Origin of the sequence: Alteribacter aurantiacus DSM 18675 (genome assembly GCF_000429705.1) — a bacterium.
Lineage (GTDB): Bacteria > Bacillota > Bacilli > Bacillales > Salisediminibacteriaceae > Alteribacter > Alteribacter aurantiacus.
Window position 1 is genome coordinate 1724781 of record NZ_KE386941.1, and the last position, 57671, is coordinate 1782451.

61 protein-coding genes (1 of these 61 only partly in view) are annotated in these 57671 nt (G+C 42.7%); 20 read left to right on the forward strand and 41 right to left on the reverse strand.

Translation table 11 applies throughout. The annotated features are described in order from the left end of the window. Nucleotides 1-257 precede the first annotated feature (257 nt). The 4 genes from G476_RS0112020 to G476_RS23580 all read left to right on the forward strand — a co-directional run bounded on the left by G476_RS0112020 (nucleotide 258) and on the right by G476_RS23580 (nucleotide 3817). Complete coding sequence (locus tag G476_RS0112020) at nucleotides 258-812, forward strand: GNAT family N-acetyltransferase (protein ID WP_026690325.1); 555 nt, start codon at nucleotides 258-260, stop codon at nucleotides 810-812. A 75-nt stretch (nucleotides 813-887) separates the two neighbouring features. Next, nucleotides 888-2660: a B12-binding domain-containing radical SAM protein gene (locus tag G476_RS0112025; RefSeq protein WP_026690326.1), complete on the forward strand. Its 1773-nt coding sequence runs from the start codon at nucleotides 888-890 to the stop codon at nucleotides 2658-2660. Between the two features lie 18 nt (nucleotides 2661-2678). Continuing rightward, nucleotides 2679-3587 carry a DMT family transporter gene (locus G476_RS0112030; RefSeq protein ID WP_035186436.1) on the forward strand — a complete coding sequence of 303 codons (909 nt, stop codon included), beginning with the start codon at nucleotides 2679-2681 and terminating at the stop codon, nucleotides 3585-3587. 68 nt (nucleotides 3588-3655) lie between these two features. Next, nucleotides 3656-3817, forward strand: a complete 162-nt coding sequence (locus tag G476_RS23580; protein WP_169720869.1) for a hypothetical protein — start codon at nucleotides 3656-3658, stop codon at nucleotides 3815-3817. A gap of 37 nt (nucleotides 3818-3854) precedes the next feature. Here the strand turns inward: G476_RS23580 and G476_RS0112040 are convergent, their stop codons facing one another. The 4 genes from G476_RS0112040 to G476_RS21875 all read right to left on the reverse strand — a co-directional run bounded on the left by G476_RS0112040 (nucleotide 3855) and on the right by G476_RS21875 (nucleotide 7846). After that, complete coding sequence (locus G476_RS0112040) at nucleotides 3855-4655, reverse strand: STAS domain-containing protein (RefSeq protein WP_026690328.1); 801 nt, start codon at nucleotides 4653-4655, stop codon at nucleotides 3855-3857. A 26-nt stretch (nucleotides 4656-4681) separates the two neighbouring features. Next, entirely contained in the window at nucleotides 4682-5272 is a 591-nt protein-coding gene (locus G476_RS0112045; protein ID WP_026690329.1) for an NAD(P)H-dependent oxidoreductase, read from the reverse strand. Nucleotides 5273-5449: 177 nt separating this feature from the next. Further along, the gene (locus G476_RS0112050) at nucleotides 5450-6358 is read right to left on the reverse strand and encodes a phosphatase PAP2 family protein (protein WP_051314773.1); all 909 of its coding nucleotides are present in this window, start codon (nucleotides 6356-6358) and stop codon (nucleotides 5450-5452) included. Nucleotides 6359-6748: 390 nt separating this feature from the next. Next, on the reverse strand, nucleotides 6749-7846 hold the full coding sequence (locus G476_RS21875; protein WP_169720890.1) for an EAL domain-containing protein: 1098 nt from the start codon (nucleotides 7844-7846) through the stop codon (nucleotides 6749-6751). A 246-nt stretch (nucleotides 7847-8092) separates the two neighbouring features. Between G476_RS21875 and G476_RS0112060 the strand changes: the two genes are divergently transcribed. Beyond that, a complete protein-coding gene (locus G476_RS0112060; protein ID WP_026690331.1) occupies nucleotides 8093-8386 on the forward strand; it encodes a 4a-hydroxytetrahydrobiopterin dehydratase in 294 nt (97 codons plus the stop codon). Between the two features lie 37 nt (nucleotides 8387-8423). On the opposite strand, the gene G476_RS0112065 is transcribed toward G476_RS0112060, so the two are convergent. Next, on the reverse strand, nucleotides 8424-9173 hold the full coding sequence (locus tag G476_RS0112065; RefSeq protein WP_026690332.1) for a DUF2087 domain-containing protein: 750 nt from the start codon (nucleotides 9171-9173) through the stop codon (nucleotides 8424-8426). A gap of 141 nt (nucleotides 9174-9314) precedes the next feature. Here G476_RS0112065 and G476_RS0112070 point away from each other — a divergent pair, with 141 nt between their 5' ends. Continuing rightward, nucleotides 9315-9824, forward strand: a complete 510-nt coding sequence (locus tag G476_RS0112070) for a hypothetical protein (RefSeq protein ID WP_026690333.1) — start codon at nucleotides 9315-9317, stop codon at nucleotides 9822-9824. Nucleotides 9825-9862: 38 nt separating this feature from the next. On the opposite strand, the gene G476_RS0112075 is transcribed toward G476_RS0112070, so the two are convergent. Together G476_RS0112075 and G476_RS0112080 are read right to left on the reverse strand one after the other, a co-directional pair. Continuing rightward, the gene (locus tag G476_RS0112075) at nucleotides 9863-10210 is read right to left on the reverse strand and encodes an ArsR/SmtB family transcription factor (RefSeq protein WP_026690334.1); all 348 of its coding nucleotides are present in this window, start codon (nucleotides 10208-10210) and stop codon (nucleotides 9863-9865) included. 60 nt (nucleotides 10211-10270) lie between these two features. After that, nucleotides 10271-10897 carry a pyroglutamyl-peptidase I gene (locus tag G476_RS0112080; protein ID WP_035186439.1) on the reverse strand — a complete coding sequence of 209 codons (627 nt, stop codon included), beginning with the start codon at nucleotides 10895-10897 and terminating at the stop codon, nucleotides 10271-10273. A gap of 233 nt (nucleotides 10898-11130) precedes the next feature. Here G476_RS0112080 and G476_RS0112085 point away from each other — a divergent pair, with 233 nt between their 5' ends. From G476_RS0112085 to G476_RS0112105, 5 genes are all read left to right on the forward strand, one after another. Beyond that, on the forward strand, nucleotides 11131-11634 hold the full coding sequence (locus G476_RS0112085) for a sigma-70 family RNA polymerase sigma factor (RefSeq protein ID WP_026690336.1): 504 nt from the start codon (nucleotides 11131-11133) through the stop codon (nucleotides 11632-11634). Between the two features lie 39 nt (nucleotides 11635-11673). Next, a complete protein-coding gene (locus G476_RS0112090) occupies nucleotides 11674-11889 on the forward strand; it encodes a DUF1659 domain-containing protein (protein WP_035186441.1) in 216 nt (71 codons plus the stop codon). A gap of 31 nt (nucleotides 11890-11920) precedes the next feature. Beyond that, nucleotides 11921-12139 carry a DUF2922 domain-containing protein gene (locus G476_RS0112095; RefSeq protein ID WP_026690338.1) on the forward strand — a complete coding sequence of 73 codons (219 nt, stop codon included), beginning with the start codon at nucleotides 11921-11923 and terminating at the stop codon, nucleotides 12137-12139. Nucleotides 12140-12420: 281 nt separating this feature from the next. Next, entirely contained in the window at nucleotides 12421-12615 is a 195-nt protein-coding gene (locus tag G476_RS21880; RefSeq protein ID WP_051314775.1) for a YvrJ family protein, read from the forward strand. Between the two features lie 154 nt (nucleotides 12616-12769). Next, nucleotides 12770-13003 (forward strand): hypothetical protein, encoded by a 234-nt coding sequence (locus G476_RS0112105; RefSeq protein ID WP_026690339.1) that lies wholly within the window; start codon nucleotides 12770-12772, stop codon nucleotides 13001-13003. Here G476_RS0112105 and G476_RS0112110 read toward each other — a convergent pair. The 3 genes from G476_RS0112110 to G476_RS0112120 all read right to left on the reverse strand — a co-directional run bounded on the left by G476_RS0112110 (nucleotide 12965) and on the right by G476_RS0112120 (nucleotide 16084). After that, nucleotides 12965-14329: a DUF2254 domain-containing protein gene (locus tag G476_RS0112110; RefSeq protein ID WP_026690340.1), complete on the reverse strand. Its 1365-nt coding sequence runs from the start codon at nucleotides 14327-14329 to the stop codon at nucleotides 12965-12967. The two genes, G476_RS0112105 and G476_RS0112110, sit on opposite strands and share 39 nt — an antisense overlap. 192 nt (nucleotides 14330-14521) lie before the next feature. Beyond that, on the reverse strand, nucleotides 14522-15166 hold the full coding sequence (trhA, locus tag G476_RS0112115; RefSeq protein ID WP_026690341.1) for a PAQR family membrane homeostasis protein TrhA: 645 nt from the start codon (nucleotides 15164-15166) through the stop codon (nucleotides 14522-14524). 255 nt (nucleotides 15167-15421) lie between these two features. After that, nucleotides 15422-16084 carry a hypothetical protein gene (locus G476_RS0112120; protein ID WP_026690342.1) on the reverse strand — a complete coding sequence of 221 codons (663 nt, stop codon included), beginning with the start codon at nucleotides 16082-16084 and terminating at the stop codon, nucleotides 15422-15424. 283 nt (nucleotides 16085-16367) lie between these two features. Between G476_RS0112120 and G476_RS0112125 the strand changes: the two genes are divergently transcribed. Together G476_RS0112125 and G476_RS0112130 are read left to right on the forward strand one after the other, a co-directional pair. Continuing rightward, complete coding sequence (locus G476_RS0112125) at nucleotides 16368-17468, forward strand: UDP-N-acetylmuramoyl-tripeptide--D-alanyl-D-alanine ligase (RefSeq protein WP_026690343.1); 1101 nt, start codon at nucleotides 16368-16370, stop codon at nucleotides 17466-17468. Nucleotides 17469-17631: 163 nt separating this feature from the next. After that, nucleotides 17632-18654: a Mur ligase family protein gene (locus G476_RS0112130; protein WP_026690344.1), complete on the forward strand. Its 1023-nt coding sequence runs from the start codon at nucleotides 17632-17634 to the stop codon at nucleotides 18652-18654. 100 nt (nucleotides 18655-18754) lie between these two features. Here the strand turns inward: G476_RS0112130 and G476_RS23310 are convergent, their stop codons facing one another. Next, nucleotides 18755-19021 carry a hypothetical protein gene (locus G476_RS23310; protein WP_084405723.1) on the reverse strand — a complete coding sequence of 89 codons (267 nt, stop codon included), beginning with the start codon at nucleotides 19019-19021 and terminating at the stop codon, nucleotides 18755-18757. A 114-nt stretch (nucleotides 19022-19135) separates the two neighbouring features. Here G476_RS23310 and G476_RS22890 point away from each other — a divergent pair, with 114 nt between their 5' ends. Then, nucleotides 19136-19879: a class I SAM-dependent methyltransferase gene (locus G476_RS22890; protein WP_051314776.1), complete on the forward strand. Its 744-nt coding sequence runs from the start codon at nucleotides 19136-19138 to the stop codon at nucleotides 19877-19879. Nucleotides 19880-20080: 201 nt separating this feature from the next. On the opposite strand, the gene katG is transcribed toward G476_RS22890, so the two are convergent. From katG to G476_RS0112160, 4 genes are all read right to left on the reverse strand, one after another. Then, entirely contained in the window at nucleotides 20081-22273 is a 2193-nt protein-coding gene (katG, locus tag G476_RS0112140) for a catalase/peroxidase HPI (RefSeq protein ID WP_026690345.1), read from the reverse strand. A gap of 396 nt (nucleotides 22274-22669) precedes the next feature. Then, on the reverse strand, nucleotides 22670-23068 hold the full coding sequence (locus tag G476_RS0112150; RefSeq protein WP_026690346.1) for a DUF1648 domain-containing protein: 399 nt from the start codon (nucleotides 23066-23068) through the stop codon (nucleotides 22670-22672). Nucleotides 23069-23137: 69 nt separating this feature from the next. Further along, the gene (locus G476_RS0112155) at nucleotides 23138-24058 is read right to left on the reverse strand and encodes a hypothetical protein (protein ID WP_026690347.1); all 921 of its coding nucleotides are present in this window, start codon (nucleotides 24056-24058) and stop codon (nucleotides 23138-23140) included. Continuing rightward, nucleotides 24058-25485 (reverse strand): hypothetical protein, encoded by a 1428-nt coding sequence (locus G476_RS0112160; protein ID WP_026690348.1) that lies wholly within the window; start codon nucleotides 25483-25485, stop codon nucleotides 24058-24060. Before G476_RS0112160 ends, G476_RS0112155 begins: the two co-directional genes overlap by 1 nt. 231 nt (nucleotides 25486-25716) lie before the next feature. On the opposite strand from G476_RS0112160, the gene G476_RS0112165 reads away from it, so the two are divergent. Next, nucleotides 25717-27345, forward strand: coding sequence for a pyridoxal phosphate-dependent decarboxylase family protein (locus G476_RS0112165; protein WP_026690349.1), 1629 nt, complete (start codon nucleotides 25717-25719; stop codon nucleotides 27343-27345). A gap of 88 nt (nucleotides 27346-27433) precedes the next feature. Here the strand turns inward: G476_RS0112165 and G476_RS0112170 are convergent, their stop codons facing one another. Next, nucleotides 27434-29179, reverse strand: a complete 1746-nt coding sequence (locus tag G476_RS0112170; protein ID WP_026690350.1) for a methyl-accepting chemotaxis protein — start codon at nucleotides 29177-29179, stop codon at nucleotides 27434-27436. A gap of 222 nt (nucleotides 29180-29401) precedes the next feature. Further along, on the reverse strand, nucleotides 29402-30712 hold the full coding sequence (locus G476_RS0112175) for an amidohydrolase family protein (protein WP_026690351.1): 1311 nt from the start codon (nucleotides 30710-30712) through the stop codon (nucleotides 29402-29404). Between the two features lie 158 nt (nucleotides 30713-30870). Between G476_RS0112175 and G476_RS0112180 the strand changes: the two genes are divergently transcribed. Both G476_RS0112180 and G476_RS0112185 read left to right on the forward strand, forming a co-directional pair. Then, nucleotides 30871-31536, forward strand: coding sequence for a hypothetical protein (locus G476_RS0112180; protein ID WP_026690352.1), 666 nt, complete (start codon nucleotides 30871-30873; stop codon nucleotides 31534-31536). A gap of 321 nt (nucleotides 31537-31857) precedes the next feature. Beyond that, nucleotides 31858-32520, forward strand: coding sequence for a hypothetical protein (locus tag G476_RS0112185; RefSeq protein ID WP_026690353.1), 663 nt, complete (start codon nucleotides 31858-31860; stop codon nucleotides 32518-32520). Nucleotides 32521-32562: 42 nt separating this feature from the next. Here G476_RS0112185 and G476_RS0112190 read toward each other — a convergent pair whose 3' ends face one another. The 10 genes from G476_RS0112190 to G476_RS22900 all read right to left on the reverse strand — a co-directional run bounded on the left by G476_RS0112190 (nucleotide 32563) and on the right by G476_RS22900 (nucleotide 38698). After that, nucleotides 32563-33462 (reverse strand): aminoglycoside phosphotransferase family protein, encoded by a 900-nt coding sequence (locus G476_RS0112190; protein ID WP_035186447.1) that lies wholly within the window; start codon nucleotides 33460-33462, stop codon nucleotides 32563-32565. Next, nucleotides 33449-33952 (reverse strand): NUDIX hydrolase, encoded by a 504-nt coding sequence (locus tag G476_RS0112195; protein WP_026690355.1) that lies wholly within the window; start codon nucleotides 33950-33952, stop codon nucleotides 33449-33451. The genes G476_RS0112190 and G476_RS0112195 overlap by 14 nt, the downstream gene beginning before the upstream one ends. A 16-nt stretch (nucleotides 33953-33968) precedes the next feature. Next, nucleotides 33969-34382 (reverse strand): GNAT family N-acetyltransferase, encoded by a 414-nt coding sequence (locus G476_RS0112200; protein WP_051314777.1) that lies wholly within the window; start codon nucleotides 34380-34382, stop codon nucleotides 33969-33971. Between the two features lie 190 nt (nucleotides 34383-34572). Then, nucleotides 34573-35331, reverse strand: a complete 759-nt coding sequence (locus G476_RS22895; RefSeq protein WP_051314778.1) for a DUF1129 family protein — start codon at nucleotides 35329-35331, stop codon at nucleotides 34573-34575. Then, complete coding sequence (locus tag G476_RS0112210) at nucleotides 35328-35657, reverse strand: PadR family transcriptional regulator (RefSeq protein ID WP_026690357.1); 330 nt, start codon at nucleotides 35655-35657, stop codon at nucleotides 35328-35330. The genes G476_RS22895 and G476_RS0112210 overlap by 4 nt, the downstream gene beginning before the upstream one ends. Before the next feature lie 102 nt (nucleotides 35658-35759). After that, nucleotides 35760-35987, reverse strand: coding sequence for a hypothetical protein (locus G476_RS0112215; protein WP_035186450.1), 228 nt, complete (start codon nucleotides 35985-35987; stop codon nucleotides 35760-35762). A gap of 16 nt (nucleotides 35988-36003) precedes the next feature. Next, nucleotides 36004-36408, reverse strand: a complete 405-nt coding sequence (locus G476_RS0112220) for a GNAT family N-acetyltransferase (RefSeq protein ID WP_026690359.1) — start codon at nucleotides 36406-36408, stop codon at nucleotides 36004-36006. A gap of 16 nt (nucleotides 36409-36424) precedes the next feature. Continuing rightward, nucleotides 36425-37303 carry an SDR family oxidoreductase gene (locus G476_RS0112225; protein WP_084405725.1) on the reverse strand — a complete coding sequence of 293 codons (879 nt, stop codon included), beginning with the start codon at nucleotides 37301-37303 and terminating at the stop codon, nucleotides 36425-36427. Continuing rightward, on the reverse strand, nucleotides 37267-37467 hold the full coding sequence (locus tag G476_RS0112230; RefSeq protein ID WP_026690361.1) for a hypothetical protein: 201 nt from the start codon (nucleotides 37465-37467) through the stop codon (nucleotides 37267-37269). Before G476_RS0112230 ends, G476_RS0112225 begins: the two co-directional genes overlap by 37 nt. Before the next feature lie 277 nt (nucleotides 37468-37744). Beyond that, a complete protein-coding gene (locus G476_RS22900) occupies nucleotides 37745-38698 on the reverse strand; it encodes a LysM peptidoglycan-binding domain-containing protein (protein ID WP_051314779.1) in 954 nt (317 codons plus the stop codon). A gap of 433 nt (nucleotides 38699-39131) precedes the next feature. Between G476_RS22900 and G476_RS0112245 the strand changes: the two genes are divergently transcribed. Continuing rightward, complete coding sequence (locus tag G476_RS0112245; protein WP_026690362.1) at nucleotides 39132-39908, forward strand: MerR family transcriptional regulator; 777 nt, start codon at nucleotides 39132-39134, stop codon at nucleotides 39906-39908. Between the two features lie 189 nt (nucleotides 39909-40097). Continuing rightward, nucleotides 40098-40712, forward strand: coding sequence for a hypothetical protein (locus tag G476_RS0112250; RefSeq protein ID WP_026690363.1), 615 nt, complete (start codon nucleotides 40098-40100; stop codon nucleotides 40710-40712). A 253-nt stretch (nucleotides 40713-40965) separates the two neighbouring features. Here G476_RS0112250 and G476_RS0112255 read toward each other — a convergent pair whose 3' ends face one another. From G476_RS0112255 to G476_RS0112300, 8 genes are all read right to left on the reverse strand, one after another. After that, nucleotides 40966-41373: a hypothetical protein gene (locus G476_RS0112255; protein WP_026690364.1), complete on the reverse strand. Its 408-nt coding sequence runs from the start codon at nucleotides 41371-41373 to the stop codon at nucleotides 40966-40968. Between the two features lie 127 nt (nucleotides 41374-41500). Beyond that, nucleotides 41501-41845, reverse strand: coding sequence for a hypothetical protein (locus G476_RS0112260; protein ID WP_026690365.1), 345 nt, complete (start codon nucleotides 41843-41845; stop codon nucleotides 41501-41503). A gap of 95 nt (nucleotides 41846-41940) precedes the next feature. Beyond that, the gene (locus tag G476_RS0112265; RefSeq protein ID WP_026690366.1) at nucleotides 41941-42216 is read right to left on the reverse strand and encodes a DUF3986 family protein; all 276 of its coding nucleotides are present in this window, start codon (nucleotides 42214-42216) and stop codon (nucleotides 41941-41943) included. A gap of 93 nt (nucleotides 42217-42309) precedes the next feature. Further along, the gene (locus G476_RS23585) at nucleotides 42310-42480 is read right to left on the reverse strand and encodes a hypothetical protein (protein ID WP_205620296.1); all 171 of its coding nucleotides are present in this window, start codon (nucleotides 42478-42480) and stop codon (nucleotides 42310-42312) included. A gap of 352 nt (nucleotides 42481-42832) precedes the next feature. Continuing rightward, nucleotides 42833-43714 (reverse strand): LysM peptidoglycan-binding domain-containing protein, encoded by an 882-nt coding sequence (locus G476_RS22905; RefSeq protein ID WP_084405726.1) that lies wholly within the window; start codon nucleotides 43712-43714, stop codon nucleotides 42833-42835. Nucleotides 43715-44052: 338 nt separating this feature from the next. Next, nucleotides 44053-47469, reverse strand: a complete 3417-nt coding sequence (locus G476_RS0112280) for an efflux RND transporter permease subunit (RefSeq protein ID WP_035186453.1) — start codon at nucleotides 47467-47469, stop codon at nucleotides 44053-44055. Beyond that, on the reverse strand, nucleotides 47466-47915 hold the full coding sequence (locus G476_RS0112285; RefSeq protein ID WP_026690368.1) for a MarR family winged helix-turn-helix transcriptional regulator: 450 nt from the start codon (nucleotides 47913-47915) through the stop codon (nucleotides 47466-47468). The genes G476_RS0112280 and G476_RS0112285 overlap by 4 nt, the downstream gene beginning before the upstream one ends. A gap of 332 nt (nucleotides 47916-48247) precedes the next feature. Continuing rightward, nucleotides 48248-48772 (reverse strand): hypothetical protein, encoded by a 525-nt coding sequence (locus G476_RS0112300; protein WP_026690369.1) that lies wholly within the window; start codon nucleotides 48770-48772, stop codon nucleotides 48248-48250. 190 nt (nucleotides 48773-48962) lie between these two features. On the opposite strand from G476_RS0112300, the gene G476_RS0112305 reads away from it, so the two are divergent. After that, a complete protein-coding gene (locus G476_RS0112305; RefSeq protein WP_026690370.1) occupies nucleotides 48963-49952 on the forward strand; it encodes an aldo/keto reductase in 990 nt (329 codons plus the stop codon). 58 nt (nucleotides 49953-50010) lie between these two features. On the opposite strand, the gene G476_RS0112310 is transcribed toward G476_RS0112305, so the two are convergent. The 6 genes from G476_RS0112310 to G476_RS0112335 form a co-directional block, all read right to left on the reverse strand. Beyond that, nucleotides 50011-52086 (reverse strand): sigma 54-interacting transcriptional regulator, encoded by a 2076-nt coding sequence (locus G476_RS0112310; protein WP_026690371.1) that lies wholly within the window; start codon nucleotides 52084-52086, stop codon nucleotides 50011-50013. Between the two features lie 199 nt (nucleotides 52087-52285). Next, nucleotides 52286-53452: a beta-aspartyl-peptidase gene (iadA, locus tag G476_RS0112315; RefSeq protein WP_026690372.1), complete on the reverse strand. Its 1167-nt coding sequence runs from the start codon at nucleotides 53450-53452 to the stop codon at nucleotides 52286-52288. Nucleotides 53453-53461: 9 nt separating this feature from the next. Further along, nucleotides 53462-54229 carry a hypothetical protein gene (locus G476_RS0112320; protein WP_026690373.1) on the reverse strand — a complete coding sequence of 256 codons (768 nt, stop codon included), beginning with the start codon at nucleotides 54227-54229 and terminating at the stop codon, nucleotides 53462-53464. 39 nt (nucleotides 54230-54268) lie between these two features. Further along, on the reverse strand, nucleotides 54269-55237 hold the full coding sequence (locus tag G476_RS0112325; protein WP_026690374.1) for an ABC transporter ATP-binding protein: 969 nt from the start codon (nucleotides 55235-55237) through the stop codon (nucleotides 54269-54271). Then, on the reverse strand, nucleotides 55203-56231 hold the full coding sequence (locus G476_RS0112330; RefSeq protein WP_026690375.1) for an ABC transporter ATP-binding protein: 1029 nt from the start codon (nucleotides 56229-56231) through the stop codon (nucleotides 55203-55205). Before G476_RS0112330 ends, G476_RS0112325 begins: the two co-directional genes overlap by 35 nt. Before the next feature lie 9 nt (nucleotides 56232-56240). Further along, a protein-coding gene (locus G476_RS0112335; protein ID WP_026690376.1) for an ABC transporter permease crosses the window boundary here: on the reverse strand, nucleotides 56241-57671 show its 3' portion. The gene runs 129 nt beyond the window's last position; 1431 of the gene's 1560 nt are visible here — the last part of the coding sequence; the start codon falls outside the window, past its right edge — the gene reads right to left on this strand; it ends in the stop codon at nucleotides 56241-56243.

Consider the following 57671-nt stretch of genomic DNA (forward strand, 5'->3'; position numbering starts at 1 on the left):
CCCATTCCCATCATCTGATTTGGGCCTCCTGGCATCTGACCCATTCCCATCATCTGATTTGGGCCTCCTGGCATCTGGCCCATTCCCATCATTTTGTTATTTCCACAATTACAGCCCATGAAACCACTCCTTATTTCTTTTAAACGCACTCTTGTAGCTTATGAACCACCGGATAGAACCGTGATAACTGTCCAACACTCACCATCTTTTTTTTGACTCATAAAGTAAATCAGAACAGTCAGAAAGAAGGTACATTGATGGCTTACATTCAACCGATTCATGCAGAGTTAACGAACGGTATTACAATGTCCATAAGAACCGCTCACACAACAGACGCCAAAGAAATGAATGAACTCACAAAGCAAGTGATCAAAGAAGATAATGGCCTTATCTTAACGGAAGAAGAATATACGATAACACCAGAAGAACAGGCACGAAGGGTCCAATTTTCCCACTACTCCCCTTACCACCTCCTTGTGATAGGCAAATCAGAAGGAACCATTTGTGGCATTGCTTCATTCGAACCGGAGCAGCCGATAAAAAGAATGCGTCATCACGGAAACGTAGGGTTAATTGTTGCCAAACCCTTTCGCTCACTTGGCGTCGGTCGCAAACTAATGGGCTCTTTGATTGACTGGGCATCCTACCAAACACCCATCCACAAGCTAAACCTTGAAGTTCTCGGAAACAATGAATCTGCAATTGCGCTTTATCTTCGACTTGGATTTGAGCCTGTTGGTTGCTTTTCTAATCATATCCAAAATAAAGATGGAACCTTTTCCGATGTGTACCGAATGGAGCTTCCTGTTTAACCCAAGGACTGCATGATTTATCCTTTCGATCGTGGTATGATAAAGCAACATGAAAAAAGCTGGAGGTTTCACAAAATGAACGTTGTTTTAACCACATTAAATGCAAAATACATTCACACCTGCCTTGCGTTGCGATTACTAAAAAAGTACGCAGAGCCTGACTTTCAAACAACCATTTCAGAGTACACAATTAAAGATCCGGTCATGAACATTGTGTCCGATCTCTACAGCAAAAAGCCCGATGTGATTGGGTTCAGCTGTTACATATGGAATATCGAACAAACCATTCAAGTTATCAAAATGATTAAAAAAGTCTTACCTGACACTCACATCATTCTGGGTGGACCAGAAGTGTCTTATGACACGAAACAGTGGCTTGAACGGGTGCCTGAAGTTGACTTTATTGTGATCGGCGAAGGTGAAGAGACATTCAAGCATCTTTTACAAGAAATTGAGGCTGGGAAAAACGGCTATCACTTTGTGTTTGGCTTAGGCTATCGAAAAGATCAAGACGTTGTCATTAACCCCGGTCGCGGAAAACTCGCCCTCGATTCTATCCCGTCTCCTTATCGGTTAGATGAGGACCGGGACTCTCTTGGCAAGCGGGTTGTTTATTTCGAGACGAGCCGTGGGTGTCCCTTTAGCTGCCAATTCTGCCTTTCTTCTATTGAAGTTGGCGTGCGTTATTTCAATATTGAACAGGTGAAAGAAGATCTTTTATACCTCATTGAAAATGGGGCCAAGATGATCAAATTCATTGATCGAACCTTTAATATTAAGCGGGATTACGCCCTTGAGATGTTTGACTTTCTAATTAAAAACCACGGGGGCTGTGAGTTCCAATTTGAAATTACAGCCGATATTATGCGACCGGAAGTATTGGAATTTTTGAACGAACACGCGCCTCCAGGAGTATTTCGTTTTGAGATTGGTGTTCAATCAACCAACGATGCGACGAATGATTTAATTAAACGTCGCCAAAACTTCAAAAAACTTGCGCGAACCGTCACTCTTGTAAAAGAAGGACAAAAGATTGACCAGCACTTGGATCTGATCGCTGGTCTTCCTGAAGAAGATTACAATAGTTTTAAACAAACCTTTAATGATGTATTTGCCCTACGTCCGGAGGAGCTTCAACTTGGCTTCTTAAAGATGCTTAGAGGGACAGGCATGCGTGCCATGGCTGAAAAATTCGAGTATCAGTTTATGGACGATGCGCCTTACGAAATCCTGTCAAACAACATCCTCTCTTTTGATGATATTGTCAAAATGAAAAGAGTAGAAGATATTCTCGAAAAATATTGGAACGATCATCGAATGGACAACACGATGGAGTTTTTAGTGGAAAAGACCTTTGACACTCCCTTTGATTTTTTCCAAGAGTACGGGAATGAGTGGGATAAGCAAGGGTGGTCAAGGATTGGTCATCAGTTTGAGGATTTGTTCATAAGGCTTGATCACTTTTTGGAAAAATCGACCGCACCTCACCGACATATTGTGCGGTCCTTGATGAAGCTTGATTACTTGCTTCACCATAAGCATAAGCCACGAAAGCGATGGTGGGCGACAGACGTGAGTAAGGAAGAGCAGTTACGCGTGCACACGTTCCTTTCCGACCAACCTAGTGCTGTTTCACAATCATTTGCCGAGCTTCAGCTTTCGGATAAAGAGCTTCATAAACATACGGTTGTAACAAAAGTAGAGATCGATGTGAATCGTTACTTCATTGATGATACAATCACCGAAGGGCACTTTTATTTGATCGTGTATTACAACCCAAAATCGATGGTTGCTACACCTTTTACATTAGCTGAGTTGCCCATGGAATCAAAATACAGTTTGAAGTAAGAAGGAGGCCTTTTGGATATGCTCAAATGGGCGTTTCTCCTCATCGTCGGTGGTGCTGCTTTATGGGGGACCATCGGTATTTTTGTGCAAGGCTTATACGACCTTGGCTTTACGCCGATTGAAGTCGTTGCCATTCGGGTTATTGTAGCCTTACTTGTGATGACCGTGATCGTTCTTGTGAAAAGCCCACGCCTGATGCATGTACGCGTGAAGCATCTGCCACTTTTTTTGGGAACGGGCATTTGCAGTATCGTCTTCTTTAACTGGGCGTACTTTACAACTATTCAAGAGATTAATTTATCCGTCGCTGCCGTTCTCCTTTATACAGGGCCTGCTTTTGTGACGATTTTGAGCCGGATTTTCTTTAAAGAATGGATTACAATTCAAAAAGTCGTGGCGCTTGGTATGACTTTAATCGGATGTACACTTGTGATTGGATTGTTCCCCCTTCATGCAGAGCAACTCTCTTTTTACGGTATTATTGTGGGAGTTGGCTCCGGATTTGGATATGCGTTGTACAGCATTTTTGGTAAAACAGCCTCCACTCATTATTCATCTATGACGATTACGTTTTACACCTTTCTATTTGCGTCGCTTGCTTTGTTACCAACAACAAACATCAGCCTGGTCATTGATCGTCTGAACGGAATCGAAGGGCTCCTTCTCGCTCTTGGACTCGGAACGATTCCAACCGTGTTTGCTTATCTGTTATATACCGCGGGGTTGAATCAAGTGGAATCGAGTAAAGCTTCGATTGCTGCCACGGTAGAACCGGTTGTTGCTACTATGATTGGCGTGTTTATTTTTCAAGATCAGCTTACCTTATGGCAAGGGATCGGCATGCTTTGTGTTCTTTTGGCGGTCTTCATTATTCAACAAAGACGCCCGATGAAAAAAGGAAAGCTAAGAGATTCAATCGCCTCATAACTTACGGCGTTTAACTCCTATCTTACAAGGGAAAAGAGTTGTAAGAATAAAAAGGGAGGGCATTGATCGTGGCAGATAAAAACGTAGATGTGGAAAAACGACATGAAGATGTAGAAAAAAGACATGACAGCAGCCGTGTTGCTTCGACCTTTATTAAGTATGCTGCTTATTTAATCATTTTCTTTGGAATCCTTTGGTTCCTAATTAATTACATCTTACCGCAATTCTAAAATGATAGTTGTTTTCAAATAAAAAATCATGAGCCCTTTAACGGGGCTCATGATTTTTTTTGGGTACAATTTCGAGTCCTTCTTTACCTAGAATATGCTGAATGGCTTGACGGTAGTGTGAAAACGTCCTTTCTTCTACTTTCACTTTGTTCCGTACAAAGGTTTGTACAAGTGATGAGGAAAAGCCGCAAAAATACGTTTCCGCTCCGAGAAGTTGTACAGTAGCTCTTAGCTTCTCAAATTCCGTTATAATGACTTCATCTTCAACTACGGTTACTCCCGAAAAATCAAAAATTAAATAGTCGGCACCTAACTTTACACATGCGGACAAGACTCGCTCCCTTAAGTGATCGAACCGTTTCTCGTCGAATGTCCCGATTAATGGTGCAAACAAGGCGTTTTCCAATACGACAGGCAAAATCGGTGTGGACATTTCTTCAATTAATCGTTCGTTTCGTATTCGCTGATTCTCTTCTTTTGTCACATCACGCCAAAAAAGAATATATCCGTTATGCTCCCCTTCATGGTCGTACAACTTGTTTACTAGTAAGTTCGCCATGTAACCAAAGATCGGGATTTTAGATTGATGAGGAAAGATATTTCTTTTCATCACACGAAAGAAATTGGACGAAGATGGATGCAACTCTTGAATGGACATACCGATTAAGTCTTCTGGACTTTTTATATCGGGAATGAAAGGCAATAAGTTATTCACAAGTTTTTTAGCATGATCGTTCATCCATGTAAGTTCCATCTCTCGGTTCGTAATAAAAACATTGTCCGTCAAAGAACCCAATAACTTTATTGTATCTATTTGCAGGTCGTTCACTTTCACCATTTCTTCTTCTCCCCTCTGTCCTTCCTCTACTCTGCTGTTGCCCACGATGCAGCTATTTCTTTTGTTTGAGCCATCATTTTCTTTCGTTCTTCATCCGAGCATACGAGTACCCCACCAAAAAAGGTGTGAGAGACAAGCTCAAGTCCACAAAATCGGAATATGGCATCGTCTGTTAAACGAACCACACGTTCATGCATACCGCTTTTTTCATACTCCTCCGATGGTGACCCTGTTGTACATATAAAAGCTGCTTTTTTTCCGTTTAATAAAGGTATCGGCGTCTCTCCATTCAGACGATAAGCAAATCCAAATGAAAGGACTCGGTCAATATAGCCCTTTCCGATGGAAGGGAAGCCACCCCACCAAAAAGGAAATAAAAACGTAACTGCGTCTGCCCAATTAAGGTAGTCGTGCTCTTGTTGTATATCCTCTTTGTAGATGCCTTTAAACGTATCCTTATATTCTTCAACAGTAAGGATTGGGTTAAAGTTCATTTCATATAGTGAACGTACGACAACACGATGACCATTCTTCACTAATTCGTCTTGATATGCACGTAAAAGGCTTCCATTGAAGCTATCGTTTGAAGGATGCATAAACACGAGTAAATGATTCACTCCAGCCACTTCTTTCTATGTAATATGAGAACCTCCTCATATATTCCCTAACCTCCGCTTAATCAAACACATATTTTCCGCTTTTTATTTTGAATTTGCTCACTCATTCACTCAGGGTCAGACCCCTGGAAATGATTAGAAATCTAAAAAAAGGTCCCGGATGCGGAACCTTTTTCTTTAGGCTGTTTGTTTTGCTTCTTTTTTTGGCTGGTCCGTGTCGTAAAGTTTAATTTTCACAAACATGTACGGAGCGATTAAGAGTCCCCATAGTCCAATGAGCATATAGCGGATTCCGTCTGCGCCGAGTGACGTTCCTAGAACGACTTTCCCGCCTTCTTGGATGAGGAACAATCCTACTAATCCAATGATAAATGCTAATCCTCTTTTTACCCAGCTGGCAGGGATTTTCATGTTAAGGTGTCTCGCTTCAAGTAAGTACCCGATCCCTGCTCCAAGTAAGAAGCCACCATACTTCAGTCCTTCTGAAGAGGGAAAAATGACCATAAGCACTAGAGGCAAAACAATAGCCCCTATCCATTTCATTTTTACTGGCCAAGACACAACCCACCTATCTGTTTTCACATAAACCACGAGGATAAAGGCTGCAACCGCGACACCTGTGATCACATCGGTAGGCCAATGTAATCCCACATATAAACGGCTAATTGAAATGGCCGTAACGAGCAGGATCGCGAATAGCCAAAACACCTTACTTTTCAACCAAATGGCGACCATTCCCCAAAGGGTTGCTGAACCTTGGGCATGACCACTTGGAAAACTATCATATGGATAATGGCTGCCTACTTCTGCCGATGCCACATAAAGAGAGTTCACCCCTTCGATCCCTACAGGTCTTAGAACTGCAAACATTGCTTTTAAAAATGAGTTTATGTAAACAGAGAGTAAGAATACGTAGACAAGCCTAATGCCAAACGCTTTTGAAAAACACCAATAAACAAGTGGAACCATTAAAAAATAGAACAATTCGTTTCCTAAGAACGTAAGTATGTATGCTAATACGTCTAAGCTTTGTGTTTGCCACTGTGTTAACGATTGTAAAACACTTGTTTCCCAATGTTTCATCATGTACCTCCTTTCTTTCATTTACGATAAATGAGTATTTGTTCCTATTATACTTGAAGGAAGAAGGAGGAAAAAGGCATTTTTATGGATTATTTTTCTTGATTATCTACACATTATTGGGACTAGCCATTTTAAATTTCACTAAAGTGATTCGATAAAATCGTAATCGGATGCTTTCGTTTAGTTGATTATTCTCTTCTTCACTTGAATCGTGGTTAAAACAGACGTGGTCTCGTGCTTTACCTCTTCCAACAAAGCAACATGCTCTCCATAACAGTAAAAAGGCTTGGACATGGTGGTGTCATGTCCAAGCCTTAAACGCTTCTTCCCTTTTGGTTGTGATTGTTTTAAGTATACACTCTGTTTATAACAGCAACAGTAGTATGGAAAACGTTATTTAACATATTGCTTTAACGGGGTTTCGGCAGGTTTACCGAAGTAGTAGCCTTGACCCAAATCTACTTTCGTTCTTAAAAACGCCCACTCTTCTTCGCTTTCAATTCCTTCGGCGAGAAGGGTAACTCCGATATTTTGAGCCACTTGTGAGATTGTTTGAATTTCTTTCTGTTTGCTTTTACTTTTGTGACAACCTCGGATTAATTCTCGGTCTAGCTTTGCAAAATCAGGGGTTAATTCACTCATCACATCAATGGTCGAGTAACCGGATCCAAGGTCATCAAGAGCCACCTTCACTCCAGCATTTCGGTAATAGTTAAGGATCTTCTTTAAATGTTTCATGTTTTCAATTTCCTCTGTTTCCACAACTTCAAAGACAAGATCTTCAGGTCTAATTTGATATTCTTCAACGGCCTGGAACGTGGTTTTGAGACAAAATTCCGGGTCATAAATCGAAGAGGGTAAGAAGTTAATAAATCGTTTCAGTCCATGGTCAAGCATCATTGAACTTGTGCGAATTGCGTTCATTCGTGCTTCTCCGTCCAACATGGCATGCATGCCCGCTTTTTGTGAAAAAGCGAAAAGCTCTCCTGGATTAAAATGATACAACTGACTTCTTGGTCTAAGTAAAAACTCGTATCCGTAAACCTCTTCGTCTTCCGCCCTCACAATCGGTTGGAGAAAAGATCGAAAAAGCTTTTCTTGAATAATTTTCACAAGTCTAGGATTCATCACCTTCATATACATTTCTTCAAAGGGGATATAATCACTAGGGCTCTCAGTTATAAGAGACAAGCTGCATTTCACTGCTAACTTCTTCTTGTTTGGCAATGCGGTTTTTAGGTAGTCCATCGTATTTTGTAACGCGTGCCAATCGTAAAAAACGAGGTCGAGTTTGCCTCTACGTAAACTAGATTCATATCCTTTTGCAATAACCAAGTTTTTTAAATCTAAAAGGAGTTCGGGTTGATTCGTATATATGCTTAAAATCCCTTCTTTTGTTAAGGGAATTTTACTTGTACATAAGTAACATCCGCTCATTTCACCACCTGCTTTCAAAGGTTGTAACGTAATCTCTTCTTGTCTAGTATTCAATACCCTATTGAGGTGCATTAAAACCGAAACATTACCATATGATGTCTTTTTTTTCGCAAGTGTAATCATTCCATTATTAAAAAATGATTACAACATGAATAAATGATGAATGGGTCTTTCCGTTTACGCTATTGTCTGCTATGATACTACTAATCACAACAATAAATCAGAATATTCAATTTTAATTTCTTGTTGTGATGATGAGGTTTTGTCGAATTTCCGTTTACTATTTAAGGAGGATGAGAAATGACATTAACGCAAGAAGAAGTAGTAGCAAATTTGGAGGATTCTACTGGTTGGTCTCTTGATGATGAAAACTTCATAAAGAAAGAATTTACTCTTCCGTCATTTGGTAAAGCCGTCGCCTTTGTAAATGAGATTGCCCGGTTGGCTGCAGATCGCGATCATCATCCTCAAATTACGATTGATCACAAAAAAGTAACCCTTCGTCTGTATACAATGGATGTAGGAGGTCTGACTCAAAAAGACTTTGAATCGGCTTACGCATTTGACTACACAAGTTCAAAATACGTAAGCTAATTGAAAACGTCCACCGTTTCTGGTGGACGTTTTTTGTTTATTTCCCAAGTGACTCCTCAATCCAATACCTTGATCCATCTTGGTTTCTTCTCATAAACCCATATTCAATTAAGTACCGCCTTAGAGTGGCGAAATCATCATAGTAGTCTTTTAAGATAGCACTTACTTCTTTTTCCGAATAAGACTTAGAAGCCACAAACTTCCCCGCTAAGTATCTTAGAATAACAATTTTCCGCTTCTCTTTCCTAGGAAATTGTTTAATGCGTCCCGTCTGTTCATCAATATAGGTTGCCATAAATATGGCTTCCTCTTCTTTACTCGTTTCCCATCGCTCATCCACCATTTTTGCCCCCTTATGAACATTCGTTCGCCCTTCCATTTCTTCATATCGTTCCATTAGCGTCAGAAAAACTTTCGCTTGTTTTGCTTTTTCCCTAAATTTAAATCGGTACTGCCTAACCGTTGATACGCTACCAAACCCTAACTGTTTCGCAATATGTTCATCTGTTTCTCCTGCCATGAATAGGGATAGAACGTCGTTTTGCACATCTGAAAGACCAGTCTGTTTTTTCCCCAGTCCGAGTAGCTCCTGTTCAATAGAACCATGAGTATCTAGGAAATGATTAGACGCTGCCTTTTCAGCGTCCATAAATTGACCCTTCTCGTGAAAAATAATGCCCCTCTCGAAATACGTTCCACATATCACACATCGATATCCCTCTTCTTCATAGACCCAACCGGTTTTTAATTCCTCAATTGTGGCTCGCCAAAAAGACTCATGCATCATCCTCCACCTCCTTCTTTATTGTATCAGTATGTTTATTAATATGTAAACAAATTATATAAACGTTTATAATTTTAGCTCTTATTTCTTTATCGATGTTATTATGGTAAAATAAATAAGAATTCAAAATACGGAGGATCTTTCATGCGCTGGATATATTTGTTCTTAGGAACGGTTTTGGCTGTTATCGCCCTTTATTATATTTTCACACATAAGCAACGAAACGCTTACGATGATTACGTTATTTATACACCTGAAAAAGATAGGAAAAAAATCCATAGTGGTTCCAAGCTTTATAAAGTGGCACTCTACTTCTCGTACGCAGTTCTTTTGCTAACCATTCTTCTATATGTAGAGATTTTTAGAAGCTTTGAATTGTCTACGATCATTTTTGCGATCCTTTTTCCTTTGGGCTTAACCGTGTTGGTCAGTTTGGATAAACTCTTTGAAATTCGTGGTCAAGGTATTGTGTTCGCCGGTTACCAAGCAAATTGGGGAAAAATTAGACAGATCGGCTGGGGAAAGAAACGGAAAAATCGGACACAGCTCATTATGGAGCTTGATAAAGGTACAAAAATACGGACCTCGATTGCCAACGAAGAAAAAGAACAGCTCGAAGAATTGCTTGAAAATTATGTCACGTTCGATAAATAAAAAACGCCATCGTCAATGCTGTTGACGGTGGCGTTTTTTTAATCACAGCATACTACTCTCTTCCCTGCCACTTGCAAGTCGTTTAGTAATGGCTGTGTGTCCGGTAAGGTGTTCAAAAGATCAAGTAATTGCTCGTAAAAAGGGTGTTCACGATTTAAGCTGTAGTAGATCCATTGACCTCTACGACGCTCATTCACTACGTGAGCGTTTTTTAATTTTCGTAAATGCTGACTAATGGAAGGTTGGCTCATTTGGAAGATCTCCACAAGTTCACATACGCAACATTCGTCTTTATATAAGATGGCTAGCATTTTGAGTCTCGTTTTATCGCCCATGAGCTTGAATAAAGTAGCCGCCTCTTCAAATGTACGTTCTTTTGTTTGCATGGACATCACCTTTCATAAGGAAATAGTTATATATAGTTTACGCGGGCTACATGTCACTTGTCAATTTTGCCTTTCATTACGAATGGTCTCAATCATGATTCGAAGGGCCTTTTCTTGAACATCCAAGCTCATGCTTGGTGCGTGTGATGTAACCACCATGTCAGGGGTTGCAGGCATATGGACAAAGCCCGTGTGTAAATGACTCCCCTGTTTTTTGGCGTACAACAGAAGTTCATAAAGGGTATTATTGCATATGTATGTGCCGGCAGTGTTAGATATTTGGGCCGGGATTCCTGCGTTTTTTAAACGATCGGTCATGGTACTGATCGGAAGGGGCGAGAAAAGACCGTCTGGTTCTCCTTCAATTAAAGGTTCGTTTTTAGGCTTTTTTCCCGTATTATCACCGAACTTCCCTTCTCCTTCCGTGTGTTGAACGTTAATCCCGATTCGTTCAGGTGTAATCATTGCTCGTCCTACAGCAACACCTAGGGAAAGGACTACATCCGGATTCACTCGTTCCACTTCTTCTATTAATTTCTGAGCACACGTTCGATAGACAACTGGTAAAAGAATGGTATTGATTTCTACGCCTGAAATATCCCATTTTGATGCTGATTTCACCAGCTCTTCTGTTGGGTTTTTCGTCAAATCTCCAAAAGGTTCAAATCCACTGATAAGCATCTTCATAATCGCTCACTCCTCAACCCTATTGTATCATGATTCAACATTCACCTCTTTCTTAAAACATGTGCTCTCTTTTTCAAATAAAAAATCGATAACGACTATAGGGCTACCATTTTTATGGTAACCCCTTCACCTATTAACCTTCATCTTTGCTCATTCGCGTAGTCACTTTCCTATGGATACTCTTGATGTACCGGTAAATATTGAAGGAGGCGCCTCCGGTTTGGAGACCTTCAGTGTACGATGTGAACTTTACTGTTGTTTATGAACGTTACGAAAAACTCATTTATTCTCTTGTGCATAAGTACAAGCTTCACTATGAAAAAGATGAATATGTACAGATTGGTAGAATTGCGTTATTTAAAGCTTGGAAGCGATTTGATCCTGGTAGTGGCCCTTTCCCTTCCTATGCGAAGCGCTACATTGAAGGCTACTTGAAGGACGCGATTCGAAAGGACGTTTATTATCAAGATAAATGCCAGTTGTGTGAACCAGTCCTTCTTCAGAGCGTTTGTCCCCCTATTGATGATGAATCAGTAGAAGAGTTGAAACAAGTGATCAACACATTCGGTCTTAGTGACCGTGAAACGATTTGGGTCAATGAAAGCATATTGGCAGGCTACAAGCCGAGGGAGATCGCCGTTCGGCACGGGGTAAGTACAGGAACCGTTCATTCATGGCGCAAACAAGCGTTAAAAAAGATGCGAACTATTTTTTTCTCCTCCCCTCCCCATTTTTGAATCTTACACACTACTTAAAGGGTGAAAGGAGGTGATCAGATGGGAGCAAGAGTAAACTCACGATTGGCACTTAGTTTTGTTACAGGGTTTAATGATGTTGGCGAAGAGATTGTTCGTGTTCGTCAGTTTCAAAACATTAACCCCACTGCTGAGAACAGTCACTTATCCAGTACGGCCGAAGCATTAGCATCACTGCAACAACACCCTCTTGTAAAAGTAGAGCGGGGCAACACGTATGAATTAGCAGCTGAATAAACACATTCTACGATTTGAAAGGAGAAATTGAATGAGTAAACGACTTGAACTTCAATTTTTAAACATGGAAGGACGTACGGTCACACTTGCCGTAGAAGATCCGGTTGAACCTACAAACGCGCAACAAATCAGCGATGTGATGGATGATATTTTGGATGATAGCATCTTTATGACAACAGGGGGACCCCTTGTAAGTAAACGCGGGGCCCGGATCGTCGAACGAACCGTAGAAGCGATCGATATCGATTAGTCGCAAGGATTAGAGATCGTTGAGCGGAAGGGCATCCCCCTTCCGCTTTTTTTAGAAGGCACTGAAAAAGTTCGAATTTAACTTCTTCAAAGTCTTCGAAGCAATGAGCGTAACGGTTGCCTGGTTTAAGGGCCTGATACGAGTGGGTTTCTAGAAACAGACGCGCAACCGAGTGAAGCCATTGCCATTGTAAATATAGGCAGTAAAAAAGTCGGGGTGTCCTTTTTCGGTGGCCTCCTATTTTAAGCAAAGGAAAATCGAGTGAAAGGAAGTGAGCCAGAATGGAGATGGACATGTGGCTAAGTGCTTTAGGCGACTACGGCTTCCCGGCAGCAGTGACATTCTATTTACTCTATCGAATGGAGAGAAAGCTCGACCAAATCAATCGATCCGTTCTTCTTCTCTATCAAAAGCAAACGCCTCCTGCTATGGAACGAGCGTTGACCGCACTACCACCAAGGACCAAAAAACACTAACAAAGCGAGCGGGGTCAGACCCCTGGGTGTTATTCCCAGGGGTCTGACCCCGTGTGAACTTGTTCACAGAAAAAGTCTAGCATATTGGTGCCTTTCATTTCATAGAGTCTAGTAAAGGAGTTAAGGTTGCTATATTTTGAAGGAGGTTTTTTAGATGGCTACTGTATCATTTATTGAAAAGCGTCAAGCGTCGATGGTTGAGAGGAACCCTCGGTTTTCTCAGGTACAAGGTGTTGGAGATAAGAAGGCAGATCAACATAAAGAAGGCGTCGATGGATGTGTTGAACTACTCGATCACCTTACAAATCATATGTTCACTGCTCTTGTTGTAACCGGTATCCCTTACCTTTTATTCATCGTGATTGAAGCCTTTCTTCGGTTGTCTTAGCCGGACGTGATCTTTTTTCCCTGGAGCTGCAATAACAGCTATGCGATCCAACTTATCTTGAAGAATCGAGAGATCCCAGTTCAAAAACGATTCTTGTTCGATTCCTTGAACGACATATTCCGTAAATGACCATACATCTTTTTTGATTAAAGCGGTCCCATGGGTTGCCACTTCATACAACGAATCGAGTAAGGCCCCGAGGATGGCTGAATCCTTGCCCCCATAAAGTCTAATTTGAAAATAGCTTTGATATAAATAATCATGAAACACGTACACTTTTTTAAGGACTCGGAGGTTTCCATCTTTATCATACACATGGTTTTCCATGTACGATTTCGAACATAGTGTTGCAAGCAGGTGACCTAGATGCTTAATCCCTTCGATCGCCGTAAAGGGATCATTTACACCAGGGGACAAGGAGCGCACGCTAATCTCTACTAGCTTCACAATACCATAGCGAACATCTTGGATGCTTTCTCTTTCTGTGCCAATCACGACGAGTGGGCGGTAATCCTTTTCATGAACATTCTTTTTTTCACTGTACACATTCATTAGTACAAGCCCGCCAGCCAAATAATCTCCGTGAGAATAGAGCATCTCAACAATCGCACCGTCTTCTTCCCCTTGGTTTTTAAGCCCCTCAAAATCGATCCACTGGATATAACCCGATTTATCCGACCGCACTTTCGTACAAGGCCGAGCAAGAATATCATGATCTTCCCAATCGTCCCATGGATCATCAGGCTTCGCATCTGAACGATTTTCCCAAAAGCGATCCATCACATCAACCGTATCTTTATAGATGCTTTGGATGAGGTTGCGAATTTGAATCCACTTTGCTACGTGATGAACAAAAAACACGAAAAATCCGACTGCGACTATGGCAATTACAACCGCGAGCACGGGAGAGACTAGCACATCGACATCAGATGCCCCCACTTGTTTTGTAAGTAATAATAATACAATTGCGTAAAGAAATCCGCTAATGAACACACCTAAAATCCGTTGGGTGTGCGGATCGGTGATAAAGTTTTGCAAGGACCTTGGTGAAAATTGTGTTACATAGGTTGTCATCACTACGAGTATCGATGAAAACGAAATGGATGTCATTGTTAAAATAGACGCTGCAATTGTACCTAGGATGGTATAAGCCAAGTCAAAATCAGATAAAAGGATAGGAGGGATCTTCTCTAAGAGTTGAGGATTCATCCAAATATACTGATCGATTTGATGGCTCACAAAAGATAAAATGATCGCGATAATGCCATAAATGGTCGGGATAAACCAATAGCTCCCCCGAATGAAAATCCACACTCTTGTCACCATACACGCCTCCTTTTCGGGTAGTGTTTGGCAATTGTAGGGAAATTAAACATATAAAAGAAGCGAAAAGAGTTCCGTAGCGCGTGAGTAGACCGAACGTATTGGTGATGAGGAGAAACGAGTGAGTACAACGAAGGGATATGAGGAACAAAAAAGACCCGGTAAAGATGCACTCTTCTATACCGGGTCTAGCTTTTAGATTGGCGTTACATATAACAAAATGGATAGAAAATGCGTGACAGAGGCTGCCAGAACGAAAAGGTGCCAAATGGCGTGATGGTAATGAAATTTTCGCCAAATGTAAAAAATCGTTCCTACCGTATACAAGACGCCACCGGTCACAAGAAGAACAATGCCGCCCATTTCGATGGTCATGGCGATCGGCTTTAAAGCAAAGACAACCATCCATCCCATGGCAATGTAGAAAAGGGTGGACAAGAAGATGAATCGTTTAACAAAGAACACTTTAAAAACAATCCCGATGGCTGCCATTGCCCAAACAATCGATAACAATATCCAGCCAGTTGCCCCATCCACAACGATAACCATTAAAGGTGTGTATGTCCCGGCGATAAACAAGTAAATGGCCGAATGATCAAGAATCTCAAACACATTCTTAGCCCGCCCCTGTTTTAAGCTGTGTAAAAGGGTGGAGCAAACGTACATCAATAGAAGGGTGACTCCATAAATCGTGAAACTGATAACATGGGATGCGGTACCATGTATGCTCGCAAACACGATCAACAAGGTAAGAGCGGCAAGGGCAAAAGCCGCGCCGATTCCATGTGTAATTGCATTTGCTATTTCTTCCCGCTTTGTAAATGTGTGAGTTTGTGCCATAAGCAAAACGCCTCCAAATTTTTTAGTAGTCAAGCACGTTCATGTAGGAGGACCAATTTTGCCGAGCCTTATGAAAAATGTGTTTAGGTCTTCATAAAGGATTAAGCAATTTTGGCCATCAGATTGAGCCCTTTATGGCTTCAATCTGATGGCGTGAGATGACTTCAAGTTCGTCTGCCCTAGAGCTAGACGGAAAAAAGGTTCACTCATGAGTATCCACATGGAAAAAGACAGGTTCTTAAAAAGAACTAATCGTTACATTCGCTCGCTAATGGACGTAACCTTCCAGCTATCGTCTTCTTTTTCAAAACCTAACTCAATGATCTGTTGTTGCTCACTTCCACTGCTCACAAAGGAATGGATCGTATAGTGTACAGAACAGGTTTCATTCTCTTGATCGTAGTTAAAAGAGGTTTGTTGAAGGAAATCCATTTGTGATAACAGTGAATCTTCATAATGAAACGACGTGATAACCTCCTTGTCACTGAGCACATGCAAGACGTTATTTTCCTCGTCTGATTCAACTTGATCTGAAGTAAGGCCGGACAGTTGTTCATAATCCTTTTCATGCATGGCTTGGAATAGAGATAAGGCAAGGTGGTCCATCTCTTCTCTTAGGGCGAGCTCTTCCAATTTGTTCGTTTCTGCTTCAAATGCTTTGGTCTTATAAGTAAGTATATCATTTTTGAGACGATCGTTCTCTTCTTGAAGATGATCCACTTCATCATTTAGGTCCTCAGTTTGATTTACGTATTGCTCGAGTTGTCTTACAAGGCGCTCATTCGTATCAATAAGCTTCTCAATATCATCCGTCTGTCCAAGCTCTTCATAGTCCTCTGCCGAAAACTGATCAGCGTCTTCTGAACACCCGACAAGGAGTAGTACAGAGAAAAAAAGTGGAACCCACAGTTTTTTCATGTTTGTCACCTGCGTTCGTGTTAATTTTAATACCTTTATTATACAAAAGTTCGATACAAGTAAAAGATTTCCTTTAAGTATTTGGTTAAGTTACCATTTTACCTTACAAATGAGCCATCAGACAAGAGATGGTCAAACATGAAGAATAAAATTGTACCGTTTCGTGCTGTAAATATAGTCTATTATTTTTTTACTAGTAGGGCTTGCTCCCATACGCTTTCTCTATTGTGATCATAAGATATCTTAATAGATTTTTTAAAAAAATAATAGAGAGGGTGTTCTCATGACGAAACGTAAAAAAACGATTCCTATGATCGGTATTACAGGAAGTGCTGGAAAAACAACGACCTCCTCCTTTGTGAACGCCGTTCTACAAACGAGGTGGCGAGTGCTTGCCAGCCGTAAAAACTTCAATACGCCAAAGCATATTAAACGTAGGGTGCGCCTTTTGAAGAAAAAAACCTATGATGCCGTTTGTTTTGAGCTCAGTATGGCACACGGAACGAGAGAAAAGCACTTTTTGTACTTTCGGCCAAATATAAGCGTCATTACGAGTGTAGGGACGGCCCATTTTGGTCCTCAAGGAAACAATATTCGATCGACTGCCAACAATAAATCTAAAATTATTCCTTATACCAGCCCCGATGGGATGTTACTTATTAATGCTGATGATCGTCATTCTGCTCTCCTTAAAACAAAAACGTTCAAGGGCAAATTGATCACGATAGGAATTAGAAATCGTGCTACTTATCGAGCGACTAACGTTATCTATCAAAAGAATGGCATGTCATTTTCCGTTATGTACAAGGGTAAAAAAGAGACGTTTCACATTGCGATGTTGGGCGAACACAATGTCATTCATGCACTATTCGCGATTGCCATTGCAGACCGGCTTAACTTCACTGCAAAACAAGTAAGAAAGGGATTGAGAAGTGCTAAAAAGCCTCCCCGCCGTTTGCAATTATCTCACTTGAAAAAGAGATCCATTCTACTCGATGATTCCTTTAACGCAAATCCAGATTCCGTGAAAGTGGCTGTTGATATTCTTATGAAGGTAGAGAAGAACAAAAAGAAATATACCATATTAGGAGACATGCTTGAACTTGGTTCCTATACCAAACAAGGTCACCGAGCTATCGGCAAATATTTAGCCTCCAAAAAGCTAGCCGGTATTTATCTTCAAGGTGCTTCTACTTCCTATATTGGTCAGGAAGCAATCAAGAACGGCTATCCAAAAGAAAAGGTTCGTCATTTCAATTCAAAAAGAGAGTTAATGAGATTCTTAGCTGCAAACGTTGATTCGAACAGTGTATACTTGGTTAAAGGTTCTGGTGGGTCAAAGATGTCTATAATCAGTCGACACTTGCGTCAGTTGAAGAGGTAATACAGCTCACAAGGGACATCCCTCTTTGACACCGAAGAGGCTGAAGGAAATGATTGGTAGAGATACCCTACTTTTTTCTCGGTCAGTAACCCCTCTCCTATTCACCCTCGGGAACGCTCGTCACTTCAACTAGAGCTGCGTTGCTGTCACCCAGCTGCTACACATGACAAAAACGGACCAGTGGCAAGTATTGTCCAGCCTTGAAAACAATAACTCACCCAAGCATATTAAAGGTTATGTATCCCTATTGAAAGATAAGAGCTATGATGCCTTTTGTTTTGAACTCAGTATGGCACACCGAACAAGAGAGAAACACTTTTTGTACTTTCGACCAAATATAAGCGTCATCACGAGTGTAGGGACGGCCCATTTTGGCCCTCAAGAGAACAACATTCGATCGACTGCCAACAACAAGTCCAAGATTATTCCTTATACCAGACCGGATGGTATGTTACTTACGAATGCAGATGATCCTCATTCGGCTCTTCTTAAAACGAACACGTTTAAGGGGAGTTGGATCACGGTAGGCATGAGGAACCTTGCGACTTACCAAGCGACAAACGTTGTATTCCAAGAGGATGGTATGTCTTTTTGTGTTATGTATAAGGGTAAGGAGGAGACGTTTCACACTTCAATGATGGGCGAACACAATGTGATACATGCGTTGTTCGCTGTTGCGATTGCAGAACAACTCGACTTTTGTGCGGAAGATGTAAAAAAGGGATTGGGAAATGCTGAAAAACCTCCACGTCGCCTTGAATTATCTAGGTTGGATGGTCAATCCACTTTACTCGATGATTCCTTTAATGCTAATCCAGATTCCGTGAAAATAGCTCTCGACATTCTTATGAAGGTAGAGATAAATAAAAAGAAGTATGCCATATTGGGAGACATACTCGAGCTTGGTTCCTATACCAAACAAGGACACCGGGATATCGGAAAATATATCGCTTCAAAACATCTGGACGGTATTTATCTTCAAGGTGATTATTCCTTCTACATTGGTCGTGAGGCAATGAAAAATGGCTTTCCAAGTGAAAACATTCACTACTTCAAAACAAAAAAGGGTTTAATGGAATCGTTATCAGCAACATTTGATTCCAACAGTGTGTATTTGGTAAAAGGGTCATGTGCATCCAAGATGAGGATCATCAGTGAGCACTTAAAAGAGTTGAAGAGATCGTAAAACCGACAAGGTCTGTCCCTTGTCTTTTTTTGAACAAAAAGAAGTCTGTTTCGTGATGAAACAGACATAAGAAACATCGCATGGGTCCCGCATAAATGAATTACCAGAATAATAGAGCTCCTAATGCAAAGCCGCCTATAGCGGCTAAAGCAACAGGGTATACATACGGGCGTGGCCTATAATATCCATAGTAACCATACCCGAAAGCCCCAAATCCGCCTTGAGGTCCTCTACCTTCAATATAAACATTACTTCGAGTTACACGTACAATCCTCCCAACGTGTTGTCGACCGCAATGTTCTACGATTCGTACGTTACGACCTTGATTGCGACTGCATACATTATAGTAGTGTGTATATCGTGACAACGTATCCACCTCCTCTTATAACACCAGTCACAATCAGTGTATTTTTATAGAGGTACTTTGGTTTGTACAAACATCACGACTTATCATTATTTTCATTGGAAAGTAGGTTAACCTGTGGAAAACATCTATACGTATACAGATATGCTTGCCTTTTTCGGCGTAACAGTTGCTCACCCTGGAGGAACATTAATGACGGAACGGGCCACCGATCTGATCCCGATCTCACCAGGGATGAAGATTGCTGACATTGGATGCGGACTCGGTGATACTGCCCGATTTTTGGCTTCTGAAAAAGATGCGATTGTTTATGGCATTGATGCACACCCTCTGATGATCCAAAAAGCCCGCCAGCGACACCAAAGTGCCTTTGATCAAAAGAAGCTCCACTTTCTTCATACCGACGCTTCTCATATTCCGTTTCCGGACCATTCGATGAATGTGATTATAGCAGAAAGTGTACTCAGTTTTACGAACGTTCATGACGTATTAAAGGAATGTAAGCGCCTCTTAAGGCCCGGTGGCTTTTTTGCTTCTCTTGATCTTGTTTGTGATCCAACCTTTCCACTTGAATCAAAAGAAGAGTATGGTACATTCTACGGCATGAAGCAGTTATTCACTGTAAAAGAATGGCACGATCTACTAAGAAGTTATAACATGGACGTTCAATACACACTTGAAGAAGATCCGCTCACCTCTCCATCCAACGGTGACATTCCAGAGCTCCTATTAAGTGATGACGTTCCCCTTGAGTGTTACGAAATGATGGAAAACCACATTGCCATGCTTGAGAATAACCGAGCATTCACACGCTACGCCTACTTCATATGTAAAAAAGACGATCAAATGAACATCATTTAAAAAAATTCGGGGGTCAAAAAGTTCGGGGGTCTGTCCCCGCACAGTTTCACACCTTTTCTTGACAACATAGAAAGGGCGGGCCACAAGGTTCATTGAAACCTTGTGACCCGCCCTTTTCGTTTGCATTTGATTTGAACACTCCGTGAACCGTTGTTCACGGAGTAAACGAGCTCAATACTTATTCAGTTAAAAAGGATTCTCTTATTTTAGATCAAAACGATCGGCATCCATTACCTTCACCCAAGCCGAGATAAAGTCGTTTACAAACTTCTCTTGGCTGTCGTCTTGTGCGTACACTTCAGAAAGGGCACGAAGGATGGAGTGTGATCCGAAGACAAGGTCTACTCTTGTTGCTGTACGCTTTAACTCACCTGTTTTTCGGTCGCGTCCTTCATAGTAGCCAACGTCTCCGTCTTCTACAGGCTTCCATTCCAGTCCCATATCAAGGAGGTTCACGAAGAAGTCATTTGTGAGCGTACCCACACGATCTGTAAAGACCCCGTGCTCTGTGCCACCGTGGTTGGCTCCAAGTGCGCGCATTCCACCTACAAGTACCGTCATTTCTTTGGCTGTCAAGTCGAGAAGCTGTGCCTTATCTACCATCAAATCTTCCGGCTTGATACTGTACTCTTTCTTCTGGTAGTTACGGAAGGCATCTGCTGGCGGCTCCAACACTTCGAAGTTTTCAACATCAGTCTGCTCCTCAGTGGCGTCTCCGCGACCAGGAGAAAACGGAACTTTGACATCAAAGCCGGCATCTTTTGCCGCTTTTTCAACAGCTGCGCTACCACCTAAAACGATTAGGTCAGCGAGACTCACCTCTTTGCCGAATTCTTTTTGAATATTTTCAAAAACGGATAGTGCGTTGGACAGCTGCTCCGGCTCATTAGCATCCCAGTCTCTTTGAGGAGCAAGGCGGATTCTAGCGCCATTCGCGCCACCGCGCTTATCGGAATCACGGAACGTGCTAGCAGAAGCCCATGCGGTTTTCACAAGTTCGCCTACTGAAAGATCGGAGTCAAGAATTTTACCCTTTAACTCTTCAATATCCTGATCAGTCAGGTCATAGTTCCCTTTAGGTACTGGGTCTTGCCAGATAAATTCTTCTTCCGGCACTTCCGGACCAAGGTATCTGTCGCGAGGACCCATGTCACGGTGCAACAGTTTAAACCAAGCACGAGCAAAGGCATCGGCAAACTCATCTGGATTCTCATGGAAATGACGAGAGATCTTTTCGTACTCAGGGTCCATTCGCATGGCCATGTCAGCCGTGGTCATCATTGTTGGAACCTTTTTCGATCCATCTTCGGCATCCGGTGCAAGGTGTTCCTCGTCCACATCAATAGGAGCCCATTGATAAGCACCGGCAGGACTCTTAGTCAGTTCCCACTCATATCCGAATAACAGATCAAAGTAGCTCATATCCCACTTTGTTGGAGTCGGTGTCCAAGCCCCTTCGATCCCACTTGTGATCGTAAATGCACCATGACCGGTTTCATGTGTGCTCTTCCAACCGAACCCTTGATGCTCGATCAAAGCGCCTTCAGGTTCTTCGCTTACATGCTCTTCTGGGTCTCCTGCACCGTGGGCTTTACCGAATGTGTGACCACCTGCAGTAAGGGCAACCGTTTCATAATCGTTCATACCCATACGTTTGAACGTATCGCGAATGTCGTCGGCACTCTTACGGGGATCTGGCTCTCCATCTGGGCCTTCTGGGTTAACGTAAATGAGACCCATCTGAACAGCAGCAAGAGGATTTTCCAAGTCACGCTCTCCAGAGTAACGGTTATTTCCGAGCCACTCCTCTTCAGGTCCCCAGTTAACATCTTCTTCAGGAGCCCAAATGTCTTCACGGCCTCCACCAAATCCAATCGTTTTTCCGCCCATAGACTCAATCGCTACATTCCCCGCGAAAACGAGCAAATCCGCCCAAGAGAGTTGGTTTCCGTATTTTTGTTTAATTGGCCAAAGCAGTCGACGGGCCTTGTCCAAGTTCCCATTGTCTGGCCAGCTGTTTAATGGAGCAAAGCGCTGTGAGCCACTTCCCCCGCCTCCGCGACCGTCTGCCATACGGTATGTACCAGCAGCATGCCAAGACATACGAATAAAGAACGGACCATAATGACCATAGTCTGCCGGCCACCAGTCCTGGCTATCTGTCATAAGAGCATGAAGATCTTGCTTCAAGCTTTCGTAATCGAGTTTTTTAAATTCTTCTGCATAGTTAAAATCTTCTCCCAATGGGTTCGTCTTCGTGTCATGCTGATGAAGAACGTGCAACTCCAACTGGTTAGGCCACCAGTCCTTGTTTTTTGTTCCACTAGAAGTCTTGCTCGAACCACCTTGACCCGTAAATGGGCACTGACCTGCATTTTCATTATTCTTGTCCATACGTAGTTCCCCTTTCTGATTTGAGAAGAGTTGTCGAAAACATTCGTGCTTTCATCGTACAAACGTAAAATGGAGACAATATCGGTTCTTACATTATAATTATAATAAATTACTCCCCAAATAAAAAGTAATATGCAAGGGTAATTTGCAGAAAATTGCAATTTAAACGTTTTCGAAAGTTTTGGGGTCTGTCCCCGTACAATTTCCAGTATCCTCTTGACGAAGTGAAATATACCAAAAAGAGGTTCCATCGATGACATTCATCATCTGTTGGGAACCTCTTTTTTGCTATCTATTTAGTTCTAAGTTCGTATTGCTGTCGAATGCCTGTTACACGCTTCTTTACTCTTTTCATGACACGAAGCGTTTTATAAATGAATATAACTAGAAAAATGATTACCGGGGTTGTGTGCATCCCTTCCTGCTCTCCAAGTGACACTTGGATCGTTTGCCACAGCAAATAAAAAAAAACACAACGAATAGAGTGATGACTTTTAACATGTATGGACTCAACAAATCTTTCATCTGTTCCTTTTCTTCATATGACAGTTTCATAGGCAGACTAATGGCTTGTGGGTAATAGTAAGATGGCACTGACAACACAACAAAAAAAGCACTTATCCCGGGCAAAAGATAAATCAATCCTTTTCCGCCCTCACTTCTTACCTCCCCGTTCAACCCAAAGTTGCTCGGGATCTGGTCAGGCAGTAAGGGCCAGTAACTCATAGCAAGACCAAACATGGCCAAAACCATAATGCCATTAAACACGAATAAGAAAATATCACTTTTTTTCATTTCTGACCCTTTCTTATTTTCTAGTGAAAAACAGTGGTTGATAAAGTTCGGGGGTCAGACCCCGCACAATTATAAAAACCCTCCGCTTCCCATTCGAATCATTTCATTTACTACAAAGGAAAATGCACTGAGGAAGGCAAGACCGATTAAGAATCCCCTTAGTTGCAACGCAAAAAACATTTTCCAAGACTTCCTTCTTTCCCGAATGAAGAAAACCGCCTGTACGATTGGAGAAATAAAAAACCACATGATACTTGAAATCAACACAAATTCTCCTTGGCTTTCTACAAAAGGTTCCCTCTCCTCCTCTTGCTCTACCAAAAAGCTTTCGTATGCTGTGTTTACGTGGTCTGGCATGGACTGATACTCAGCACTACTGATCGGATAAAACTCGTATTCCCAATTCACGTCCCCCACAGGCTCATCCATCTCAACATTATAGGGCTGAAAGTATTCACCTGCTTCGATAAAATGCCAACCTTCAAAGGGGTGAAGAGGTTCTCCTGTTTCAGCAGATAATGGTTCAATTTTATAGATAGCCAACAATGGTTCGTTCATATGATTTTTTAGATAAAACTGAACCCTGTATATTTTATTAAATCCTAAAAAGCCCACGTTACGTTCACTTTGATTCAAGTAAGGCGTAACCCGCCCATCTTCTCCTGCTGCGACTCGTTCTGCTTGACGCTCGTCAAACCGTTCATGCCATTCGATTTTATCGTACTCAGCTATGACAAAGATCAAGCCGATGAAAAAGAAAATCAAAATCGATTGATGTACAGGCGCAAAAAGGTGCGGTTGAATCTTAAAAAATTTCCGAATGTCAGGATTCATTCCATAGCGAATGCCCGCAATCAATACACCTGAGAGAACACCACTTACAATAATCGTAGGAAGAAGGGGAACTAAAGTAGCATAAGACTGGGGAAAAATTAATAAAACGATGAAGCTAAGTGCAACTACAACAATGAGTAATACCATCGATACCATTATTTCTGTTCTCCTTGTCTTTCATGATCTTCGAGCTGATATGGAATGCCGTTTAGGTTTACCCATGCTTCGAGTTCATGTTGGGTTTCATCCACATGGTCATGAGCGACCATGAATGTATACTTACTTTCACTTACTCTTGGAGGTTTGTGTGTGATCACAACCGCTCCTTCGTTCTTTTTAAACGTGATAAGCCGAATGTAGTTTACTGGAAATTGGCCAAAACGCCCCACACGTATCTCTTGGTCGTGAATTCTCATGGTTGCGTGCATGAGTTTCGTGTGAGGTAAGATCAGCCTAACGGCAAGACAAACCATACCAATAGTAAACATAGTGATCGTCACTGCATTTATTCCATCACGATAGGATAGGATAGCGGAAACCCCTATTAATGAAAACCCAAGATAGGAAAAGACTTTTAATAATGCAGTCGACCGCCCGGGCACTTCATATGTATCGATTACTGGGCGATGATACGTTTCTTGTTCTCCCGATCCACTCGCTCCAAGTACTGCGGTGATTTTATCGTCAACACTCTCTAAAAACGAAGCGTGATACTTTCCTTCTATCCTAGTTCTCAACTTTAATATGAGTGGATAAAAAAGAAAGAAGGTTACAGCGGGAAAGACAAGTGTGTTCATGGAGATCCCAAAGATCACCAACACGAGAAGAAAAACCGGGATCGTAAAGAAGATATAGTGAAGAATGGTCTGGTATCCCTTCACCTTCCCTCGGTCCTTTTCTTTTACAGAGACTACTTGGTGGTGACCCTGCTCTATAGAGGCCATTTCACAATGAGTGCTCATGAGTCGATCCAGGTTTGAATCTCTTGTTTTTCTCACATCAGCGAAACCTCGAATGAACCAGTCCATAAAGAACAATTCTTCGTCTACTCCCTGATTCCATTTGTCGGAAACCGTATAGATGGTTGCTTCGGCGTGTTGAGTCCGAAGTTTATCCATTCTGTCATAGTAAAGCTTCCAGAACACTTCCCAGTGGCTCACCACCTCTTGCCGTAATCCATCTTTAATTACGTTCGTTTTCCTTAGTTTCCTCTCGTCATTCCTACATGTTTTCAGCGCATCCAACAGGTGATCGCTCGGATGATCAGAAGGGGAAGGCGGATACCCTTTCTTTTGTTGCTCAAAGGCTTCCTCTAAGAAGATTAATCCGGTCAGATTACGGTGAATGGCTACTACCTTATGGATTTCACTAATCACAGCCTTGTCTTTCACACTGTTTCCTTCACTGTCTTGTACATCAAACTCTTGGTAAAAGGTCAGCTGAGGTTCAAAGCAAGCACCCATCATCCAATATGTTTTGTTTTGAAATTCAATCTTCTTGCTTTTATGTATGGGTAAAATGTCATTCCCTGTTTCCCGATACGCTTGGCTTTCTTTCCACCTTGCTCGTTTAAACCACGTCACTCTCGTCTCCTCCTCACAGTTAATACAGTCTATCTTACTATAGGAGACTACCAAACTGTAAAAAACCAGTAGAATTAGGTCGAACTAACCAAAAACGTTCAGGGGTCAGACCCCGCACAATTTTTCTTAACAATTATTTTACATACATTTTTCTGAACAAATCTGAATTTCAACCGATAAAACTATATGTGAGTATAAAATCGAGAGACCAACCGGAGGACAACCATGACAATGACAGAAGTACAGCAATTATTCCCTAGTGTTGACGGGAACGAAATGGATAGAGGACAACTATTAGAACATATCCACTATATTCTTACTGAAATCGATGCGTTAAAAAACCCTGAAAAGCTGACATTAGGTACCATGCCTAAGTACGATCAGTCTTATTATCAGTCGCTAACAGTTAAAGCTTCCATTCCTGAATCTGGTTTTTCGATTGACCATACAATGAAAGAGTTACTGGACATGAGCCAAGGTCATCGTTTTGTAAATCGTAATTACGTTGCGAATGCTGCGCCTCTACCAAACACCGCTAGCATTTTAGGAAACTTCATGATGGTTTTATTAAATGGAAACAACTTATGGGATGTGGAAGGTCCTACAGCTGCAGCGGCTGAAGTAAAGACGGTATCCATGCTTTCTAAAATAGCTGGATATGACCCTTTATTGAGCGGCGGATTTACAACTTGGGGCGGTCAAGGAGCCGTGTTTCAATCATTAAGACTAGCTATATCCAGGCAATTTCCAACATCTAACCAAACAGGGACGCCACCAAATCTCTATTGTTTCGCCTCAGAGTTATCTCATTACAGTTTATACAAGTCAGTTGAAGCAACCGGCATAGGTACGAATAATCTTATCCGCATTAAAGTCAATGAGGATTTCTCTATGGACTTGATCGATCTTGAGCAAAAAATGGAAGAGGTCATTTTAAATGGAGGTAACCCCTTCTATGTTCTTGCAACAATGGGGACTACAGATACATTTGCCATAGATGATATTCAAGGAGTCAAAGACGTTACAATGAGACTAGCAAAGAAACACCCTATCTCACCAGCATATATTCATGCCGATTCAGCCATGGGGGGAATGTATACCTTTTTTAATCAGTATGATTTTAAGTCAAACCCTTTATCTTTTAGCGATACAACTAGCGGTGTGTTAAAGGGTTATCAATTGAAAATGAAGGCCATACATGTTGCAGATAGTATGGTTTATGACTTTCACAAGCTTGGGCAAACACCTTATATCTCAAGTGTATTTCTTGTGAAAAATAAATTTGATTTACAATACCTTAACATTGGGGAAGAAGAAACACCTTATGTTGGCAATCGAGCGTTTGGTACGTACCACACAGGGTATACACTCGAATGCTCACGAATGGGTAGCTCCATTACGATTTACGCGTCCCTTTTAGCATTGGGAATGAAGGGGTACCAAACGCTTTTGGCTCATTATATTGACGTCAACATAGCGTTTAGACAAGCATTGACAGATACATTTCCGAGTGTAGCCATCACCAATTCCATTTCTCCTATCACCACGTTTCGCTTTTATGAAGCTGATCCTATGTGGTCCTTTGAACGTCATGGAGGGTTGACAATGGAGAAAATGAACGAGATTAATCTATTTAATGAAAAGCTCTCTGATCAGTTTGGAGAAAATAGAGATGATATCTATTTTGGTAGTACAAAAAAACAGTGCCTTGTTCAAGCAAGTGATTCGACTAGCGTCCCAATATTTGCTCATAAGTTCTTCGCTATTTCCCCTTACACTACTGTAAAAGATATACACGTTTATATGCATTTTCTTAAAGAGCACCATGACAATGTGGTAAAAATGAATGTCATCGTGTAACCACTGTTCTTCATCTTGGCCGTTTTAAAAAAACCGCTTGAATCCGATCTGAGCACGATCGGTTTCCAGCGGTTTATTTACTTTTGAGTTAGACTTTTAACCCTGTGGTCATAGATTGTAGGTCTTTTGCGAGCTTGTTAAGCTCTTTTGATTCACTTGTTAACCCTTCTGTTACGTGTAATTGGTTCATCGTACTCTTTTCAATTTCACTTGTTCGAGCCGAATGATGTTGCGCAATGGTAGTTAGATCGTTGATGGAGGCAGACGCTTCCTGTGTCCCTGCTGAGATTTCTTGAGAAGCTGCAGCCACACTCTCGATTTGAATAGCCATTTGCTCGGAGTACTTATTCATGCTTTCAAAGATGCTTTGAGTAGCGTTTGCTATTTCTTTTCCCTTGTTAACTTCTTTGGTACCCTTTTCCATAGAAACAAAGGCACTGTTTGTTTCTTGTTGAATTTCTTTTAGGATGTCCCCAATTTTCATTGTAGAATGACGGGATTCTTCAGCCAGCTTTCTTACTTCTTGTGCTACGACTGCAAACCCTTTACCGCCTTCCCCTGCTCTTGCTGCTTCTATAGCAGCGTTTAGGGCTAGAAGGTTGGTTTGTTCTGATATTTTCGTAATGACATCTAAAATATTTGTAATTTCATCAGAACGAATTTTTAATTCTTCTACAATTTTTCTTGAGTGATCAACGGAATGATGGATCATTCTCATTTGTTCACTCACTTCCTCGATGGACTTTACACCTTCATTAGCAGAGGACGTCAATTCCTTTGAGGTTTTTGTAACTTCATATGTAGCACTTGCAATTGAACCGATTTCCGATGCAATTTGTTCAACGGCACTTGCCGTTTCCATCATGGATATTTCTTGTTGTTTCACGCCACTTGCCATGGTTACGACATTTTCATTTACAAAAGTAGAATCTTCATTTAGTTGGGTCGCCCCCTCGGCCACAGTAGTAGAAGAGTGAAGGAGTACAGTTGAAGTCTCTGCAATTTTACCCAGCATCCCTTTTAACTCCGAAGCCATCTTATTGAATGCTTGATTCATTAGACCAAGGTCATCTTCTCTTGTAGGTAAGGAAATATTCAAATTCCCCTCCCTTAGTTCGTTTAAGCCTGTCATTAATTCCTTTAATGGTTTAGACCTGTTTCTCATCCAGATTACCTGAATGATGATGGCAATAATAATAGCTGGAATGAGTATGATTAATGAACTTGTGATAAACAGAGCTGTCCCTTCACCTACTGAGCTGGCATCCACATCGACTGCGAAAAAGGCAAAGATATCTCCTTCATTGTTAGTTAATGGATATAGTGCTGTAATCCATGTTCCAAATGGATCTTCATAGATTTCGGAAACAGCCACTTCGCCTGATTGGTTCAACCTCTGTATCGATTCTCTAATATCAAGAGGATGTTCCCACAAGTCCCCCACTGACACCCCTCCAGCAACGAGCTCTTCCGTAATATGAGTAGGTGTACCAATAATGGCTGATTGTCCCTCTTCATTAAGGTCAGTGCTAAAAATATACCCCTGAGCGACATTGGGGTTACTCATCGATATAGAATCAAAAAAAGCTGTCAGCTCCTGTTGTGGCTGAGATTCGTAAGACATAAGTCCAACCGCAGATTCAACTGTAGATAGGTTTAATTCCTCTCCCCAACTCTCAACCACCCTTGACGCTTCTTCTTCAATTTGAGTGGTCAATACCTCCCTTTGTACAAAAACATTTGTAATAATTAAAACAGTACTAATGAGTAGCATCATAATGACGCTGCTCAAAATAAGCTTCGTAACAAATGGAAGCTTCTTGAAAAAAGACATGTTTTCTCTCCTGTCGCCTTCTTGGCTGGTTTGTAGAGGCAATCCCTCTAATAACTATATCGTCAAAAACCCAACATCTTTTATAAGTAACTGGTTATATCAATAAAGAAGTCCTACATATTCAAAACGCTCAAACGTTCAGGGGTCAGACCCCGCACAATGTGCTCTGTTCGCTTGACACATTAAAAAGGTTTGAGGCGAATGGGCCTCAAACCTTTTTAATCATCCTTTAAGCGTTTGGCGAAGGGTGTTAATCTCACTAATGATTCGTTCTTCATCAATGGTAAGGCATTCCCCTTTTTTAACAACTTGAACACCGTCAACGAATACGTCACTCACGTCATTTCCTTTTGCTGCGTACAACAGGTGTGACTGAGCTTCTCTCACAGGTTGGAGGTGAGGTTTAGCTGTTGGATCGACCGTAATGAAATCCGCCTTTTTCCCCACTTCCAGGGATCCGGTTTGAGGCATGCCGAGTGCTTCTGCACCTATACGGGTCGCAAGGGACAACACAGTCTCCGTCGGGAGGAGCGTCGTATTTTTATGGGTTCCCTTTTGAAGAAGCGCTGTAATTCTCATTTCTTCAAACATATCAAAGTTGTTGTTTGACGCGACCCCATCTGTGGCAATCCCCACTTTTATCCCTTGATCGAGAAGACTGGCTACATCCGCCACTCCTGAACCAAGCTTCAAATTACTAACTGGATTGTGGGCCACTCGAACGTCTTTTTCTTTTAACACCGCCCGCTCCTCACTATTTAGGACCACACCGTGTGCCATAACCGTTGGCACGTCAAACAGCCCGCTACGCAAAATATGTTCCACTGGTCTAGCCCCATAGCGCTTCTCAATCTCTTCAATTTCACCCTCTGTTTCAGATACGTGGATGTGCCCCATAACACCGTTCTCTTTCGCCATTCGAGCACACTCCTCGAGCGCCTCAGGACTGCACGTATAGGGACTGTGCGGAGCAACCATTGTCGTTAGTCGTCCGTCTGCAAAATGACGGTAGGTTTTAGCAAATCGTTCTGCCTCTTGTAAATTGGCTCTTTGTTCTTCTTCGGTCCCGAAGCTAAACACCGTGTGGGAAAAAGCACCGCGAATCCCGGTCTCACTAAGTGCATTCATAATACTGTCACTATCGATTCCCGTTGGATTGAACATGTCTGAAAAGGTCGTCGTACCGGACTTTAGCATCTCCAATACGCCCAACAAGGCGCTCGTTCGGCCAATTTCCGGGGTGAACTGCTGCTCGAGAGGCCATATTTTTCTCTCCAGCCACGGCTTTAACAGCATGTCGTCCCCAATTCCACGAAGAATGGTCATCACAATATGAGAGTGGGTATTGACTAGGCCAGGCATCACCCACTTCCCTTTTAAGTCAACAACCTTATCGGCTCTGCTCTCTTCCTCCGGGTTTTGGTCACCTATGTACGAAAACTCTCTTCCATCCACAACGAACATGCCGTTTTCGTAGCAATCATGCTCACCATTTATCGTAAAAATCCTTCCATTTATATATGCAGTTTTCACAAAAATATCCTCCTATCTGTCTCACCTTGTTAGTATTTGGTCATTGGGAGAAGTTATTCCTTTTCCTATTTTGTCATACCATAAGGTAACTGTTTGCCACAAGTAAAATGGGGAATACTTATGATATGGAAATTACTGTTACTTAAGGAGAGGAACCAATGACTTTACTTCTACCAGACTGGCTTTATTTCATTTTCCGCCTTGGTCTGATTGTCGTGTTTGCTCTTGGATTCAGTGTGATCTGGACGTACGTGTTTTATAAACTTACAGGTAACCCGAGAGGTTGGAAAATCTCTTTAATGATCGGGATTTGTACATTCGCATGCCTCGTTTTGTTTGAGAGTCAATTCGAGCGGCACTATGTAGAACAAAATGAATCTGTTGTTTCTGGAAGTGGTAAAGTGATGGCTGCCACAAAGGGGAACGAAATTGTCGTAACAAACGACCCAAATACCGTCATTCTCACTTCCCGTCGTTTAGCCGAAACGAAGGAGTACGAATTTCAAACGAATGATTTATTTAATGTGGCCATGACACTCAACTACGCAGGAGAGCGCACGCCACTCGAGTACCTCCAAAGCATGCATGCCGATTGGGCTCATCAGGATTTTGAAACGATCGGACCCTATTTCACCTCTGCCACCTTCTTTCGCGATGTGTTTGAAAAACAAGCGTCAGACCTGCTTCAAGAAGCGCTCTTAAACACTTCTGCGTCAGAGCTCACGGAAGAAAAAATGGAAACGATCATACATGATATTAAAACATCCCTCCCACACGGTGACTCGATCACCCTTACCCTAACCACATGGGAAATTCTCGAATAACTGACAAGGGACAGACCCCGGGAAATGATTTCCGAAGGCACTGAAAAAGTTTGATCTTTAACTTTTTCAGTGCCTTCGAAGCAATGAGCGTAACGGTTGCCTGTTTTAAAAGCCTTATACGAGTGGGTTTCTCGTATCAGGCGCGCAACCGAGTGGAGCCATTGCCATTCAAATAAAGGCAGTGAAAAAGTCGGGGTGTACTTTTTCAGTGGCTTCATCCATTTCCCGGGGTCTGGCCCTCTGATCATACAATCACACACTCATTTTTTCTTTTTATGGTATTGTTGAAGTGATTATTAAATTGAGGAGTTGTAAAGTTAGGTGACCATTCAAATTCATGAATTATGGAGCACAGTAATCAATTTGGCACCTCTCTTCGTTATCATGGTGCTGCTTTATTTTATAAGTGAACGATTTGTCCACGAACATTCTTCTAAACTAGTTAAACGATTGAGGTACATAATTGTAGGGGCTCTGTCTATATTACTTGCTATATTCATAGAATCAACGTATGAGTATTACTTTATTTACGGTAATGAAACCATCATTACAGGTGACCAAAAAGTCATAATGGCTAAGAGTTCTAATCACATGGTGTATACCACCGATGACGACTTGATCGTTGCTGAGTTAAATAAAATTCAAGAAAATCCAAAATGGAAGTACACGTTATCTTCCAGAGAGTCCATCACTGTTCACGTCTCTATCCTTATAGGTGAACCAGATATCCACTCTGCTCGGCAGATGTACACCGACTGGACAAAAGCCAGTGATGAACAACAATATGGACGCTTCCTTCCCTACTGGTACTTCATCGAAGACCTCGACCGTTTGGAAGGAACCCTTGGTAAACATTTGAATAAAGTTAAATCCTCCGAAGTGTCAAAAGACCTTATTGAGGAGATCCTTTATTCCACCCCCGTTGGTGAGCCCCAATATGATCAATACATATCCATTACTTTAGAAGATTACACTGTTCATTAGCATGTGAAAAAATCACAGAGGGACAGACCCTCTGTGATTTTTTCACATTTCGTACCATTTAGGAATCGTGCGCGTAAAATGGTCGTGATCGTCAAGCACTTCATAAGTACGATCTAAAAACATCCGCACTTGAGACGGGGTGTGTTCCTTGCACCACACAATAGCGGACACGAGGTGCATGGCACTATACAAAGCATACAACTCCCAAAACCGTTCGTGATTGTCTTCCTCTTGAAGATATCCATCGACTACGCCTCTCGTAAACGGCACACTTACTTGTTTGGAAAAGAAGCCAAGTTTATGTAAATCATGAAGAGGATCGCCCCAATCCATTCGTTGAAAATCGATAATTCCAGAAAAGGAACGGTCATGGATTAGGATATTCGATGGGTGGAAGTCGTCGTGTTGGAACCGATTCGGCCTCCCCTTTAATAATCCTACATTCCTATGAATGTAGTTTCGTAAGGTGTCTTTGATCGTGAATTCCACGTCTAGTGCTTCCAGCTTCTTTAAGTACCGGTCGCTCTTCTTCTTTTTTACCACTTCCCACGGCAAAACATCCGCCGGTGGTTCCAGTGCATGAAGCTTCTTCAATTCCCTTCCCGCCACCATACCGATTCTATGTTGATCAGCAGCAGGCAACCGTTTAAGCGCTTCTTCACCGTCAACACCTGGCAAATAGGTTAATACCAAGTATCCTTTTCCCGCTTCCTTACACCTACCGTAATTAATTACCTTAGGGACCTTTTTTGATAACACCGACACTCGTCGAGCAGTCTCAAATTCTTCTATTCTATTAGGAAGGTTCTCTTCAGGGAAGAGTTTGATCAAATACGTCTCATCAACGACCACTTTCTCATCCGTGGAAAACCCTTTCTGAATAGGGCGGATGGTTTTTGCATTCTTGATCAATGAAAGATCCATTCGCTCAGCCTTCATCATGCCACGACTCCTTTACTTCCCATTCAGGATAATGGGTCACTTCAAGTTTGAGCCCTTCTTTCTTTAACCACTCTATTGCCTTCACTACAAGTGGCGAGACACGGCCTGGATCAATCTTCAGCACGTTAAGCCAAGCAGTACCTTCAGAATCCTGTCCATCAAAAAAAACAAGATCTTCCTTAGCATCCTCTGTTCTTCTTACCAAATAAAACACAGCAATATGGTGGATTCGATTCACATCCTCCCATTCCCACGGCATCATAAAATCAAATGTCCCGATCTGGCCCATAACCTCACCTCGCATCCCCGTTTCCTCATAAAATTCGCGACATACTGCATCTGTTAACGATTCATCCTCTTCCAATTGACCACCGGGTAAATCATACCGATTCGCATAGAGACCAAGACCTTTTTTGATCACTAATAACTGATCGCTTTCAACACATATCCCATATACACCAAACGCTCGATGAAAACCGTTTTTCCCCATCACACAACACCTCCCATTATGTTAAACGTAACACGTGCGTCACATTAGGAAACTCATCACAGCTCGTAAATCCGCAGCGTCTGTAAAAGAGATCCGCTTTCTTTGTGTCTGTATAAAGGGTCAATACGTTAAAGTGCTCTTTTCCATGACGAACTAGGGCCTGGAGCAATGCGTTTCCCACCCCTCTTCCACGATAAGAGGGGCTCACATAAAATCGCCTGACTCTCCCAATTTTTTCGTTTAAAAGATAAGGATCTCTATTTAACCCACCAACAGCCACCACTTCTTTGTTTGGAAAAAAAGCAGCCATTAACACCTCACCAGGTTGATCAAACCGGTTGGATCCGCTTTCGTACTCGTCCACAAGCCTCCTTAGAAACCGAAACCCTTCACGTTCACTTTCTTCAAGTAACGGCTTTATTACATCCACTCCATGGACCACCCTTATATCCACGTCACACACCACTCCCCCAAAACATAATAAATCCTAGCTTCTTTTGCGACCAAAAAATGACAGGGCATTTATCATAACATTCATACATCTTAAAAATCTATAAAAAATATCCGACAAGGGACAGACCCTGGGAAATCATTTCCCGGGGTCTGTCCCTTGTCCCTCATTACTGAGGGGCTGCTTTTTTTGCTTTGAAGAACAGGTACAATACGATGAGCGCAAAGCCCCCAAGGGTTGAAACACTCAACGCGATTAAATGTGTCTCTTCTTGAAATTGCATCTGACTCAACACCCATTCCGGCACTAGGAGCACAAGAGCAACAAAGATCAAGATCCACGTCTTACTCCAAATAGACATGAAGATAAGAAGTCCCATTGCAAGAAGGAAAACAACGACTCTCGCCCATTCAGGAAACACAAACGTCGGTGTAACCACCACTTGATTTAAGAAAATCAACGCAAGAAACAACACACCAGGTACCATCCCTACTGGCAGAAAAACGAAGAATTCTTTTTTCTTTGATAGTGTTCTCGCAGACAGGTACTTTAACGTAACCGCAACACCCAAGAGGTACGCTAAAGCAATAATCGGGTATCCGATGATCTGTAATAAAGAATAGGAGAGATCACCACGAATGGCATCCCCCATTACAATAAAGGATAATCCACCTGCAATAACGAGAGCCCCAATGTTAAACACCGACTTCACATCCACATCCATCTCACCGGATAACTCTTTCATATATTTTTTGGGGCTTTGGCCAGTTATGTGGCTCACATCTTTTCCGTCTTTCTCCGCTTCATGCAGGTGATCCCTCAATTCTTCTACCGTTTCATTGATCTCTTTTTCTTTCTTCCCACTGGCAATAAGGTACGTTTTTAGATTCGTTAAAAAGGCTTCACTCCCTAGCGATAACTTGCTCATTTCTCTTCCTCCCTTAGCAATTCATTTACACTTCCCGACATCTTAGTCCATCTCTTTTTGAACTGTTCAAGTTCTTCCTCACCCTTATCCGTGAGAGAATAATATTTTCGTTTTGGCCCTCCAGACGGCAACGGTTTTTGCGTGGTTGTGACCCACCCTTCTTTTTTCATACGTAAAAGTAACGGATAAATACTGCCTTCACTGACCATTGAAAAACCGTAGGAATCGAGCTTCTCAATCATTTCATACCCGTATACATCTCCCTTACCGATGATCGACAGAAGGCATCCTTCCAATATCCCTTTTAACATTTGACTGGAACTCATCACACACACTCCCTTGTTTTACAAGGTAGTAAAGAATAAAAAAAGACCTTCAACTACATTGTATTACAATATAGCCAAAGGTTACCATAAAATAGAATTTATTCAAGAAGATTTTTCCTTTCTCTTTTTCCGCCACACGATCACATACTGGCACAGAAAGCTCGTTGCTAATCCGGCCCAAAAAATCGTCAACGAAGACAACAAACTTCCACCCATAGTGATGTCGTACATGGAATCAATAAACAATAAAATAAGAAAAACATAAAACCCGATTACCGCCGCTTCTTTCCATGCCCGTTGCTCATCATTTGTTGCTTGTTTAAAAAACATCGTCCACACTCCCCCATTATTTCCCCGACTGACGGTGATAATTTCGTATAATCATTCCTTGCGAACGCTGCATCCCGAGTCGCTCGTAAAAGGGCTGAAGCTCCTCGTCACACATCACGTCAATCATATAAATCCCCTTCAACTCCTCCAGCATCCGCTCAACCAACGACTCACCAATCCCTCTTTCTTGATATTCAGGAACCACTTCCAAAAACGGAATATAGCTACTTAGCACCCCGTCGGTGATGGCGGTGATAAACCCGACTACGCGGCCATTGCTTTCATCGATTGCCAAAACCCGTTTATCACTGTTCTGGAGTAACCGAAGATGCGTCTGTGGATCAGGCACATCGGGCCACCCAACAAAGAAGCCAGTCAACATGCCCTCGTGGATCCCGTCTACTCCTGTTTTGTATACAATCACTCTACCATCCCCCTTACTTCATTTTCTTCATGACGATCCTTTCCACAATCGACCACGGTACGATCGCCTTAAGGAAAACACCAACCTTTACACCTTTTCCTACTTGATAGCGAAATTTCGGCCTTTCTCTCTCACAAATCCGCTCAATAAGCCCCACCACATCCATTGGATCAGCGGCTTGTTCAACCGTCCGTTTCGCATTTTCATAGAGTTTCATTATGTACGTGCGATAGTCGCTTTCTTTTTCCACATCGATTCCTGACAGTCCTTTCTCCCAAATCCCCGTTTGAAAAGAACCGGCTTCAATTAAGCTCACATAAATGCCAAAAGGGAGCAACTCCAATCTTAGGGACTCACTAAAACCGGCAAGAGCATGCTTTGACGTAACATAGGGAGCAAGTCCGGGGAAACCGAAGCGCCCGCTGATACTACCCAAGTTGATGATTTTCCCACTTTTGGCCTCTCTCATCATTGGAAGAAATGCTTTTGTGACGCGAATAGCGCCTACCACATTCGTATCCAGCTGCTGCTGCCAAGCCTCCATTTCAACTAGCTCTGTCATTCCGCCCGTTGAAAATCCTGCATTATTAATGAGAACATCGACTTTGCCGAAACGGTTTTTGACCTGTTCAGCGAACACGTCAACCTGGTCTTGGTACGTCACATCTAAAAAGTGAAGCTCCACGAGATGTTCACAACCTCGTTTAACCGCCTCAGCCAATAGTCTCTCCTTACTCTCTTGATTGCGTACCGTCCCTACTACCTGGTACCCTTTCTCAGCCAGGGCGAGCGCAGTCAAAAAGCCAAACCCTGAGCTCGTCCCTGTAATCACAACCACTTGATTGTCCAACTGCCTTACCCCTTCTTTGCCTCGTTCTTTCCTTTTTTCCACTCCCGTGCGTTCACCGCCAATCCAAACGCACCAACAACGGTAAAGAGAATCGGCATCATCACGTACGACCCTTCCATATCTTCAAAAAGGAGTCTGTAAATGCCTACGCCTAAAATTAAGAGGCACCCTAACGTACTAATCAACATTCTCGTTTGATTGTTCATTTCCTTTCACCTACCTGCATCTCGATTTGCACTTTTATGTAGAGACTGTGCCTTACCATCCTCATCATAATTCGGGTCTTTTTATACCCACTATTTCGGCTATGTATAAACTATATTAATCGTACCATAATCATCATTCGTTGTTTGAAAAATCATTTTTTTCAAATATTCTTTTGTAAACGTATAAAGCTGCACTAAGTACTCACCTCGGGCCAAAAAAACGAATAAAAGAAACCACCTCCTAACATTTACGTTAGAAAGTGGCTTCTTACGTTCATTATTTTATAAAACGATGATTCCCAATGGTTTTCACTTCTTCGCGGGCGTGCATGAATTCACTGTTTGATGTGCTTGGGTTAAAAAAGAACAAGGCATTAGGCACGTGGTTCTCTCCTCCAAGGGCTCTCTTTGCTGCATTGATCGGTCCATTTTGAGGAACCGCCGTAGCAAACGAACCGTTCGTTACAGGAGCAAACTGATTGTTTTGATGAAGCACTCCATGTACACTATTTGGAAACTGGCTGCTTGACACGCGGTTTAACACCACGTTTGCGACCGCAACTTGCCCTTGTAGCGGTTCACCTCGTGCTTCCAAGTGAACGATTTTGGCTAAATCAACCAGTTCTTGTGACGGAATTACAACCGCTTGGCCGACCTGCAATTGGTTTACGTTTGTGATGGAACGATTAAAGGCACGAAGCATCTCTTGAGACAGGTTATGATTGGACGCAATGCGGTAAAACGTATCTCCTGATTGAACCTGGTAAACCGATTCCCCCTGAACGCTTGGCGTCGGCGCTGGTGCCGGAGCCGGACTTGTTTCTGTTGGCTCATCATTACCACCTGGAACCACAATCACTTGCCCTACTCGGATCAGATTTGGGTTTGTAATGGATGGATTGAGCTCGAGCAAATGGTTGACCGTCGTCTGATGACGCCTAGCAATGCTAGTTAGCCCATCTCCGGACTGGATCGTGTATGTACCGGACTTGTTCGTTTGTCCGCCTGAATCTCCTTGACCTTCAGTAACCTTTAACGTTTGACCAACATGGATCGTGGTGGAAGATAAGCTGTTTAACGCCATCAATTCGTCAACAGTAAGACCATTCGAGTTGGCAATTCGCCAAAGGGTATCCCCCGAACCGACCGTTACGCTGGCGGACGTAATGGCATGTCCTCCTCCAAACACCATAACTCCTGCTAATGCGAGTGAAACCATTTGTTTTTTCATTCTTTCCCTCTCCCCTGTGTCTAATTGTTGTGCAACCAACTTATTAGAGAAAAAAGGCGGATAATCCTTCCAAATGGTGTCGACTTAACCTATTTTTAATTGTTTTGTAATATTTGTTGTCATTTTACAGAGACTTTTTTTTGCGTTAGAGCCTAAAACTCCGCAGCCCGCTGCTCCCTTTCTTTTGTAAAAATTAAGAGTGAGTAGAGTTTAAAGAATAAGCCTTTTATTCTATAGACTTTTTCTTTTGGGTAAAAAGCATTGCCCTTCGAACATTCCGGCTACACCTATTCACATGAAATACAAATCGTCGATGACAGTTAAGAATTCACACGAATATGTGGCTACCAGAAAAAATTTAAAATTTCCTCTTGAACCTACAGTTACGTGAGGTCCTATAATAAACGTATACATTTACTTGGGAGGAATTGGTATGAACAAGAAGAATACATTTTCCATTGGTGAGTTTTCAGAAAAGACAGGGGTATCTATACGAACATTACATTATTACGATGACATCGGTCTACTTCAACCAGAAAAGAACCCTTCTTCTGGACATCGTATTTACAAGTATCAAGATATTATCCTGTTACAAAAGATTATTAGTTTAAAGATACTCGGATACAGCCTCGATAAAATAAAAGATCTTTTACATGAAACGAGCTTTACCGTTGAATTAAATGATAGTTTATCTCTCCATATACAAGCATTAGAAAAAGAGAAGGAACAACTTGAACGATCCATTCAATCCATTCAACGAGTGAGCAGGATTGTTGAGGAAGAAGGTGAAGTAGATAGTGCGATATTATTTAGCCTTATTCACGAGACACATATGGAGAATATGCATAAAGAGTGGATGGAACAGCACCGGTTAACAGATGTGGCTAAAGAGATAGAGAAGAAGCCCGTGGACGATAAATTAGCGTTAGATCAAACCTTTATTCAATTGTCTAAAAACGTCAAACAACTTTACGGAAAACCGGTGGACGACCCCAACGTTCAAGCAGCCGTTAAGGACTATCTAGAAGCGTCGTTCGCATTCTTCGGCGAGGACCTTATGCAAAAATTAGCCGACACGGAAATGGAAGAACAGGACATTCAACAGTTAGAAAACATGGCCCCCTCCCCGTTTACTGAAGAAGAGCAGATTTGGCTCACGGAAGCGATGGATTATTATGTGAAACAAGTAGAAGAAAATGAATCTCGTTGATACTTGGACGTTGAAGGAGCTTTAAACCTATTTTCGAAGAAGAGGTTGGAAAAGAACGAGAAAAACAGGTGCTAGACACTGGAATTGTACAACGCACGATTTACGGTAAGGAGTAATTTCATTTCTCGTAGCTCTTCAACTATCCTCTTAACAAGCACACCCGATCGAAAAAATGGAGTTGAAACGATCATGAACGTTACGGAGTTTACAAACGAAAAGAATTGGATCGGTGGCTACTACGAGCTTTCCACTGAATTTCATCCAGCGGGAAACGACAAGCGAGTAAATGACGCTCTGAAGGCACTAGAGAAATGCCACTTCTTTGATGGGCCATGGGAAAAAAGAGAAGACTTCCAAAAGGAAATCATTTCTTTACCTATCCAAATTGAAGAAGACAGTGTTACCTCTTTTTACGGAACAATGACTTCTTCTGATGGTAATACGTTACCTTGCTTACTATCGATCACCAGAAACGACGAGTCCGATTGGTTGGACATTTCGATTCCACAAGCCATGTTTGAGAATCTGTACCTTTATGACTATCCACTGACAAAAGAACGGAACCCTTGGTTAGAAATCGTGGATGAGACATTCACATTATTAGCAGAGGCCATCTATCACGTTTCCCCATTCGACTTGGCTATGATTGGTGAAGAGATCTCAGGTTATGTAAACCAAGGTAACATTACCGCTGAATCCTTAAAGAGAATGACGTTTATTCTTCCAATTGAACTGCAAAACAGCTTAGGAGTAAAAGGAAAGGGGAAAAAACTATCTAATCAATTGGTGTTGTATGAGGTTTAAAGGCGTGGAAGTATTAAATAAAATGAGTATTTCGCTAGCTCAGACAATGAATAATTTTAAAAAAGCATACTAGACATCTGCTTTTTTTGATACTTTCTTATTGAACTAACGCTTCCGTTCGTTCAATAAGCCGATAGTAGAAACAGTAAATGATGAAGATGTAAGACAGATAAAAGCAAACAACAACTAATAACAAAATCGATCATAACCAAGTGAATCATCACGGACAATCGCTCCCGTTTAAGTAGAACTTTTAATTTAAATGCTCTAGTCTATATGATTTTATTTCCTTTACTTTTCCAGACCTTGCAGCATTACTAAACATATATACATCGCAGAAATCAATTTTTGTACCACTTGCTAATGAAATCACACCATTTATTGAAGCGAATTTCCCGTGAGTTATCACTTGGTAAATTTCAAGGCAATCAATAATGTTTTTATTTTCTTCCTGCAAAGTAGTAATGAATGAACATTGCCCTTCTATTTTTTTATTATCTTTTAATTGGAACCATATAATAGATTCATCGGCATATTCCTTAATGATTTCATTTTGCTGTTTTAATATAGCTACTGTAAGATCAATAACTATTTGTTTTCTTGGGGCATTATCACATCCTTTTGGAATAATGAGCTTCATATCCTCTGGGGAACCGTTCACTTAATTCACCTCTTGAAAGACCTAATTATAATAGGTTTATTTTACTTGTGTTTTGAACAATCTTTATTTAAAGCAATAATAACCAACATTCGATCTTCACCTAATGCACCCGTTAATTTAACAAACGTCAATACTTTTTGTTTGCATAGCTTCTTGCCATTGATGAAGGGAAAAATTTTATTTTATATTTCTTTTTAAGTTCATTCTTTACTTTCTCTGATAATTTAGCACCTTGTTTATTATGTTCTTCTTCCATTGCAATACCATTGAAAATTAATTTATCTATATCCCAGTCAATCCATTCTCCGTACTGAGTTCCCCATTTCATCAATTCGCTTTTTAATTCATTTGAAATGGGAAAGACTTCTAAATCAAGGTTACAACCGCATTGATTGCACCATACAGAGTCAGCTCCGACATCACCTTCAATTTTTAACTCGTATGTTTCTTTTTGCTCGCAAAAGCAATGCATCTATTAAGTCGCTCCTCTATATTTCAATGTTCCTTCTTCAACTAATCTGTGCCGTTAGACGAATAAGAAATGAACGACAAAGCGATCGTTATAATTTAAATCATATTATTTAATGATAACCATTGTTCCAACCGTTGTACTCCAGTATTATAATCAATCTCTTTATTGTCGATAGAAAATATTCTTGTTCCAAATAGATCTAATGTTAATTCATCTTTAGGGGTAATATTTTTAAACCCATACCCTTGAAAATCAAAGAATATATCCCATACATCTTCTAATTGTCTTTTAAAAGCTATCGCCTCATAATCATAGTTATCTTCATAATAACCTAAATGCAGATGATGTTTATCATCATACGAAATATCCATTCAGTACCCCTTTTTCTTTATCTAGAATTATTAATTCGGTAGTTGGAATCAAATTACCTTCTTCCACTGTGGCCTTGCTCGAATTGTTCATCTTTACTTATTAGCGTAATACTTGTTATACACTCTCATTTCACAATCATCGTTATCTATGCATAACCAAAGTTTCATCTTTTTTTCGTTCCCGTCACCTTCGTCAGTAGTAACCGTCTTATACTCAATCTCTTCCTCGTTTGTGTTCCCGCACTCATAACATTCTCTAGCCATTTCATTCATCCTCCTATTCTTTTACTTTAATAGTCTTCCTTTAAGAATAATGAAATTGTTCCTTTAAATTAATCTGTTTTTATAATAATATAATTATTCAACTTCCATTTAATCCTTCTTCAACTAAACTCCGCGATAGTTTAAGTACTCTAGTTCACAATATCTTCCTAATTTTAACATGTATTTAATTTATCGATTTCTTTATAGCTATTCTAGCTAAAAAACACTCCTACTAAATAATACAGAAAAAAACAGACAGTGAGTACTCCTGGCTGTTTTCTTTACATTAACTAATTTCTTTACTAACATGTTTTAAAAGATCTTTTTAAATATCTTACTTTATCCCAACCCCCTACTTTACAAACCGATGATTCCCGATCGTTTTCACTTCTTCACGGCTATGCATGAATTCCCTAGTCGATACATTTGGGTTAAAAAAGAATAAAGCCTCAGGCACATGATTCTCTCCGGACAACGCTCTCCTTGCTGCTTCAATCGGTCTCTCTTGAGGAATCGCAGTGTTAAACGTGCCGTTCACCACAGGTGTAAATTGGTTCGGTTGATGAAGCACCTCATGAACGGTGTTTGGAAACTGCGGGCTCGCTACCCGATTTAACACGACGTTTGCCACAGCCACCTGACCTATAATCGGTTCACCTCGAGATTCCAAGTGAACGATCTTGGCTAGATTGATCAACTCCTGGGATGGAATCACCACTTCTTGTCCGACCCTCAGCGGGCTAACATTCGCAATCGAACGGTTAAAAGCGTGAAGCATATCAACTGATAGGTTATGGTTTATTGCAATTCGATAAAATGTATCGCCAGGCTTTACAATATAGATCGTTTCCACTTCAATCGTTGGCACTGGCGGCAGGCTTGGACTCTCTTCTTGCGGCTTTTCACCGATCGGAATCACAATGACTTGGCCGACGCCGATCACGTTCGGGTTGGTAATGGACGGATTGAGTTCAAGAAGGCGACTGAACGTCGTTTGATTACGACTGGCAATCGCCGAAAGGGTGTCGCCCGAACGAATGGTGTACGTACTTGTCTCGCTTTTTGTCACCGTTAACGTTTGACCGGGGTAAATCGTATGGCTCACCAGGTCGTTTAATGCCATCAGTTCCTGTACAGTAAGACCATGGGTAGTGGCAATTCGCCAAAGGGTATCTCCAGGCGTTACCGTCACACTGCCGGACGCCAACGCATGACTGCTTCCAAAAACCATCATCCCCGCTAATACAAGTGATATCAGTTGTTTTTTTATATTTCCCTCTCCCTAAATGAACGATTAATAGAGGAAAGCTAGAGTGCCTTCTTTCATCGTTTCGCAACTCAAACAAGCAGGCTACTCGTGCATAATGGGGTCACACAATTTACACATGGAGTGCCCGTTGAATGTGGCATCACAAACGGACGATAGAAGAAAGACTCTAGCATTCACTTATCCTATGCTTTTTTTACTAGCATTGACACGGGTATCGTTACTAGAAACGTAATAAGTCGGCATAACAACTAGAGAGAGTTCCATTAGAAAAAGCCCAACCTGAGTCGGTTGGGCTTTCACTATTATTTGTCATCGTCGCGTTTGTTTCGCTTCACAAAGCGATCGAGCATTTCAAGAAATTCTTCATTGCTCATACTGTCCATGCGATGACGGTTTTTACGAGATGGGAACTTCGGAGACTCTTTGTCGTTTTTCCGTGATGAACGTTCTGTTTCATCCTCCTCCCACTCTTCAATCGGCTCCAAATATGTTGGTTCGTCACCATGTGGATCATCTTCATGGCCGTATTCGTTGTAATCGAGTTGTTCTTGATCTTTTTTACCTTCGTCCAGTCTTTCATAATTGGTTCTCGTTCCTTTATTCGTATCTTGCACATCGAGCAAATATGCCGGAACAAGCTGACCATCTGGAGTTACGTACTTTTTATTCAAGTTTCTTGTTTCTTTATCAAAAAAGCTGTAAATGACCGGGATAAAGAATAGCGTCAGGAACGTACCACTGATCAGTCCGCTGATCACGGTAATGGCGAGTGGTTGCTGAAGCTCTGTTCCTTCTCCGATTCCTAGAGCGAGAGGCACAAGACCTAAGATTGTGGTCGTAGCCGTCATGAAAATTGGACGGGCCCGGTCTTTTACCCCTTCCACGATCGCATCATAACTTCGAAGCCCTGCTTCTTTACGCTTATTAATATAATCCACCAGTACAATCGCGTTGTTGACGACGATACCGGCCAACACAATGAACCCGATAAAGCCCATCACACTCACTGGTGTTCGCGTCAATGTAAGTCCAATTGCCACTCCAATCACAACAAGAGGGACACTGAACATAATCACTAGCGGATAACGTAACGATTCGAATTGTGCTGCCATCACCAAGTACACGAACACGATGGCTAAAATTAAAGCGAGTACTAAATCACCTAGAGCATCGTCCAACAGTTCTTGATCTCCTGTTAACGAAACCGTTGTTCCTTCGTCCAAGTCCAAGTCATCGATCGTAGACTGAACCAGTTGACCGATTTCACCAAGGTTGTATTGCGTGCCGTATTGCAGGGTAAATTGCACCGCTTCTTCTTGGTTAATCCGATTAATTTGAACCGGTCCGTCCCCTTCTTCAATGTCAGTGATGTCACTCAAGGCCACATATTCACCTTCATTGTTACGAAGAAGCAGATCTTCTAACGCATCCAAGTCTTCGACAAATTCTTCTTCATACTGAACGCGCACTTCGTATACATCATTCTCAGTTGTAACGATTTGAGTGGCTGTCGTACCACGCATGATCGAGTTGACGGCGTTGGCAATTTGAGCCGGGGTGAACCCTTCCTCACGAGCCGCTTCGTCATCGATTAGGATTTGAACTTCTCGAACCGTATCCGTTCGATCATTGCTCACTTCCTGGAACTCGCTCATATCTTGGAACTCTTCATAAATCTCCTCGACCGCTTCGTCTAGTCGAGTCGGGTTTGTGTCACTTACATTAAACGTAAAGGTATTCGGATTTCCGCCAAAGGAGGCTTCCAACTGAATGGATACTTCTTCAGCGTCCTCCGCTGCCCGTTCAATATCACGGCGAAGGGACTCCGCAAATTCCATTGTAGATACGTCACGGTCGGCAATTGGTACCATGGATACATAGATGAACCCTTCATCCGATCCACCGCTGCCCATCACATTATCTTCTTGCCCACCTGAACCTGTCACACTCGTATAATCTCGAATGACCGATTCTCCGTCGAGCACCTCTTCTACATTTTCAATAACGGCAAAGGTGTCTTCAAGAGGTGTGCCGTTTTCCATTTCAATTTCCACTTGGAAAAAGCCTTCATCTGTTGCCGGTAAAAATTCAGTTCCAACGGTTGTTACACCAAACCCTCCCCCTACTAATAGAAGGAATGTAATAAACAACACCCCAAAACGGTGGCGAAGAGACCAACGGGCTGAACGGTCAAACGCTTTAACAAAGCGAGAGTTCTGGCGCTTTTCCTCTTCGTTTTCTTTCGGCTCTTTTAACCAACGTGCCGCAAGCATTGGCACGACCGTTAAGGCTACGGCTAAAGAAGCAAATAAACTAAACGAAACTGTGAGAGCAAATTCTCTGAACAAGTTTCCTACGATTCCGGTAATGAAAATCACCGGTAAAAACACGGAAACCGTCGTCAAAGTCGAAGCCGTAATCGCACCGGCGACCTCTTTCGCTCCATCACGAGCCGCTTGTGTAGGGCTCTTCTTCATACTCAAGTGCCTGTATATATTCTCGATGACGACAATCGAGTTATCCACAAGCATCCCGATTCCAAGAGCTAGTCCCCCAAGGGTCATGATATTCAAGGAGAAGTTCGTAAAGTAAAGCAGTACGAACGTCACAATCACGGAAAATGGTATCGCAATTCCGATGAGTAACGGTGTTTTAAAGCTGCGTAGGAAGAAAAACAACACGAGCATCGCGAACACACCACCGGCAATGAGCGCCATTGACACGTTTTGAATCGCATCTTCAATAAATTCACCTTGATCAAACAGCATCGCTGTATCAATATCTCGGTAACGATCTTCTTCTAAAAGGTCATTGAGTCGATCGTTAAACGCACGAGATACTTCCGCTGTATTTGCGTCCGCTTGTTGCTGAACGCTAAGGAGTATCGATCCGTCTTGATTCGTTCGGGTAATCACATCTCCTGATTCAGGAGTCAATTCAACTGTCGCAATATCCGCGACTGTAACGTCATCTCCTGACTCCAAATCCTGTGTCACAACGACGTCTTCAATGTCTTCTACACTCGTAAGTTCAAACAATACTCTCGTTGTGAGTTCGAAATCCCCACTTCTGACACTCCCGCCCGGTTGCGTCACGTTATGAGCTTGCAAAGCGGAAACGACTTCATCTTGCGTAAGACCAAACTCTTCTAAATCGTCTTGATTAAGTGAAATTTGAATCTCGTCGACCACGTCACCCAACGTGTCGATTGAACCGACACCATCAATCTTTAATAATTCTTGCTCCAAATCCCCGACAAGGTCACTTAGCTCGGAAGCGTCCGCGTCAACACTTGATAGGGACATTTGAATGATTGGAAACTGCGATGGATCAAACTTCAAAAACCGCGGATTTCCTGCATCATCTGGTAAAGGCGTTTGATTCATATTCGTAATAATATCGTTTTCAACATCGTCAATCGACGTGGCCCAAGAAAACTCCAATAAGGTGAGGGAGGAGCCTTCCATTGAAATGGAACTAATGTTGTTTAAGCCAGGCAAGGTGGCCAAACTTTCTTCCATCGGCTCGGACACTTGGTTCGCTACTTCTTGCGGGGAAGCATCCGGATAACTCGTTACGACAGCCCCAATTGGGGGGTCGATGTCCGGAATCAGTTTTAACGGAATATTAATAAGTGAAATGATACCAAGAAGTAAAAAGAGTGTCATCGCGACAAGCGTAAACACCGGTCTTCGTATGGAAAAATTCGTTATTTTCATGTAGACGTCCCTTCTTTCTCTTCAAGCATGATGTCTCTGAGCTTTTTATACACATCACGGAAATGAAACAGATCGTTTTCCGGTATTTTCGTTAAGTATTTCGTCATGATCGTCTGTCTGGTCTGTTCCATATGTTCAAGAAGTACGATGCCTTCTTTGTCCAGTTCAAAAGGAACGGTTCGTCTGTTTTCCGTGTTTTCCTTTCGTTGTACAAGGTTCATTTGTTCGAGTTTTGAAAGCATTTGGCTCACAGCGCTCGGCGACACGTTTAAGTGATGTGAAAGATCCTTCACATACTTCACGTCGTGCCTTCCGATTAAATATAAGAGCACCTGTTGATTAGAAGACAGGCGATTATCGTATTCAGTGCCGAATTCGTGCTGAATCATCATCATCACGTCTACCACGAGCTGCTCAATTTCCAATACGGTTTCTTCTATTTTCATGCGGACCTTTCCCTTCGTAAAACTAAACAATTAAGATGTTAAACGATTAACTTTCTTAACTATAATCGGTTCCCTTTTTCAAAGTCAAACAAACAGGTGTGAACAAAGTGTGAAAGTTTGGTTTGGTGGGTCGATGCTCGCGATGGAGGTGGAGGGGGGGATCTTTCGGTTTTCGGATGATCCACTTATTTTTCGTTTGACCCATTTATTTTTTATTTGATCCACTTATTCTTCGTTTGATCCAGTTCTTTTTCGTTTGATCCACTTATTTCTGAATCGCTCCAGTTAGCAAGGTCGACCTCCTCCACCCCCTCCACTCACCCCGAACGATCCTACCTTATCAATTCCGCCACTTCCTTAATCGTTTCAGCACATACCTTTTGATTTTCTTTCTCTTGCACCCCAATCGTGTAGCTGAATTGCCCCTCCTTAAAGGATAAAAAATGGAGTTTCGCATCCTCTAGGTATCGATAATATGCTTCTTGTCCTGTTTTTAGCTCAATGATTGTGCTTCCCTCATGTATGTCATCCATTATTTTTGCGCTTGGGTATTTGATGTCCATAATAAAATCTTGATGTGGTATGTTGCTTATATCAATATAATGAAGTCTTAATTCGTGATGATCTGTTATTTTCCCAAAAGAATGAGTGGGTTCAAACAGTTTTTTTGTAGGAAGCGACACGTGAACATGATGCGTCTCTTGAAATTGCTCCACGGCTTCTTCCATAGATACATATCCGTTTTCAGAGGCAAACTCTTTTATCTTCTGCTCCTCATCGTTACTTGCTTGTACCCAACCTCCACAAACGAAAGCAACCAACATTCCTACAATGACTACGACACTGCTTTTTTTCATATTAACCTCCAACCTTCATCGATCCATTTTCAAATCTTGTTCTTCATGAGTATGCCCTGAGGTGAGCCACAACACGCTGTTTTTTAGACCCTTCATCACGGCAGCTCGACATTTAAATGAACCCCTTTTTTTGTTTAAACGCATAGGTAAAAGGGAATCATCAGCTAGACAAATCGATAGGAGGGAAATCATGAGTGATTTAAAACAAAACATAAACAAGGGAATTGGACTCGGAACAGCACCTCTTGGGAACATGTTTCGCAACGTTTCCGATGAGGAAGCACTGGCAACAATTCAAACGGCGTGGGACGAAGGCATTCGTTATTTTGATACAGCCCCATTTTACGGGTTCGGACTTTCTGAAATCCGGTTAGGAGAAGTGTTGTCCAATTATGAGCGGAGCGACTTTATTCTTAGCTCCAAAGTAGGCAGAATTATTTTAAATGAGGAAGAACAGAAGTCTGGTCTCTTTGAACACGGACGCAAAAATAAAATGCTCACAGACTATACAAGGGACGGAACACTCCGTTCGATTGAGGATAGCCTTAAGCGCCTGAAAACCGATCACCTCGACATGGTCTTTGTTCATGACATCTCCCCTGATTTCCTTGGTGATGAGTGGACAGCGAAGTTTGAAGAAGCACAAAATGGGGCTTTCCCCGTGTTGGACGAGCTTCGTGAGGAAGGTGTAATTAAGTCGTGGGGACTTGGGGTCAATACGACTGAGCCAATTGAGAGATTGATTAAGCTAGATGAGGTTCAGCCCGACCTTTGTTTATCTGCAACCCAATATACGCTCATGCAGCATGAACAGGCTTTGGATAAGATGATGCCCCTTGCAGAGAAGAAAGGAATGGGCTTTGTTATCGGCAGTCCTTACAATTCCGGCGCCTTACTTGGCGGTGATTACTTCGACTACGGCGAAATTACGGAGGAAAAGAAAAAGCAAGTTAGAGAATTAACAGAGATCGCAGACAAACATGATGTAAGCTTAAAAGCGGCGGCACTGCAATATTCTTCCGCCCACCCAGCAGTAGAAGCTGTTATTCCGGGCTCTACTAGAACATCCCGTATTAAAGAAGATCTATCGGCTCTTGAAGAACGTATCCCTCATGCCTTTTGGGAGGAGCTAATTAGTAAAGGGCTTGTTTCTGAAAAAGCACCACTGCCTCAAAGGTAACTTCACAAATAAAAAGGCACAGCTGGCCATCCTCAAGCCTGCTGTGCCTCTTTTAGATTTAGTCACTTCCTACATAAACCGTATCAAGAAACTGTCTGCCGTTGTCTGTCATTTTTGAGCCGAGCCTACCTCGGGTCTTTTCTACGAACCCTCTTTTTTGCAACAGGTCCATTCGGTAGCGTACTTGTTGCTCTGATAAAGGGAGAGCCGTTTCCTTACTATATTCGGAGATTCGTTGGCGACTGATGGAGTGGCCTTCCTGTTCAATCTTTTCAATGATTTTCATCACTGTTACCAGCTCTTTCTCCTCAATCGTCGAGCCAGCCTCAGAGTCGTCTGAATACACGCTTGTGGACAGACCTCCGTCTCTTCGGCCGAACCGCTTCGATTGGAAGAAACTTTCGTTTGGAATGTCTTTTCGCCTGATCACGTGATCATCACAAACGGCGAGCATGTAATCGATCGTGTTTTTAAGCTCACGAATGTTCCCATACCACTGATACTGCTTTAATTGATCCAACACTTCCGCTTCAATCTTCACATCCATTCGTCCCGACTGATGCATAAAGTACCGAATCAACGCTTCCATGTCATCTTTTCGCTTCCTCAGCTCCGGCAAGTGAATGAACAGCACTTTTAATCGATGGTAAAGATCTTCACGGAATTCTCCCCGTTCAATCAGTTCGAGCAAGTTCCTGTTCGTCGCGGCAACAACCCTCACATCGACAGGAATGATCTCGCTCCCCCCGATTCGTAGCAATTCCTTTTCTTGCAAAACACGAAGCAGTCTTGCTTGCACCTTTAAACTGATGTCGCCGATTTCGTCCAGAAAGAGCGTTCCACCGTTCGCTTGTTCAAAAAGCCCTTTTCGTCCGCCTTTTTTCGCTCCTGTAAAAGCGCCTTCTTCATACCCGAATAGCTCGCTTTCAACCAAGTCCTCGGGAAGGGCACTGAAGTTTACAGCGAGAAATGGTCCCGTTTTCCGGTTCGATTCGTGATGTATCGAGCTTGCGAACAGTTCTTTTCCCGTCCCGCTTTCTCCTTCAATTAGGATGGTAAGCTGGGTTTTGGCCAACTTTTTGGCAATGGTTTTCGTTTCAAGGAGCTGCTCGTTTTCTCCGATGATATCGTCGAAGGTGTATTTGGCGTAATGCCCCCGCTTTACGAGCTCTCGACGAAGCTTACGTTCCATCTCGATCGTTTCTACGGCATTTTTAAATGTGGCCACCGTTGTGCCGTCCGAATCAATCGTGAACCGGTGAACGATCACGTCTGCGTACTCGACAGTAAAATAGCGGTTGGCTTCTTTTCCACCTTTGTTTAAAATAAAGTCTACCAATTCGCCGTTTCCAATCACGTCACCGATTTTTTTCCCGATCACACGGCGACCTTCGTACCCAAGCAGCTTCTCAAGAATGCCGTTAAATACCGTAATTTTGCCTCGCTTGTCCACTGCTAGAATCCCGTCATGAACGCCGTCAACAACCTTTTTCAGGTGTTCGCTCACTTGATGGGCTTCACTGGTCGCGACTGCTAGGCGACGGCTGAGCTGAATGATCGTCTGTATGTAGCGCGTGGACACTTCTTCTTGTTTTTCTTCCAAAAGGCCGAGCTTTCCAAGAAGGGTAATGATCGTTGTCATATCAATAAGCCGCGGACCAATGTTGATCACTTCTTTAATGCCAAGAGGAACCAATTCCATTTCGCCCGGAGTGATGGCCAACGAGACATCCTTGACCATTTTTTTACCAGGAAAATAAGGATAGAGCTTCATATGGTCAATACCTAAGTTTTTAAGCGATTCGATCGCTTCGTTCACCGTTTCAGGGAAGTCATTCACGTAGAGGGCTTCCGTACCCTCGGGTATTGAAAACAGCTGATCGATATTGTGAAAGTTCACGATTCGTTTCGCCGTAATCGTATGACAATTACGACCGATAAAGGGGGCGACTTCTTCTTCGATTAAATAAGAAGAGAGCAACACGACGCGGTCAGTAATCACGCGGTCAATGCCTTCGTCCACAGCGTAGCTTTCAATTTGCACAAATGTTCCGATAAATTCAGACAGCTGAGCGACAAGGGTTTTTCTCGTCTCTTCAGAGCCTGCTAAAACAACCATCTTTCTCTCTGTCATCTCCGCCACCCCTTTTTGTTCTTTTAGTATAGCATATGTGGGTGAATTGGTTGGTGGAGGAGTAACCATATTGAAGTGGGGTCGGTGGTGTGTCGGTTTTTTGGGAAGGGCGGCGTTTAGTCGAGTTAGCTCCTCCCTCACCTCCACTCCACCTAAAAAAACCAAGCCCCCGACATCCGCCAGGAGCTCCTCTCAACCTCTATTCAAACGTGCCTTTAACCAATAGCTCGTTCTTCTTCATCATCCACTGCCCTTTGGCCATCACCGCTTCAATCTCTAACGATTCCCCGCCCACAAGAAGCAAGTCTGCGTCATACCCTGGTTCAATCCGGCCTTTACTGCTAAACTTGTACGCATCGGCCACGTTTGAGGTAGCGACTTTGATCGCGTCTTCAAAAGGGATGCCCTCTTCAAGAGCAGCGTCTCTCACTTCTTTGTACAAGCTCGTTACACGGCCGATTTTCAGTCCGATCAAATTGCCTTTTTTATCGAATTCAGGAAGGCTACCCTGCCCGTCCGATGTGAACGTGATTTGCTCGATCGGCACACCTGCATCAAGCATTCTCTTTAACCCTCGACTACATTTCGTTTCATCACCAGCAAGGATTTCTTTCGTTGTGCTCGTCGTAAAGTCCACGTATCCGCCTCGCTTGGCAAAAGCGATCCCCGCATCGAGTAACGCTTCGTTTCGGTTAATGTGAGTGGGTACAAATTGCGTGATCGGAATGTCCGTGGTGTCTACCACTTCTTCAATGAGCTTCAGACGATCAGGACTGTCCCCAAGATGCACATTTACCACCCCGGCCTTACCAGATAAAATGCCGCCGACCCTCGCGTCACTGGCAATGCGCGCCAGCTCCTCACGAGTTGGTTGTGAAGAACGATGATCGGAAATGGCAATTTCACCGGCACCGATAATTTCCTCGATTAAAATGATGTCCTTCTCAATGGAGCCAGTCAGTGTCTTGACTGGCACTTGGTACGATCCGGTCTGACAATACACGGTAATTCCTTCTTCTTTTAACCCTTTTGCCTTTGCAATTAAGTTGGTCATCGTTCTAGTCGTTCCGTCTGTGCCGATCACGCCAACAACCGTCGTTATCCCCCCAGCGATGCAATCTGAGAGCATCAGTTCAGGAGTCCGGGTTTTAAAGCTACCTTCTCCCCCACCACCGGTTATATGTACATGAGAATCGATGAGACCAGGGATCAGCTTTTTCCCCGAACCATCTGTCACTTCACACCATTCTTCGTTGATTTCAATGTTATCTTCTATCGCTGCAATTCTTCCGTCTGCGATCAAAACGTCTTTCACGCCGGCAAAGTTCGGAAGATAAACGCTTACATTTTTTATCGTTTTAAGCATTCTTTCACCTCAATTCAGATGTCTTTTGTGGAGCTGTCCAATTAACGCCTTTTTTCCTTTAATAAATCGTGCTACATCCCGATTGCCCGGCGCATACAAAACGGCGCTCACGTTTTTCTGAGGATGCCATATGGCCGAATAGGTGCATCCATCTTCCCACACGAGCCAAGGAAGAACGGGGGCTTTACCGCTTTTTTGTAAAAGGCTGTACCATTTCGTTGCCCGCCTTCGCTCTCCTTTAAACATATTAAAGAAGGGGTCCCCTAATTGGCAAAACAGCTTTGCTCCACCTAACAACCGGTTCCAATCAGGAACACCAAACATCTCTGATACAGTTCGCCTCGTCACGCAGTTTACCGGGTGGTCTTCATGCACAATGCCCCGCCAATCCTGTTGCAAGTGCATGGCAAGGCCTATTTTCCCTAGAGTAACTCCAACACCCCATCGACTTGTGGAGGCGACATGGGAAAATTCTTCCTCATCAATGCCGAAACGGAAGAGCAAGGAGCGCTCGATTTGCGTTTGCAGCTCACAAGAAAAGCTCACTCCCATGCAAACCTCCAATTCTCTGTCTGTTAATAAAAACTGCTCTGCAGCGCCTGTTGCAAACATAGGAATGGATTCGAACGGCTCCAACAGCGGTGTACTTTCAATCGATCGATCGTTTCTCTCACCACCATATAAAAAGCCGGTCTTTCCATCGAACACAGCAACGTGTCCGAACAGGTCATCCTTTTCGTTACTGTTTGATTGATCATACCTGTTCAAAACATTCACCTGTGCTCCCCCTTTTTCCTTTTGTGCGTTCTCCAGTTGTTAATCGTACAAATGACAAGCTACGTAGTGATCCTCGTCCATTTTTTGCAGTTCAGGTCGCTCATCATGGCAACGTTCATGGGCTTTCGGACACCGGCCAACAAAGGCGCACCCTTTTGGTGGGTCCACGGGTGACGGCACGTCCCCTTGTAAAATAATCCGTTCTTTTTTCTGACGGGGATTGGATATAGGAATGGCCGAGAGCAACGTTTGCGTGTACGGATGCAAGGGATTCTCAAAGATCTTATCTGTATTGCCGATCTCTGCCATTCGACCGAGATACATGACGGCCACTCGGTCACACAAGTGCCTGACCACGCTCAAGTCGTGAGAAATAAACAAGTATGTGAGGCCGAAGTCTTCCTGCAAGTCTTTGAGTAAATTCAAAATTTGCGCTTGAATGGATACGTCCAGTGCCGCAACCGGCTCATCAGCGATAATTAGCTTCGGGTTTAAAATGAGCGCTCTCGCAATTCCTATTCGCTGTCTTTGTCCGCCTGAAAATTCGTGAGCGTAACGCCTGATGAAACTTCGGTTTAGTCCGACCACATCCATCATTTCTTCAATTCGTTTTCTACGTTCTTTTTTATCCTTCACCCCGTGGGCCTTAAGGGGCTCTGCCAAAATGTCTTCCACCGTGAGCCGCGGATTTAGTGAGGCATAAGGATCTTGAAAGACCATCTGCATGTTTTTACGCTGGGTACGAAGTTCTGATTTGGACAAGGAAGCAATGTCGGTCCCTTCGTACAGCACTTCTCCATCTGTTGTAGGCACGAGCTGGGTAATTCCTCTACCCGTTGTGGACTTTCCACAGCCGGACTCGCCAACAAGTCCGAGGGTTTCCCCTTCGTTTACCGTAAACGAAATGCCGTCAACGGCTTTTACGTAAGTGACTTTCTTTTTGATGACGCCTTTTTTTTGGGGAAAATGAATCTTAAGATCCTTCACGTCCAAGAGTGGTTTGCCCATCTTTTGCTTCCTCCTTTCGTCCATGTACAGGGTCATACAGCCAGCAACGAGCATCGTGCCCGTCTTTCATTTTAAAAAGCGGCGGATCTTCTTGGGTACAGTGGGGCATCACGTGGTCGCAGCGTCCGGCAAATCGGCAGCCTTTTTCAACCGAACCAGGTACAGGCACTTGGCCAGAAATCGAGTAAAGGCGATCGATCTTTTCATCAACTTTCGGCAACGAACCGAGTAGACCGACCGTATACGGATGTTTCGGATCATTAAATAACGTATCCACATCCGCTTGTTCCACGATCTCTCCAGAATACATCACCACTACCCGGTCGCACATTTCCGCAACTACACCTAAGTCGTGAGTAATAAACATAATGGCCGTGTTCGTTTTCTCCTTTAACCCTCTCATCAAATCAAGAATTTGCGCTTGAATCGTTACGTCCAAGGCCGTTGTTGGTTCATCTGCAATCAATAGCTGTGGCTCACACGCAAGACCGATCGCGATCATCACTCGCTGACGCATACCACCAGATAGCTGGTAAGGGTGACTGTCATAAATCTGCTCCGCTCTTGGAATGCCGACGAGCTTTAACATCTCAATGGATTTTTTCCGAGCTTCGGCATGTGTCATTTTATAGTGAAGCAAGAGCACTTCGTTGATTTGCTTTCCGATCGTAAAAACGGGATTCAGAGACGTCATGGGCTCCTGAAAGATCATCGAGATGTCATTTCCTCGAATCTTTCGCATCTCCCGCTCTTTTTTATCCAAAAGGTTTTCACCATTAAAATAAATCTGACCGCCTGAAATGCGCCCGGGCGGAGAAGGAATCAGGCGCATGATGGAAAGAGAGGTGACACTTTTTCCACACCCGGACTCCCCTACGACACCGAGCGTTTCTCCTGCTTTAATGGAAAAACTGATGCCGTTTACGACTTTCACTTCTTTTCCGTCACTCTTAAAGCTCACTTCCAAGTCTTTGATATCAAGTACATTCGTCATTTGCATCACCTATTCTTTCAACTTCGGATCGAGGGCGTCACGAAGCCCGTCACCCAGAATATTGAAGCTAAGTACGGTAAGAACAATCGCAAGCCCTGGGAAGAACGTGGCATGGAAGACCGTACTGCTGTTATCTTTTGCGGCACTTAACATGGATCCCCACTCAGGTGCAGTAATGTCTCCTCCAAGACCTAAGAAGCTAAGAGCCGCACCAATCAAGATCGCCACACCAATTCGCATGGTCAAATAAACAAGAACCACCGACAGAGTACCAGGGAAAATATGCCTCATAATGATGACAGGATCTCTTACTCCAATGGATCTCGATGCTTCTACGTAGGTCATTTCTTTTAATGCGAGTGTAGACCCACGAACAATTCGCACAAATACCGGTACCGTAAATACGGCTACGGCTAAAATAATGTTTGTAATCCCCGCTCCTAAAAAGGCAATCACGGCGATGGCAAGGAGAATACCTGGGAACGCAAGAAGCACGTCGGTCATTCGCGTAACGAGACTATCTACCCAACGTCCGTAGAAGCCGGCAAGAAGCCCCAGTGCCGTTCCGATAAACGCCCCGATCGCTACGGAGACAAACCCGATCAAGAGTGTATCTTGTGTTCCGTGAATCACACGACTGAAAATATCACGATTTTGGTGGTCGGTTCCGAAGAAATGAATGGACGACGGCGGTTGGTGCTTGTACACATCCGTGAGCGTCACATTCGATTCGCTTACGTTCAAATACGCTAGGACCGGTTCCGCAGCGGCTCCAGCTTGTACTTGCACAACAGAGCTAACCGGACCGGTTTGTATGCGGATTGCCCCTTCCCCTTCTCCAACGACGGTTACTTCCCCACTTTCACTCACTGTAGCAACCTCTTCATTTAGTGAGGAAAAGTGAAGACCTTCAATGGCTTCCGCGTCACTCGCCGGTGCATTGAAACCGCTCGATTCCTCTTCTTCTTCCGTTTCGTACAAACGAAGAGCAAGTTCATGTATGTCTCCTTGGTCAGTCAACTCTTCTCCGTCCGTTAAAACAGCGAGAACGTCAAGTTGAAATTGATCTCCCGGTGTGAGTACTCCTTCAGGTTGAGAAGGAATTAATCGAGAGATGACCGGTTCTTTTCCTTCAAGAAGGGATTCCCCTTCGACCACGACTTGGAACGACGAGCTCACGTCCCCGCTTTCGATCGTGGCATTGGTATAGCCAGATGTATTGGCATTGACGTTTATTCCTCGTTGCGAGCGTCGGATTGAAGCAATTCGACGGTTTTCAGACTCCGCTTGAAGCTGAGTAACCTCGCTTCCTTCAATCGTGGAGCCGTCCGTCATCACCCCTTCCACGATCACAGATGCGTTTGTAAGTTGATCAAGGTCAATGCCCTTTTCCGGATATTGAGACGTAACTGGTCTATGAGGGTCGTATGGTGCCAAAAA

Excerpts from the sequence above, each read along its gene's own strand:
- G476_RS0112020 (WP_026690325.1), top strand. The coding sequence starts at position 258 with ATGGCTTACATTCAACCGATTCATGCAGAGTTAACGAACGGTATTACA.
- G476_RS0112025 (WP_026690326.1), top strand. The coding sequence starts at position 888 with ATGAACGTTGTTTTAACCACATTAAATGCAAAATACATTCACACCTGC.
- G476_RS0112030 (WP_035186436.1), top strand. The coding sequence starts at position 2,679 with ATGCTCAAATGGGCGTTTCTCCTCATCGTCGGTGGTGCTGCTTTATGG.
- G476_RS0112040 (WP_026690328.1), bottom strand. The coding sequence starts at position 4,655 with ATGGTGAAAGTGAACGACCTGCAAATAGATACAATAAAGTTATTGGGT.
- G476_RS0112050 (WP_051314773.1), bottom strand. The coding sequence starts at position 6,358 with ATGATGAAACATTGGGAAACAAGTGTTTTACAATCGTTAACACAGTGG.
- G476_RS0112060 (WP_026690331.1), top strand. The coding sequence starts at position 8,093 with ATGACATTAACGCAAGAAGAAGTAGTAGCAAATTTGGAGGATTCTACT.
- G476_RS0112065 (WP_026690332.1), bottom strand. The coding sequence starts at position 9,173 with ATGATGCATGAGTCTTTTTGGCGAGCCACAATTGAGGAATTAAAAACC.
- G476_RS0112070 (WP_026690333.1), top strand. The coding sequence starts at position 9,315 with ATGCGCTGGATATATTTGTTCTTAGGAACGGTTTTGGCTGTTATCGCC.
- G476_RS0112075 (WP_026690334.1), bottom strand. The coding sequence starts at position 10,210 with ATGCAAACAAAAGAACGTACATTTGAAGAGGCGGCTACTTTATTCAAG.
- G476_RS0112080 (WP_035186439.1), bottom strand. The coding sequence starts at position 10,897 with ATGAAGATGCTTATCAGTGGATTTGAACCTTTTGGAGATTTGACGAAA.
- G476_RS0112090 (WP_035186441.1), top strand. The coding sequence starts at position 11,674 with ATGGGAGCAAGAGTAAACTCACGATTGGCACTTAGTTTTGTTACAGGG.
- G476_RS0112095 (WP_026690338.1), top strand. The coding sequence starts at position 11,921 with ATGAGTAAACGACTTGAACTTCAATTTTTAAACATGGAAGGACGTACG.
- G476_RS21880 (WP_051314775.1), top strand. The coding sequence starts at position 12,421 with ATGGAGATGGACATGTGGCTAAGTGCTTTAGGCGACTACGGCTTCCCG.
- G476_RS0112105 (WP_026690339.1), top strand. The coding sequence starts at position 12,770 with ATGGCTACTGTATCATTTATTGAAAAGCGTCAAGCGTCGATGGTTGAG.
- G476_RS0112110 (WP_026690340.1), bottom strand. The coding sequence starts at position 14,329 with ATGGTGACAAGAGTGTGGATTTTCATTCGGGGGAGCTATTGGTTTATC.
- trhA (WP_026690341.1), bottom strand. The coding sequence starts at position 15,166 with ATGGCACAAACTCACACATTTACAAAGCGGGAAGAAATAGCAAATGCA.
- G476_RS0112120 (WP_026690342.1), bottom strand. The coding sequence starts at position 16,084 with ATGAAAAAACTGTGGGTTCCACTTTTTTTCTCTGTACTACTCCTTGTC.
- G476_RS0112125 (WP_026690343.1), top strand. The coding sequence starts at position 16,368 with ATGACGAAACGTAAAAAAACGATTCCTATGATCGGTATTACAGGAAGT.
- G476_RS0112130 (WP_026690344.1), top strand. The coding sequence starts at position 17,632 with ATGACAAAAACGGACCAGTGGCAAGTATTGTCCAGCCTTGAAAACAAT.
- katG (WP_026690345.1), bottom strand. The coding sequence starts at position 22,273 with ATGGACAAGAATAATGAAAATGCAGGTCAGTGCCCATTTACGGGTCAA.
- G476_RS0112150 (WP_026690346.1), bottom strand. The coding sequence starts at position 23,068 with ATGAAAAAAAGTGATATTTTCTTATTCGTGTTTAATGGCATTATGGTT.
- G476_RS0112155 (WP_026690347.1), bottom strand. The coding sequence starts at position 24,058 with ATGGTATCGATGGTATTACTCATTGTTGTAGTTGCACTTAGCTTCATC.
- G476_RS0112165 (WP_026690349.1), top strand. The coding sequence starts at position 25,717 with ATGACAGAAGTACAGCAATTATTCCCTAGTGTTGACGGGAACGAAATG.
- G476_RS0112170 (WP_026690350.1), bottom strand. The coding sequence starts at position 29,179 with ATGTCTTTTTTCAAGAAGCTTCCATTTGTTACGAAGCTTATTTTGAGC.
- G476_RS0112180 (WP_026690352.1), top strand. The coding sequence starts at position 30,871 with ATGACTTTACTTCTACCAGACTGGCTTTATTTCATTTTCCGCCTTGGT.
- G476_RS0112190 (WP_035186447.1), bottom strand. The coding sequence starts at position 33,462 with ATGATGAAGGCTGAGCGAATGGATCTTTCATTGATCAAGAATGCAAAA.
- G476_RS0112195 (WP_026690355.1), bottom strand. The coding sequence starts at position 33,952 with ATGGGGAAAAACGGTTTTCATCGAGCGTTTGGTGTATATGGGATATGT.
- G476_RS22895 (WP_051314778.1), bottom strand. The coding sequence starts at position 35,331 with ATGAGCAAGTTATCGCTAGGGAGTGAAGCCTTTTTAACGAATCTAAAA.
- G476_RS0112210 (WP_026690357.1), bottom strand. The coding sequence starts at position 35,657 with ATGAGTTCCAGTCAAATGTTAAAAGGGATATTGGAAGGATGCCTTCTG.
- G476_RS0112215 (WP_035186450.1), bottom strand. The coding sequence starts at position 35,987 with ATGTTTTTTAAACAAGCAACAAATGATGAGCAACGGGCATGGAAAGAA.
- G476_RS0112230 (WP_026690361.1), bottom strand. The coding sequence starts at position 37,467 with ATGAACAATCAAACGAGAATGTTGATTAGTACGTTAGGGTGCCTCTTA.
- G476_RS22900 (WP_051314779.1), bottom strand. The coding sequence starts at position 38,698 with ATGAAAAAACAAATGGTTTCACTCGCATTAGCAGGAGTTATGGTGTTT.
- G476_RS0112245 (WP_026690362.1), top strand. The coding sequence starts at position 39,132 with ATGAACAAGAAGAATACATTTTCCATTGGTGAGTTTTCAGAAAAGACA.
- G476_RS0112250 (WP_026690363.1), top strand. The coding sequence starts at position 40,098 with ATGAACGTTACGGAGTTTACAAACGAAAAGAATTGGATCGGTGGCTAC.
- G476_RS0112260 (WP_026690365.1), bottom strand. The coding sequence starts at position 41,845 with ATGCATTGCTTTTGCGAGCAAAAAGAAACATACGAGTTAAAAATTGAA.
- G476_RS0112265 (WP_026690366.1), bottom strand. The coding sequence starts at position 42,216 with ATGGATATTTCGTATGATGATAAACATCATCTGCATTTAGGTTATTAT.
- G476_RS23585 (WP_205620296.1), bottom strand. The coding sequence starts at position 42,480 with ATGGCTAGAGAATGTTATGAGTGCGGGAACACAAACGAGGAAGAGATT.
- G476_RS22905 (WP_084405726.1), bottom strand. The coding sequence starts at position 43,714 with ATGATGGTTTTTGGAAGCAGTCATGCGTTGGCGTCCGGCAGTGTGACG.
- G476_RS0112280 (WP_035186453.1), bottom strand. The coding sequence starts at position 47,469 with ATGAAAATAACGAATTTTTCCATACGAAGACCGGTGTTTACGCTTGTC.
- G476_RS0112285 (WP_026690368.1), bottom strand. The coding sequence starts at position 47,915 with ATGAAAATAGAAGAAACCGTATTGGAAATTGAGCAGCTCGTGGTAGAC.
- G476_RS0112300 (WP_026690369.1), bottom strand. The coding sequence starts at position 48,772 with ATGAAAAAAAGCAGTGTCGTAGTCATTGTAGGAATGTTGGTTGCTTTC.
- G476_RS0112305 (WP_026690370.1), top strand. The coding sequence starts at position 48,963 with ATGAGTGATTTAAAACAAAACATAAACAAGGGAATTGGACTCGGAACA.
- G476_RS0112310 (WP_026690371.1), bottom strand. The coding sequence starts at position 52,086 with ATGACAGAGAGAAAGATGGTTGTTTTAGCAGGCTCTGAAGAGACGAGA.
- iadA (WP_026690372.1), bottom strand. The coding sequence starts at position 53,452 with ATGCTTAAAACGATAAAAAATGTAAGCGTTTATCTTCCGAACTTTGCC.
- G476_RS0112325 (WP_026690374.1), bottom strand. The coding sequence starts at position 55,237 with ATGGGCAAACCACTCTTGGACGTGAAGGATCTTAAGATTCATTTTCCC.
- G476_RS0112330 (WP_026690375.1), bottom strand. The coding sequence starts at position 56,231 with ATGACGAATGTACTTGATATCAAAGACTTGGAAGTGAGCTTTAAGAGT.